Source organism: Thioalkalivibrio sp. ALE16, assembly GCF_000381305.1.
Taxonomy (GTDB): Bacteria; Pseudomonadota; Gammaproteobacteria; order Ectothiorhodospirales; family Ectothiorhodospiraceae; genus Thioalkalivibrio.
On record NZ_KB906372.1, the window covers coordinates 1 to 55,528 of the forward strand.

General features: G+C 65.8%; 57 protein-coding genes, 2 tRNA genes and 2 pseudogenes (1 of these 61 cut by a window edge). 21 read left to right on the plus strand and 40 right to left on the minus strand.

Features of this window, described 5'->3' with window-relative positions; translation table 11 throughout:
• A pseudogene (locus F627_RS0113130) lies at window positions 1–206 on the minus strand (IS110 family transposase); the annotation flags it as partial.
• A 293-nt stretch (window positions 207–499) separates the two neighbouring features.
• Window positions 500–1,135, minus strand: a complete 636-nt coding sequence (gene pyrE / locus F627_RS0113135) for an orotate phosphoribosyltransferase (RefSeq protein WP_019584306.1) — start codon at window positions 1,133–1,135, stop codon at window positions 500–502.
• 113 nt (window positions 1,136–1,248) lie between these two features.
• Here pyrE and F627_RS0113140 point away from each other — a divergent pair, with 113 nt between their 5' ends.
• Together F627_RS0113140 and F627_RS0113145 are read left to right on the plus strand one after the other, a co-directional pair.
• Window positions 1,249–2,022: an exodeoxyribonuclease III gene (locus tag F627_RS0113140; RefSeq protein WP_255349519.1), complete on the plus strand. Its 774-nt coding sequence runs from the start codon at window positions 1,249–1,251 to the stop codon at window positions 2,020–2,022.
• An 18-nt stretch (window positions 2,023–2,040) separates the two neighbouring features.
• Complete coding sequence (locus F627_RS0113145) at window positions 2,041–3,456, plus strand: AmpG family muropeptide MFS transporter (protein WP_042835269.1); 1,416 nt, start codon at window positions 2,041–2,043, stop codon at window positions 3,454–3,456.
• 92 nt (window positions 3,457–3,548) lie between these two features.
• Here F627_RS0113145 and F627_RS0113150 read toward each other — a convergent pair whose 3' ends face one another.
• Window positions 3,549–4,757 carry a hypothetical protein gene (locus F627_RS0113150; RefSeq protein WP_019584309.1) on the minus strand — a complete coding sequence of 403 codons (1,209 nt, stop codon included), beginning with the start codon at window positions 4,755–4,757 and terminating at the stop codon, window positions 3,549–3,551.
• Window positions 4,758–5,130: 373 nt separating this feature from the next.
• Between F627_RS0113150 and F627_RS0113155 the strand changes: the two genes are divergently transcribed.
• The 8 genes from F627_RS0113155 to asnB all read left to right on the plus strand — a co-directional run bounded on the left by F627_RS0113155 (window position 5,131) and on the right by asnB (window position 12,951).
• A complete protein-coding gene (locus F627_RS0113155; protein ID WP_019584310.1) occupies window positions 5,131–5,667 on the plus strand; it encodes a MarR family winged helix-turn-helix transcriptional regulator in 537 nt (178 codons plus the stop codon).
• A 23-nt stretch (window positions 5,668–5,690) separates the two neighbouring features.
• Window positions 5,691–6,092, plus strand: coding sequence for a hypothetical protein (locus tag F627_RS0113160; RefSeq protein ID WP_019584311.1), 402 nt, complete (start codon window positions 5,691–5,693; stop codon window positions 6,090–6,092).
• A gap of 82 nt (window positions 6,093–6,174) precedes the next feature.
• Window positions 6,175–7,416 carry a Zn-dependent hydrolase gene (locus F627_RS0113165; RefSeq protein WP_017943111.1) on the plus strand — a complete coding sequence of 414 codons (1,242 nt, stop codon included), beginning with the start codon at window positions 6,175–6,177 and terminating at the stop codon, window positions 7,414–7,416.
• A gap of 25 nt (window positions 7,417–7,441) precedes the next feature.
• A complete protein-coding gene (locus F627_RS0113170) occupies window positions 7,442–8,185 on the plus strand; it encodes a cysteine hydrolase family protein (RefSeq protein ID WP_018867658.1) in 744 nt (247 codons plus the stop codon).
• A complete protein-coding gene (locus F627_RS0113175) occupies window positions 8,182–9,648 on the plus strand; it encodes a sodium:solute symporter family protein (RefSeq protein ID WP_019584312.1) in 1,467 nt (488 codons plus the stop codon). The genes F627_RS0113170 and F627_RS0113175 overlap by 4 nt, the downstream gene beginning before the upstream one ends.
• Window positions 9,645–9,767, plus strand: coding sequence for a hypothetical protein (locus F627_RS17295; RefSeq protein WP_018876760.1), 123 nt, complete (start codon window positions 9,645–9,647; stop codon window positions 9,765–9,767). The genes F627_RS0113175 and F627_RS17295 overlap by 4 nt, the downstream gene beginning before the upstream one ends.
• Window positions 9,764–10,837 carry an aspartate carbamoyltransferase gene (locus F627_RS0113185; RefSeq protein WP_019584313.1) on the plus strand — a complete coding sequence of 358 codons (1,074 nt, stop codon included), beginning with the start codon at window positions 9,764–9,766 and terminating at the stop codon, window positions 10,835–10,837. The genes F627_RS17295 and F627_RS0113185 overlap by 4 nt, the downstream gene beginning before the upstream one ends.
• A 95-nt stretch (window positions 10,838–10,932) precedes the next feature.
• On the plus strand, window positions 10,933–12,951 hold the full coding sequence (gene asnB, locus F627_RS0113190) for an asparagine synthase (glutamine-hydrolyzing) (protein ID WP_019584314.1): 2,019 nt from the start codon (window positions 10,933–10,935) through the stop codon (window positions 12,949–12,951).
• A 236-nt stretch (window positions 12,952–13,187) separates the two neighbouring features.
• Here the strand turns inward: asnB and glnA are convergent, their stop codons facing one another.
• Window positions 13,188–14,597 carry a glutamate--ammonia ligase gene (gene glnA, locus F627_RS0113195; RefSeq protein WP_018867663.1) on the minus strand — a complete coding sequence of 470 codons (1,410 nt, stop codon included), beginning with the start codon at window positions 14,595–14,597 and terminating at the stop codon, window positions 13,188–13,190.
• A 218-nt stretch (window positions 14,598–14,815) separates the two neighbouring features.
• A pseudogene (locus tag F627_RS0113200) lies at window positions 14,816–16,038 on the minus strand (cation diffusion facilitator family transporter).
• Between the two features lie 157 nt (window positions 16,039–16,195).
• Between F627_RS0113200 and glyQ the strand changes: the two are divergent.
• The 4 genes from glyQ to F627_RS0113220 all read left to right on the plus strand — a co-directional run bounded on the left by glyQ (window position 16,196) and on the right by F627_RS0113220 (window position 20,680).
• Window positions 16,196–17,140, plus strand: a complete 945-nt coding sequence (gene glyQ / locus F627_RS0113205; protein ID WP_019584316.1) for a glycine--tRNA ligase subunit alpha — start codon at window positions 16,196–16,198, stop codon at window positions 17,138–17,140.
• A 62-nt stretch (window positions 17,141–17,202) separates the two neighbouring features.
• Complete coding sequence (gene glyS, locus F627_RS0113210) at window positions 17,203–19,284, plus strand: glycine--tRNA ligase subunit beta (RefSeq protein ID WP_018876756.1); 2,082 nt, start codon at window positions 17,203–17,205, stop codon at window positions 19,282–19,284.
• A gap of 9 nt (window positions 19,285–19,293) precedes the next feature.
• The gene (locus tag F627_RS0113215; RefSeq protein WP_018867667.1) at window positions 19,294–20,049 is read left to right on the plus strand and encodes a 1-acyl-sn-glycerol-3-phosphate acyltransferase; all 756 of its coding nucleotides are present in this window, start codon (window positions 19,294–19,296) and stop codon (window positions 20,047–20,049) included.
• Window positions 20,039–20,680, plus strand: a complete 642-nt coding sequence (locus tag F627_RS0113220) for a hypothetical protein (protein WP_018878270.1) — start codon at window positions 20,039–20,041, stop codon at window positions 20,678–20,680. The genes F627_RS0113215 and F627_RS0113220 overlap by 11 nt, the downstream gene beginning before the upstream one ends.
• A gap of 154 nt (window positions 20,681–20,834) precedes the next feature.
• On the opposite strand, the gene F627_RS0113225 is transcribed toward F627_RS0113220, so the two are convergent.
• From F627_RS0113225 to F627_RS0113255, 7 genes are all read right to left on the minus strand, one after another.
• Window positions 20,835–21,575 (minus strand): ThiF family adenylyltransferase, encoded by a 741-nt coding sequence (locus F627_RS0113225; RefSeq protein ID WP_018880968.1) that lies wholly within the window; start codon window positions 21,573–21,575, stop codon window positions 20,835–20,837.
• Window positions 21,572–22,354 (minus strand): TatD family hydrolase, encoded by a 783-nt coding sequence (locus F627_RS0113230; protein WP_019584317.1) that lies wholly within the window; start codon window positions 22,352–22,354, stop codon window positions 21,572–21,574. The genes F627_RS0113225 and F627_RS0113230 overlap by 4 nt, the downstream gene beginning before the upstream one ends.
• A 10-nt stretch (window positions 22,355–22,364) precedes the next feature.
• Complete coding sequence (locus tag F627_RS0113235; protein ID WP_019584318.1) at window positions 22,365–23,399, minus strand: NADP(H)-dependent aldo-keto reductase; 1,035 nt, start codon at window positions 23,397–23,399, stop codon at window positions 22,365–22,367.
• Between the two features lie 17 nt (window positions 23,400–23,416).
• Window positions 23,417–24,547, minus strand: coding sequence for an FIST C-terminal domain-containing protein (locus F627_RS0113240; RefSeq protein ID WP_019584319.1), 1,131 nt, complete (start codon window positions 24,545–24,547; stop codon window positions 23,417–23,419).
• Window positions 24,544–25,002: a hypothetical protein gene (locus tag F627_RS0113245; RefSeq protein WP_019584320.1), complete on the minus strand. Its 459-nt coding sequence runs from the start codon at window positions 25,000–25,002 to the stop codon at window positions 24,544–24,546. Before F627_RS0113245 ends, F627_RS0113240 begins: the two co-directional genes overlap by 4 nt.
• A gap of 134 nt (window positions 25,003–25,136) precedes the next feature.
• Complete coding sequence (locus tag F627_RS0113250; protein WP_018879229.1) at window positions 25,137–26,027, minus strand: phosphoribulokinase; 891 nt, start codon at window positions 26,025–26,027, stop codon at window positions 25,137–25,139.
• 48 nt (window positions 26,028–26,075) lie between these two features.
• Window positions 26,076–27,914 (minus strand): SLC13 family permease, encoded by a 1,839-nt coding sequence (locus tag F627_RS0113255; RefSeq protein WP_018878800.1) that lies wholly within the window; start codon window positions 27,912–27,914, stop codon window positions 26,076–26,078.
• Between the two features lie 254 nt (window positions 27,915–28,168).
• Here F627_RS0113255 and F627_RS0113260 point away from each other — a divergent pair, with 254 nt between their 5' ends.
• The gene (locus F627_RS0113260; protein WP_018879228.1) at window positions 28,169–29,029 is read left to right on the plus strand and encodes a universal stress protein; all 861 of its coding nucleotides are present in this window, start codon (window positions 28,169–28,171) and stop codon (window positions 29,027–29,029) included.
• A gap of 21 nt (window positions 29,030–29,050) precedes the next feature.
• Here F627_RS0113260 and trmB read toward each other — a convergent pair whose 3' ends face one another.
• From trmB to thiS, 3 genes are read right to left on the minus strand one after another with little or no spacing between them, the layout of a single operon-like run.
• On the minus strand, window positions 29,051–29,779 hold the full coding sequence (gene trmB, locus F627_RS0113265) for a tRNA (guanosine(46)-N7)-methyltransferase TrmB (RefSeq protein WP_018867677.1): 729 nt from the start codon (window positions 29,777–29,779) through the stop codon (window positions 29,051–29,053).
• A gap of 2 nt (window positions 29,780–29,781) precedes the next feature.
• Window positions 29,782–30,588 carry a thiazole synthase gene (locus tag F627_RS0113270; RefSeq protein WP_018867678.1) on the minus strand — a complete coding sequence of 269 codons (807 nt, stop codon included), beginning with the start codon at window positions 30,586–30,588 and terminating at the stop codon, window positions 29,782–29,784.
• 43 nt (window positions 30,589–30,631) lie between these two features.
• Window positions 30,632–30,838, minus strand: coding sequence for a sulfur carrier protein ThiS (thiS, locus tag F627_RS0113275; protein WP_018867679.1), 207 nt, complete (start codon window positions 30,836–30,838; stop codon window positions 30,632–30,634).
• A 66-nt stretch (window positions 30,839–30,904) separates the two neighbouring features.
• Between thiS and F627_RS0113280 the strand changes: the two genes are divergently transcribed.
• The 3 genes from F627_RS0113280 to F627_RS0113290 all read left to right on the plus strand — a co-directional run bounded on the left by F627_RS0113280 (window position 30,905) and on the right by F627_RS0113290 (window position 31,658).
• Window positions 30,905–30,978: transfer RNA gene (locus F627_RS0113280), tRNA-Gly, on the plus strand.
• A gap of 103 nt (window positions 30,979–31,081) precedes the next feature.
• Window positions 31,082–31,519 carry a Fur family transcriptional regulator gene (locus F627_RS0113285; protein ID WP_018867680.1) on the plus strand — a complete coding sequence of 146 codons (438 nt, stop codon included), beginning with the start codon at window positions 31,082–31,084 and terminating at the stop codon, window positions 31,517–31,519.
• Window positions 31,520–31,582: 63 nt separating this feature from the next.
• Window positions 31,583–31,658, plus strand: a tRNA-Thr gene (locus F627_RS0113290).
• Between the two features lie 264 nt (window positions 31,659–31,922).
• Here the strand turns inward: F627_RS0113290 and F627_RS0113295 are convergent.
• The 8 genes from F627_RS0113295 to F627_RS0113315 form a co-directional block, all read right to left on the minus strand.
• Window positions 31,923–32,861, minus strand: a complete 939-nt coding sequence (locus F627_RS0113295; protein ID WP_019584321.1) for a site-specific integrase — start codon at window positions 32,859–32,861, stop codon at window positions 31,923–31,925.
• A 104-nt stretch (window positions 32,862–32,965) separates the two neighbouring features.
• Window positions 32,966–33,277: a carbon storage regulator gene (locus F627_RS0113300; protein ID WP_017940375.1), complete on the minus strand. Its 312-nt coding sequence runs from the start codon at window positions 33,275–33,277 to the stop codon at window positions 32,966–32,968.
• A 155-nt stretch (window positions 33,278–33,432) separates the two neighbouring features.
• Window positions 33,433–35,265 carry a MobH family relaxase gene (gene mobH / locus F627_RS0113305; RefSeq protein ID WP_026332115.1) on the minus strand — a complete coding sequence of 611 codons (1,833 nt, stop codon included), beginning with the start codon at window positions 35,263–35,265 and terminating at the stop codon, window positions 33,433–33,435.
• A 280-nt stretch (window positions 35,266–35,545) separates the two neighbouring features.
• Entirely contained in the window at window positions 35,546–36,481 is a 936-nt protein-coding gene (locus tag F627_RS16670) for an NgoMIV family type II restriction endonuclease (protein WP_081630763.1), read from the minus strand.
• Window positions 36,478–37,542: a DNA cytosine methyltransferase gene (locus F627_RS16675; protein WP_231370163.1), complete on the minus strand. Its 1,065-nt coding sequence runs from the start codon at window positions 37,540–37,542 to the stop codon at window positions 36,478–36,480. Before F627_RS16675 ends, F627_RS16670 begins: the two co-directional genes overlap by 4 nt.
• A 232-nt stretch (window positions 37,543–37,774) precedes the next feature.
• Window positions 37,775–37,987 (minus strand): hypothetical protein, encoded by a 213-nt coding sequence (locus F627_RS17155; RefSeq protein WP_231370164.1) that lies wholly within the window; start codon window positions 37,985–37,987, stop codon window positions 37,775–37,777.
• A gap of 224 nt (window positions 37,988–38,211) precedes the next feature.
• Entirely contained in the window at window positions 38,212–38,541 is a 330-nt protein-coding gene (locus tag F627_RS16680; RefSeq protein WP_231370165.1) for a WGR domain-containing protein, read from the minus strand.
• Entirely contained in the window at window positions 38,534–39,115 is a 582-nt protein-coding gene (locus tag F627_RS0113315; protein WP_019584325.1) for a recombinase family protein, read from the minus strand. Before F627_RS0113315 ends, F627_RS16680 begins: the two co-directional genes overlap by 8 nt.
• Before the next feature lie 232 nt (window positions 39,116–39,347).
• Between F627_RS0113315 and F627_RS0113320 the strand changes: the two genes are divergently transcribed.
• The 3 genes from F627_RS0113320 to F627_RS16050 all read left to right on the plus strand — a co-directional run bounded on the left by F627_RS0113320 (window position 39,348) and on the right by F627_RS16050 (window position 40,410).
• Entirely contained in the window at window positions 39,348–39,620 is a 273-nt protein-coding gene (locus tag F627_RS0113320) for a CopG family ribbon-helix-helix protein (RefSeq protein ID WP_017941422.1), read from the plus strand.
• Window positions 39,621–39,646: 26 nt separating this feature from the next.
• The gene (locus F627_RS0113325) at window positions 39,647–39,901 is read left to right on the plus strand and encodes a type II toxin-antitoxin system RelE/ParE family toxin (protein ID WP_018878685.1); all 255 of its coding nucleotides are present in this window, start codon (window positions 39,647–39,649) and stop codon (window positions 39,899–39,901) included.
• A gap of 116 nt (window positions 39,902–40,017) precedes the next feature.
• A complete protein-coding gene (locus F627_RS16050; protein ID WP_019584326.1) occupies window positions 40,018–40,410 on the plus strand; it encodes a hypothetical protein in 393 nt (130 codons plus the stop codon).
• Window positions 40,411–40,452: 42 nt separating this feature from the next.
• On the opposite strand, the gene F627_RS0113335 is transcribed toward F627_RS16050, so the two are convergent.
• The 17 genes from F627_RS0113335 to traD form a co-directional block, all read right to left on the minus strand.
• On the minus strand, window positions 40,453–41,976 hold the full coding sequence (locus F627_RS0113335) for a conjugal transfer protein TraG N-terminal domain-containing protein (protein WP_019584327.1): 1,524 nt from the start codon (window positions 41,974–41,976) through the stop codon (window positions 40,453–40,455).
• A complete protein-coding gene (locus F627_RS0113340; protein ID WP_019584328.1) occupies window positions 41,973–42,311 on the minus strand; it encodes a hypothetical protein in 339 nt (112 codons plus the stop codon). Before F627_RS0113340 ends, F627_RS0113335 begins: the two co-directional genes overlap by 4 nt.
• Entirely contained in the window at window positions 42,308–43,576 is a 1,269-nt protein-coding gene (locus F627_RS0113345; RefSeq protein WP_019584329.1) for an integrating conjugative element protein, read from the minus strand. The genes F627_RS0113340 and F627_RS0113345 overlap by 4 nt, the downstream gene beginning before the upstream one ends.
• A gap of 85 nt (window positions 43,577–43,661) precedes the next feature.
• Window positions 43,662–44,684 (minus strand): TIGR03756 family integrating conjugative element protein, encoded by a 1,023-nt coding sequence (locus F627_RS0113350; protein WP_019584330.1) that lies wholly within the window; start codon window positions 44,682–44,684, stop codon window positions 43,662–43,664.
• A gap of 11 nt (window positions 44,685–44,695) precedes the next feature.
• Window positions 44,696–45,091: a TIGR03757 family integrating conjugative element protein gene (locus F627_RS0113355; RefSeq protein WP_019584331.1), complete on the minus strand. Its 396-nt coding sequence runs from the start codon at window positions 45,089–45,091 to the stop codon at window positions 44,696–44,698.
• Entirely contained in the window at window positions 45,088–45,513 is a 426-nt protein-coding gene (locus F627_RS0113360) for a hypothetical protein (RefSeq protein ID WP_017926567.1), read from the minus strand. Before F627_RS0113360 ends, F627_RS0113355 begins: the two co-directional genes overlap by 4 nt.
• Window positions 45,510–48,251 carry a conjugative transfer ATPase gene (locus F627_RS0113365; RefSeq protein ID WP_019584332.1) on the minus strand — a complete coding sequence of 914 codons (2,742 nt, stop codon included), beginning with the start codon at window positions 48,249–48,251 and terminating at the stop codon, window positions 45,510–45,512. Before F627_RS0113365 ends, F627_RS0113360 begins: the two co-directional genes overlap by 4 nt.
• Window positions 48,251–48,634, minus strand: coding sequence for a TIGR03751 family conjugal transfer lipoprotein (locus F627_RS0113370; RefSeq protein WP_017941432.1), 384 nt, complete (start codon window positions 48,632–48,634; stop codon window positions 48,251–48,253). The genes F627_RS0113365 and F627_RS0113370 overlap by 1 nt, the downstream gene beginning before the upstream one ends.
• Window positions 48,627–50,033, minus strand: coding sequence for a TIGR03752 family integrating conjugative element protein (locus F627_RS0113375; protein WP_019584333.1), 1,407 nt, complete (start codon window positions 50,031–50,033; stop codon window positions 48,627–48,629). The genes F627_RS0113370 and F627_RS0113375 overlap by 8 nt, the downstream gene beginning before the upstream one ends.
• Complete coding sequence (locus F627_RS0113380) at window positions 50,018–50,800, minus strand: TIGR03749 family integrating conjugative element protein (protein WP_018879200.1); 783 nt, start codon at window positions 50,798–50,800, stop codon at window positions 50,018–50,020. Before F627_RS0113380 ends, F627_RS0113375 begins: the two co-directional genes overlap by 16 nt.
• Window positions 50,800–51,426, minus strand: a complete 627-nt coding sequence (locus F627_RS0113385; RefSeq protein WP_019584334.1) for a PFL_4703 family integrating conjugative element protein — start codon at window positions 51,424–51,426, stop codon at window positions 50,800–50,802. Before F627_RS0113385 ends, F627_RS0113380 begins: the two co-directional genes overlap by 1 nt.
• A complete protein-coding gene (locus F627_RS0113390; protein ID WP_017926573.1) occupies window positions 51,423–51,755 on the minus strand; it encodes a TIGR03750 family conjugal transfer protein in 333 nt (110 codons plus the stop codon). Before F627_RS0113390 ends, F627_RS0113385 begins: the two co-directional genes overlap by 4 nt.
• Before the next feature lie 33 nt (window positions 51,756–51,788).
• Window positions 51,789–52,160, minus strand: coding sequence for a TIGR03745 family integrating conjugative element membrane protein (locus F627_RS0113395; protein ID WP_026142958.1), 372 nt, complete (start codon window positions 52,158–52,160; stop codon window positions 51,789–51,791).
• Window positions 52,161–52,172: 12 nt separating this feature from the next.
• Window positions 52,173–52,406 (minus strand): DUF3262 family protein, encoded by a 234-nt coding sequence (locus tag F627_RS0113400; protein ID WP_019584335.1) that lies wholly within the window; start codon window positions 52,404–52,406, stop codon window positions 52,173–52,175.
• Entirely contained in the window at window positions 52,403–52,705 is a 303-nt protein-coding gene (locus F627_RS0113405; RefSeq protein ID WP_038032979.1) for an RAQPRD family integrative conjugative element protein, read from the minus strand. Before F627_RS0113405 ends, F627_RS0113400 begins: the two co-directional genes overlap by 4 nt.
• A 310-nt stretch (window positions 52,706–53,015) precedes the next feature.
• Entirely contained in the window at window positions 53,016–53,759 is a 744-nt protein-coding gene (locus tag F627_RS0113410; RefSeq protein ID WP_018879196.1) for a TIGR03747 family integrating conjugative element membrane protein, read from the minus strand.
• Window positions 53,759–55,528 carry the 3' portion of a type IV conjugative transfer system coupling protein TraD gene (gene traD, locus F627_RS0113415; protein WP_019584336.1) on the minus strand. It continues 312 nt past the right edge of the window, so the window shows 1,770 of its 2,082 coding nt (coding positions 313–2,082); its start codon lies beyond the right edge, outside the window — the gene reads right to left on this strand; the stop codon is at window positions 53,759–53,761. Before traD ends, F627_RS0113410 begins: the two co-directional genes overlap by 1 nt.

The following is a 55,528-nucleotide window of genomic DNA, read 5'->3' on the forward strand; positions in this document are numbered from 1 at the left end:
TGCCCCAGCGCCTGCAACTCACGCGCCCAGTAATGGGCACTCCCGCAGGCCTCCATGCCGATCCGGCAGGCCGGCAGCTGGGCGACGAAGTTGCGCAACTGGCTGCGCCGCAGCGCCTTCGAAAACACCTGCCGGCCCTGCGCATCCACACCGTGGACCTGGAACACGTTCTTCGCGAGATCAATACCGAGTGTTGTAACCTGCATGTGGACGCCTCCGTCTTCTTCGAGTGAGAGTGATCACCCCCACTCTGGCACATCGCGATGCCGTAATAGGGCGGGGGCGTCCATCCCATTGAGGAGGCGCAGCCGACGAAGCAACCTCCCGAAGCTGGCAGGGGCCGGACCGGTCGGGATCGGGTGGTTCCAGACGCAGGTTACTCGCTTCGCTCGCCCTGCGGGCCGGCCTGCGGCCGTTCAACGCAGCTTCGCTGCTTTTGTGCTTCGTCGCCGCACCCCTCGCAATGACGGGGGCGAGGGTCAATGTCGCGGCGAGCCCCCTAAATGCCGTACTCGGCGCGGTAGGCGCGCAGGGCCTCCAGATGTTCCGGTGCCCGGCCGGTGGCCTCGAGCATGGTGACCAGGTCGGCCAGCCGGGCCACGCGCACTACCTGAAGGCCCAGGTCGGCCTCGACCTCCTGGATGGCGGAGCGCTCGCCGCGGCCGCGTTCCTCGCGGTCCAGCGCAATCGCAACCCCCACCGGCGCCGCACCCGCCGCGCGGATCAGGTCCACCGACTCGCGGATCGCGGTGCCGGCGGTGATCACGTCGTCGACGATCAGCACCCGGCCCTCCAGCGGGGCGCCGACGATGTTGCCGCCCTCGCCGTGGTCCTTGGCCTCCTTGCGGTTGAAGGCCCAGGGGCGGTCCATGTCGTGGTCGCGATAAAGCGCCTCGGTCACTGCCGCCGCCAGCGGGATGCCCTTGTAGGCCGGGCCAAACACCAGGTCGAACTCGATGCCGGAGTCCACAATCGCGCGGGCATAGAATTCGCCCAGGCGGGCCAGATCCGAGCCCCGGTTGAACAGCCCCGCGTTGAAGAAGTAGGGACTCACCCGCCCGGACTTCAGCGTGAACTCGCCAAAGCGCAGGACATCGCGTTGCAGGGCATATTCCAGGAAGGCGTGGGCGGTCATCGGGGTGCTCCGGTCGTAAAACGCCGTATTCTGACACACCCACCCGCGAATCCGGCATCGGCGCCGGTCGGGGCCCTTTTCCGCGCCCGCGTGCGCGGGTATTGTTCCCCGCCATGCGCATACTCTCGATGAACGCCAATGGCATCCGTGCCGCCGCCCGCAAGGGCTTCTTCGACTGGCTCCCGACTACCGAGGCCGACGTGGTCTGCATCCAGGAGACCAAGGCCCAGATCCATCAGATCCAGGGCGAGCCGTTCCATCCACCCGGCTACCACAGCGTCTATGTCGATGCCGTGAAGCCCGGCTACAGCGGGGTGGCCCTGTACAGCCGTCGCCAGCCGGACGAGGTTGTGACCCGCATCGGCTTCGAGGAGGCCGACAACGAGGGCCGCTATGCCGAGATGCGCTTCGGCAACCTGTCGGTCGTCTCGCTTTATCTGCCCTCGGGTTCCTCGGGCGATCATCGCCAGGACTCCAAGTGGCGCTTCCTGGAGTTCTTCCGCCCCTGGCTGGCGGAACGCATGCAGGATGGGCGTGAATGGGTCATCTGCGGCGACTGGAACATCGCCCACAAGGAGATCGACCTCACCAACTACAAGTCCAACCGCAAGAACTCCGGCTTCCTGCCGGAGGAACGCGCCTGGCTGGATCACCTGTTCGACGAGATCGGCATGGTGGATGTGTTCCGCCGCCTGGACGAGCGCCCGGAGCGGTACACCTGGTGGTCCAACCGCGGGCAGGCCTGGGCCAAGAACGTGGGCTGGCGGATCGACTACCAGATCGCCACCCCGGGCATTGCCGCCACCGCGCGCGACCCGTACATCCATACCGCAGACCGCTTCTCCGACCACGCGCCGTTCTGGATCGACTATGACTACCAGCCCTGACCGGGGCCTGTGCCGCGCATGACCGACGCCGCCGAAGCGCAACGGCCCCCGCGCCGCGACTGGCGCGCGGCCCTGGCGGTCTACCGCCATCCGCGGGTCATCGGCATGCTGTTCCTCGGCTTTGCCGCGGGCTTGCCGCTGCTGCTGACCGGCGGCACCTTCACCGCCTGGCTGCGCGATCTTGGCGTGGAGCTGGCGTCCATCGGGTTCCTCTCCTGGGTCGGCATGGCCTACAGCATCAAGGTGTTCTGGGCCCCGGTGGTCGACCGCCTCGCCTTGCCGGTCCTGACCCGAGTGTTCGGGCGTCGCCGTGCCTGGATGCTGTTCGCCCAGGCCGTAATCATCCTGGGCCTGGCCGGGATCGCTCTGACCGACCCGACGGAGCAGCTCTGGCTGGTGGCCGTCTGGGCCGTACTCACGGCCTTCGGCGCCGCGACCCAGGACATCGCCATCGATGCCTACCGTATCGAGGCCGTCAGCCAGGAGCGCCAGGGCGCGATGGCCGCCGCCTACGTGTTCGGCTATCGCGTGGCCCTGCTGACCGCTGGAGCCGGGGCGCTGCATATCGCCGCGATCGGCAGCTGGAGCCTCTCCTACGGCGCGATGGCCGCCCTGATGCTGGTGGGCGTCGTCTGCACGCTGATCGTCCGTGAGCCCGAGGTGGCCCGGCGCGACTCCGCCACGGCCCGACTCGAGGACCGCGTGGTCCACTACCTCAACAACACCTCCGATACGGGCTGGTGGCGTGACCTGAAGGCCTGGTTCATCGGCGCGGTGATCTGCCCGTTCGTCGAATTCTGGCAGCGCTTCGGGAAGATCGCCCTGGTGGTGATCGCCTTCATTGCCGTGTTCCGTATCAGCGATATCTTCATGGGCGTAATGGCTAATCCGTTCTACCTGGATATCGGCTTCACCAAGGACGAGATCGCCAACATCGCCGCCGCCTTCGGCCTGGCCATGACCCTGACCGGCGCGGCCCTCGGCGGCCTGCTGGTGGTGCGCTTCGGCATCATGCGCATGCTGATCGCGACGGCGGTTCTGGCGCCGCTGACCAACCTGACCTTCTCCTGGCTGGCCACCCTGGGCCCCGAGACCTATGGCCTGGTGTTCGCGATCATGGCGGACAATCTTTCCGGTGGCATGGCGATCTCGGTGTTCATCGCCTACCTCTCCAGCCTGACCAACAGTGCCTACACCGCCACCCAGTACGCCCTGTTCAGCTCCATCATGACCCTGCCGGGGCAGTTCCTCGCCGGTTTCACCGGCGTGCTGGCGGAGCACATCGGCTGGGTCTGGTTCTTCGCCGGCTCGGCCCTGATCGGCATCCCCACCATCCTGCTCGCCTTCGCCCTGATGCGCTGGGCCAACCCCGACCATATGGCCCAGCCGGGCCGGCCGGATGTGCCGGAGCCCCAGGCCGCGAATAGCGCCTGACCCAGGGCGCTGCCCCGAGCACAAAAAAGCCCGCACCACCAGGCACGGGCTTTTTCACCAACGCCGCTTTGCAGCGGCTTGGACTGGGCGGGTTAGAAGTAGTAACCCAAATTCAGGTTGAACCGCGTCTGCCAATTGTCATCGTTGTTGCTACCAAGGCGGTCGTAGAATTGTGCATCCCAGCCCACAAACTCGTTTCCGTTCGAGAAAGCCAGATCCGTGTAGATGTACCAATTCCCGCGGCCCCATGCAGCGCCAAGGACAACGAGGTCACTACTATTGAACGAACTTTCACTCTTCACGATGGAGGAGACCTCGGCGTAGGGAATCACGTAGTCCAGCCACGGAATACTATCCGTCTCCTTGAAGTAACTGAGGGACACGGCAGGAACCCACCCTTCAGCGGCGATCGCGTTCGAGAAGTCGTAGGCGCCGAATTGCACATGCCGATCTGTCAGGGTCGGCGCTGTACTGCCGTCAACACCGAACACATTGTGTTCGTCCACGTCGTACTTGTAATAGGAAAGCTGACTGGCCAGGGTCCAGTTGCCCCAGTTATTGACCATGTGGCCCGAGACGGCGTAGTGGTCGCCATCGCTTTGGGGGCCTTTGCTCTTCAGCTCGCCGTACTGGGCCGAGAAGCCAACGTCGGTGTCGGCATTGGGGATGCTGTAGATCCCGCGCACGTTTAACTGATTGCGTTCCTCGTATCCATCGCCGAAGTGATTGACCACGTCGTAGGAGTAACGGGCGCTGTCTCTGGAGTCGCCGGAGTAGTGGCCTTCGTCTCTCGCGTAATAGGCGAAGTCCCAGGTCCAGTCGCCCATAGGCATGGTGTACTTCACGCCAAGATCCATGTCGTCGGATAGACCGATGTAGTAGTGCTGGTCGAAGAACCAGCTCTGGGAGACCCCGTATGCGCCGGGACCGAACGGCACGCGGTTCACGCCCACCTGAAGCTGGCTCTCATTCTCGAAGTTGTAGCCTACCCAGCCGGTATGCAGCATGTTGTAGCCGTTGTACCAGCGGTACTCCAGCTTCCCGAGCCATGGACCGTTTTCGTAGTCCAGGTTTATCCGGACGGTATCCAAAAAGACATCACCACCGTCGTCCCAGTCACGTCGGTTTGAATCTCCGGGATAATCCCCTATTACGTAATTGGCGCGCAGGGCACCGCCGATCGACAGGTTGCCGACCTGGATGCTGTCGTATTCGGCAACGGCAACATTCGGGCCCAGGAACAGGGCCAGGGCAACGGCACCGGACAGGGGTGCCAGGGTCCAGCTCATCGTCTTCTTCATTGCGATTCCTCTTCTGGTCAGGCGGTTCGGGTGTCGCCGGCGGCCTTCCCGGGCGGACACGGAGTGCGCGCAGTGTCTCGGGATCCAGCGCGAAAAAGCTTATAAGCCTTTGCTGATTCGTTGTAAACGGGACACGTTATTTCGGCGCACCTGTGGTGTGACCACGACACCCGCCCCGTGTTCCTTCTCTAGCTTGGAGGGCCTTCAGCCGCCCGATTCCCGGTTCACCGGGGCGGGCCTTATGCCTCGGCAGGCTCCCCAATTCACGTATTTAGCTGTCATGCTGCGATTTCGCCAGCCTGGGCGTAAGTTGCAATGGAACTATTTTTGTACAAAAATAACTAAACGAGTGATTCAACTGCGAGAAGTTTTGATGGCATCCACCGAGGCTGTGCCCGAGGCACCCGAAAACGAAACCGGCCCTGTGGCCAGCACGACTGGCGAGCCAGACATGGCGCGTTCGGTGATCCGCCAGCTGCGCGTGATCATCCGCGCCCTGCAGGGGCATTCGCGGACGGTGGAGCGGGCCTGCGGGATCAGCGCCTCGCAGCTGTGGGCGCTGTGGGAGCTCCAGCGCACGCCGGGATTGAACGTCAGCGACCTGTCGCGCCGACTGTCGGTGCATGCCTCCACGACCTCCAACCTCCTGGACAAGCTGGAGCACCGAGGCCTGATCGAGCGTCGGCGTCCGGAAAAGGACCAGCGCATCGTGCGTCTGTACGTGACGGATGCGGGCATGGCGTTGCTGGACAAGGCCCCGGCCGCGCCGCAGGGCGAGTTGAACCGGGCCCTGCATTCGCTGCCGAAGGGCTGCCTCGAAGACCTGGACCAAGGCCTGGACCTGCTGGTCGAGGCAATGAACACCACGGAACCCAAGGCCGGCTTGCAGCCGTTCGACGGCAAATCCTGAGCCCGGCCCGCGCGGAGGCCCCGATGCGACTCATTCGCCCCCTCCTGCCGTTCCTGTTCTGGCTGCCGCTGGCACTGAGCGCGCAGCCGGCGTTCGACGCGCCGCCCGAGCGCTCCACGGATGGGGGGTTCACGCTGGCCTGGGAGGCCGAGGATGCCGTCGTGCTGGAGCGGGCCACCGGGCCGGACCATGAGGATGCGCGCATCGTCTACGAAGGCGGTGATGCCAGCACCGTGGTCAGCGGCCTGCCCGACGGCGAGTATCGCTTCCGCCTGCGCGCTGCGGATGCCGATACCTGGGCCGACGCGGCCACCGTCGTCGTGGAGCATCACAGCCTGGCGCGTGCCTTCGGCTTCTTTGCGGTGGGCGCCGTCGTCTTTCTGGTCCTGATCGGGGCCATCCTGCGCGGTCGCCCGCGCGACTGATTCACCCGGCCCGTCTCGTCGATCCGTGGCTGCGTAAAGCGTCTTCGCGTGATCCGGGGTGGGCCCGCTACCGGAGGTTTCCATGACGGATCTCAAGATCAACATGCAGCGCCTGCAACAGGACATCAACGAACTGGGGCAGATCGGCCGCGATGAGGATCGCGGCCTGCACCGCCGCGCCTTCAGCGAGGGCGACCGCGCCGGGCGCGAGTGGTTTCGCGGGCGCCTGGAGGCCGCGGGTCTGGACGTGTGGCAGGACGGCGCCGCGAATCTTCACGGCCGTCTGGACTACGACGGCAAGCGCCCGGTGGTCGCCATGGGCTCGCACCTGGACACGGTGCCCGGCGGCGGTCCGCTGGACGGGGCCCTGGGCGTGCTGATCGGGCTGGAGGTGCTGCGCACCGCCAAGGAGAACGCGGTCGATCTGGAATACCCCCTCGAGGTGATCGACTTCACCGACGAGGAAGGCCGATTCGGCGGCATGTTCGGCTCCCAGGCGATGGCCGGCAAGCTGACCCCGGAGAGCATCAGCCACGCCCGCGATCTGGAAGGGGTCACCCTGGTCGAGGCCATGGCCAACTGGGGCCTGAACGCCGACGATGCCCTGGCCGCGCGCCGCGATCCGCACACCCTGCATGCCTTTATCGAGACGCATATCGAGCAGGGGCCGGTCCTCGACCGGCGCGGCCTGAGCGTGGGCGTGGTCGAGGCGATCACGGGCCTGTTCAAGTGGGAGGTGCGCCTGAAAGGGCAGCCGAACCATGCCGGCACCACGCCGATGGACATGCGCATCGATCCCTTCCAGGGGCTGGCCGAGTTCGGCGGCGAGATCAATCGCCTGCTCGAGGAACACGGCAGCCCCAACTCGCGGGCGACCATTGGGCGTGTGGAGCTCGCGCCCGGCGCGGCCAATACCGTGCCGGGCATGGCGACCTTCTCCTTCGAGGTGCGCGACACCGACGAGAAGGTGCTGACCGCGCTGGCCCATGCGGCCCGGCGCACCCTGTCGAGCCTGGCGCGCCGGCGCGACCTGATGTTCGAGTTCGACGTCCTCTCCGAGATCGATCCGGTGCGCTGCGACCCGGGCGTCGTGCAGACCATCGAGGCGCAGGCCGAACGCATGGGGCTGGAGTATATCACGATGCCCAGTGGCGCGGCCCACGATACCCAGAGCATGAGCCGGATCACCCGCACGGGCATGATCTTCGTGCCGAGTCTCCAGGGGCGTAGCCATTCCGCCGCGGAATGGACAAACTGGGAGGACATCGAGACCGGCGCCAACCTGGCCCTGCAAAGTGCCCTGGCGCTGGCGGCCCGGCAATAAACCGCGACGAGAGGAAACGCCCGGAATGGCCGACAACAACAACGTCTCCCGCCTGACCGATTACGACTCCCTGGACCCGCTGCGCGAGCAGTACCAGGAGAGCCTGATCACCACACCGGTCCTGCGTCAGGAGCTGCGGGAGCACCATGTCGCGCTCCTGTGCATCGACCTGCAGTATCTGGACGCCGCGCGGGGCCACGGGGTGTTCGCCGATTCCGCCGAATCCGGTGTGCCGCTGGAGGCGCAGGAGTACTACTTCAACCGCCTCGAGCAGACGGTGCTGCCCAACGTGCGCCGCCTGCAGGATGCCTTCCGCGAGGAGGGGCTGGAGGTGATCCACACCCGCATCCGCTCGCTGACCCGCGACGGCCGCGACCGCAGCCCGGGCCACAAGCGCCTGAACCTGCACGCGGCTCCCGGCTCCAAGGATGCCGAGTTCGTCGAGCAGGTGGCTCCGGTGGGGGACGAGATCGTGCTGGACAAGACCGCCAGCGGGGTCTTCAACTCCACCAACCTGCACTACATCCTGCGCAACCTGAACATCTCCGCCTTGTTCATCGTGGGCGTGTACTCCAACGAGTGCGTCTCCACGGCCGTGCGGGATGCCTGTGACCTGGGCTTTTATGTCACCCTGATGGACGACGCCACGGCCACGGTGACGCCGGAGATGCAGAAGGCCACGATCACCACCATCAAGGACCGCTACGCCCGGGTGATGACCACGGACGAGGCGATCCGCGAGATCAAGAAGGTGCAGGAGGCCTCGTGACCGGTCTCGACGACCCCATCCTCCCGACCTCCATTGCCTGGGGGCTGCTGGCGGCGTTCAGCGTCCTCTGGGTGGTGCTGGGCTGGTGGCTGGGGCGTCGCAACAAGACCGCCGAGGACCATATGCTGGCGGGCCGCAATGTCGGCCTGGCGCTCGCCACCGCGACCGCGATGGCCACCTGGGTCACCGCCAATACCACGATGACCGCCCCGCAACTGGCGTTGCAGCTTGGTGTCTGGGGCATGCTCGGGTATTCGCTGGGTGCGCTGGGCCTGATCCTGTTCGCGCCGCTGGCGCGACGCATCCGCGAGCTGATGCCGCGCGGTTTCACCTCCGGGGACTTCATCCGCCTGCGCTTCGGCACCTTCACCTGGCGCGTGTTCCTGATGGTCTCGCTGATCTACGCCTTTGGCTGGCTGGTCTCGATGGCGATGGCCGGCGGGGTGCTGATCAATGCCCTGGCCGGGATCGACTATCGCGTGGGCATGACCGTGATCCTGACCGTCTGCGTGATCTACACCCTGCTGGGCGGTCTGCGCGCGGTCATCGGGACCGACTTTATCCAGACGGTCATCATCATCGCCGGCGCGGCCTTCATCGCCTGGCTGACCATCGACAAGGTCGGCTTCGAGGTGATCCACTTCAACCTGATGGAAGAGCGCCCGGAACTGCTGAGCCTGCTGTTCCCGGCCGCGATCATGTTCCTGTTCAACAACCTGCTGTTCGGCGTGGGCGAGATCTTCCACTCCAACGTTTGGTGGTCGCGCGCCTTCGCCTTCGGCCGCAACGTGGGCTTCCGCGCCTACCTGTTCGGCGGCCTGCTGTGGCTGCCGATCCCGATCGTCGCCGGCTTCATCGCGCTGGCCACGCCGGCGCTGGGGATCAACGTCCCCGCGGCGGACATGGTCGGGCCGCTGGTGGCCGCCGAGGTGCTGGGTCTCACCGGTGCGATCGTCGTGTTCATCGTGGTCTTCGCCGCGCTGGCCTCCAGCCTCGATTCGCTGCTGGCGGCCACGTCCGACCTGGTGACCCGCGACATCTACCGCGGCCACATCCGTCCGCGAGCCAGCGAGCAGCACCAGTTCCGCGCGACCAAGGTAATCGTGGTGCTGCTGGGTCTGCTGACCTGGCTGGCGGCCAGCTATCGCGGCGAGATCCCGATCGTCGGCTCCCTGGCGGAGCTTTTGTACTTCACCGGGGCCTTCGTGGCCTCCGCGATCTGGCCGATCGTCGCCGGCCTGTACTGGAAGCAGGCGAACCCGCAGGGCGCGGCCTGGTCGATGATACTGGGGTCCGGTATCGGACTGGCCAGCTATTTCCTGATCGGGTTCTACGTCGCGGCCCTGGTAGGCGCGGCGGTCTCCCTGGCGGTGATGGTGCTGGCCACCTGGTTGGCCCCGCGCCCGTTCGACTGGGACCGCCTGGCCCGTGAAGACACTCATGCGATGGGGAGTCCCGCATGACGATCTCGACCACCGCCCTCTCCATCATCGTCGTGATCGCCACGCTGGTGGCGACCCTGACCCCGATCCTGTTGATCGCCCTGTTTATCCGCGACTGGAAAAAAGGACGCCTCTGGTGAACTACACCGAAGATCCCCTGCACGTGCTCCACCCGAAAGACGGCGCCGCCGGTACCGACCGGCCGCGGGCGTTGCTGGATGCGGTGGAGGAAGACCCGGATCCGCTGCTGAAGCTGGCCGCCGCACATGTGGTCTCCAGTCAGCAGTTCAACCGCGAGGAACTGCTGCAGCTGTTTCGGTTGGCCGCGCAGTACGAGACGACGCCCGCCCTGATGCACTTGCCACTGGCGGGCAAGATCCTGATCAGCGCGTTCTACGAGCCGTCCACCCGCACGCGGCTGTCGTTCGAGAGCGCCTGGCACCGGCTTGGCGGGGCGGTGATGTCGATCACCGACCCCAAGAGCACCGGCATTGCCAAGGGCGAATCGCTGGCGGACATCGCCGAGATGTTCAACAACTACGGCGATGTGCTGGTGCTGCGCTCCTCCGATGGCGAGGCCGCGCACAACATGCTGGAGAACCTGCGCATCCCGCTGGTCAACGCCGGCAACGGCATCGACGAGCACCCGACCCAGGCGCTGGCGGACGTCTACACCCTGGCCAAGTGGCGCCCGGAGCTGTTCACCGGCCCGGTTGTCCCGGAGGACCGCATCAAGGTCGGCATCATCGGGGTGCCCTCGCGCATGCGCACGGTGCGCTCGCTGCTGCGCCTGCTGAGCCTGTTCCCCGACGCGATCGAAGAGGTCGTGATCATCTCGCGCGAGGACGAGAACTTCGATCCCGGCCAGCGCGAGGAACTGGCGGAGGCCGGCCTGAACCTGCGCGTGGTGCACGAGCTGGACCCGGTGCTGCCGGAGCTGGACGTGGTGTACATCAACGCCATCGCCTGGGTGGGTGATACCTTCGAGTCCATGGGTGAGGGCCTGAAGCTGGATCGCAACTCCCCGCTGAAGAAGGGCGCGATCATCATGCACCCGCTGGCGCGCGGTGCGGAGCTGTCGACGGACCTCGATGACACCCCGCACAACTGGTATTTCGCCCAGGCGCGCGGGGCGGTGTTCGTGCGCATGGCGCTGCTGACCAGCGTGGTCCGCCGTATCAGCGCGGTCATGGACACCCCGGAAGACTGAACCTCGCAGTGAACTGAACCGCGAGTGGCGTGGCGCGCCGGAACGGACCGGGCCGCGCCCCGCTCGCACCGAACGGATAACCAAGGAGACATGCCATGTGTGGCATCGCCGGAATCTTTCACGCCGACCCGGACCGCAAGGTCGACCCGCAGACCCTGGTCAACATGGCCGCGATCCAGTATCACCGCGGTCCTGACGGCTTCGGCTACAAGACGCAGGACGACCGAGGCGTGGGATTCTCCCACGCGCGGTTGTCGATCATCGACCTTGACGAGAACCGCGGGCGCCAGCCGTTCTGCATGACCAACGGCGAGATCATGACCGCGGTCAACGGCGAGCTGTACGACTACAAGCGCATCCGCACCGATCTCACCTCGCGCGGGGTGAAGTTCCGCACCAAGAGCGATTCCGAGATGGTGATGCACCTGTACCAGCGCGAGGGGCTCGAGGATGCGGTGAAGCACTTTCGCGGCGAGTTTGCGATCTCGCTGTACGACCGCAAGCACGACCGGCTGATCCTGATCCGCGACCGCTTCGGCATCAAGCCGCTGTACTTCACCGAGGCCAACGGCAGTTTCGTGTTCGGCTCCGAACTGAAGGTGCTGTTCGCCAACCCCGATGTGCCGCGCCAGTTCGCCGACGACGGCCTGTACCACCAGCTGATGCAGACCATGGTGCCCGGCACCACCGCCTTCGAGGGCATCCACCAGGTGAAGCCCGGGCACATGGTCATCGTCGAGCGCGCCCACGGCAAGCTGAAGATCCGCCAGGAGAAGTACTGGGACATGGACTTCCCGCTGGCCTCCGAGCGTCCGCCCGAGAGCGAGACCGACGAGAACTACTGGATTGAGGGCGTGCGCGAGAAGCTGATGGAGGCCGTCCAGCTGCGCCTGGAGGCCGACGTGCCGGTGGCCTGCTACCTCTCCGGCGGGATCGACTCCTGCATCACCCTGGGGCTGGCCTCGGCCAGCCAGCAGTCGCCGGTCAAGGCCTTCACCATCGGCTTCGACAACGACGACTACGACGAAACCGCGATCGCCCGCGAGATGGCCGAGAGCGTCGGCGCCGACCAGGACATCATGACCCTGAACGCCGACCACCTCTACGACAACTTCGAAGAGGCCCTTTGGCACGCCGAGCGCACCATCTACAACACCCTCGGCGTGGCCAAGCTCCTGATGAGCCGCCACGTGAACAAGGCCGGCTACAAGGTGGTGGTCACCGGCGAGGGCTCGGACGAGCTGTTCGGCGGCTACCCGGCGTTCCGCCGCGACATGTTCCTGCACGGGCTGGATACCCTGCCGGAGGCCGATCGTCAGGCCTGGCAGCAGATGCTGAACGAGTCCAACGAGCTGGTCTCCGGCGCGATGCTGGCCGAGGACGAGGTGGATGACCCCGAATTCACCCGAATGATGGGCTTCACCCCGTCCTGCCTGCAGCCGTGGCTGGCCGCGTCTGACCACGTGCCGGGCCTGCTGCATCCGAAGCGCCGCGAGCGCATGCAGGGCTACCAGCCGGGCAAGGCGATCGCCGATGCCCTGGACAACGACATGCTGGAAGGCCGGCACCCGCTGGACAAGGCCCAGTACGTCTGGATCAAGACCATGCTGGAAGGCCAGATCCTGACCTGGGGCGGCGACCGCATGGACATGGCCAACTCGATGGAGGCGCGCCCGCCGTTCCTCGATCACCACCTGGCCGAGTTCGCCGCCCACCTGCCGCCGACCATGCGCATCAAGGGCCCGACCGAGAAGTACGTGCTGCGCGAATCGATGAAGGGCCTGCTGCCGAAGGTGCTCTACGAGCGCGAGAAGTTCGCGTTCATGGCCCCGCCGGCGCATACCGATCCGGTCAAGTGGGCCGCGATGAAGGCCCTGGCCGATCGCTACCTCGCACCGGAGAAGGTCGAGGAGGCCGGTCTGCTGGATCCGGAGGGCGTGCGCCAGGTGTTCGAGCTGCACGAATCCGAGGACACCCCGGCCGCGACCCAGGTCCAGCTGGACGCGGTGATCAACCACATGATCGGGGTGCAGGTGCTGTACGAGAAGTTCGTCGCCACCGACATCCCGGCGCTGGCGCAGCAGAAGGCCGAGGAGTTCGGCTGGCACGCCTGATTACGGATGCCCGTCAAAGGCCCGGGAGAGTCCTCCCGGTGCCACGCAAAAAGGCCCCGCGGATCGACCATCCGCGGGGCCTTTCATTTGGATATCCGATCCGACGTCGCCGGTCGTGCCGGCGAGCAGGGCGTCTCCCTGGTGGAGGCCGACCCCAGACACAAAAAAGAGCCGCCGGCCCCGGAGGGCGCGGCGGCGGATGGCCTCGCGGCCCCGAGGGGCCGGAAGCGGACGCCTTACAGGCTGTAGTACATGTCGAACTCGATCGGATGGGTGGTCATGCGCATCTGCGTGACGTCTTCCATCTTCAGGTCGATGTAGGCATCGATCATGTCGTCGGTGAATACGCCACCCTGGGTCAGGAACTCGCGATCCTGGTTCAGGGCTTCCAGCGCCTGGTCCAGCGAATGGCAGACCTGCGGGATGCCCTTTTCCTCTTCCGGCGGCAGGTCGTAGAGGTTCTTGTCCATCGCGTCGCCGGGGTGGATCTTGTTCTGGATGCCGTCCAGGCCGGCCATCAGCATCGCGGCGAACGCGAGGTACGGGTTGGCGGTGGAGTCCGGGAAGCGTAGCTCGATCCGGCGCGCCTTCGGGTTCATCACGAACGGGATGCGCAGCGAGGCCGAGCGGTTACGGGCGGAGTAGGCCAGCATCACCGGCGCCTCGAAGCCCGGCACCAGACGCTTGTAGCTGTTGGTGGACGGGTTGGTGAAGGCATTCAGCGCACGGGCGTGCTTGATGATGCCGCCGATGTAGTACAGCGCGGTCTCGGACAGGCCGCCGTAGAGGTCACCGGAGAACAGGTTCTTGCCGTCCTTGGACAGCGACTGGTGCACGTGCATGCCGGAGCCGTTGTCGCCGACGATCGGTTTGGGCATGAAGGTCGCGGTCTTGCCGTGGATGTGGGCCACGTTCTGCACCACGTACTTCAGGATCTGCACCTCGTCGGCCTTCTGCGTCAGGGTCGCCGGGCCCACGCCGATCTCGCACTGGCCGGCGGTGGCCACCTCGTGGTGGTGCACCTCGGTCTCCAGACCCATCTCGGTCATCACTTCGCACATGGTGGAGCGGATGTCGTGCAGGCTGTCGACCGGCGGGACCGGGAAGTAGCCGCCCTTCACGCCCGGGCGGTGCCCGATGTTGCCGTCCTCGTAGACGCGCTCGGAGTTCCAGGACGCCTCCTGGGAGTCCACGCGGCAGTAGGAACCGGACAGGCTGGTACCCCACTTCACGTCGTCAAAGATGAAGAACTCGTTCTCCGGACCGAACAGCGCGGTGTCGGCGATGCCGGTGCTCTGCAGGTAGGCCTCGGCGCGGCGCGCCAGGGAGCGCGGGCAGCGGTCGTAGCCCTGCATGGTGGCCGGCTCGACCACGTCGCAGCGGATGTTCATGGTCATGTCTTCGAAGAACGGGTCGATCACGGCCGACTCGGCGTCCGGCATCAGGATCATGTCGGACTCGTTGATCCCCTTCCAGCCGGAGATCGAGGAGCCGTCGAACATCTTGCCTTCCTCGAAGGTCTCTTCGTCGATGTCGTGGGCCGGCATGGTCACATGCTGTTCCTTGCCCTTGGAGTCGGTAAAGCGGAAGTCGACAAAGCGCACTTCCTTTTCCTTGATCTGGTTCAGCACGTCGGCTGCGGACATGGGGGTCTCCTTGGTCTTCACTTGAGTCTTCGATTTTGGCCGGCCGGCCTGTTGGCCCCTGCACGGCTTCGTGGGTCATTATGCAGGCATCATGCCATCCGGCCCGATTCGGCCCGGGCGCGCGAAAAACGGGCACCCCGGGTGCCGCGCCGCCTCCGTTTTGCACCATCATGGTGCCGTATATGCACCACGATGGTGCTTGCTGGGGTGTGCCGCACCTAATGAGTGCACGGACGATAGAGTAGCGTGACCTCGCCCAGCATGTCGCCCACCTGCGGGTGGCCGTGCAGCCGGTCGGCCAGGGCCCGGGCCCGCGCCTCCAGGTCCGGGGCCGCGGTTGCCCCGTCAAGGCGCAGGGTCAGCGTCATGTGCACCCGGCCGCCCAGGTAGTGCAGGGACAGGTGCTCCACCGCGTCCAGCTCCGGGGTGTCGGCCCAGGCCTCGCGCAGGGCCTCTACCAGTACCGGCCGTAACGGCAGCGTCGAGCTGCGCGCCTGCTCCGCGTCATTCTCCGGGTCCACGTGCACCGTGATGTCGTTGACCCGCTCATGCTCGTCGGTCACCGAATGGAACACCGCATCGGCGATCCGATGCCCCTCGGAGACCGAGATCATCGGCGCGACCTGGATGTGCACATCGGCCACCACGTCGCTGCCGTGGCGGCGGGTGCGCAGCATGTGCGCATCCTTCACCCCGGGCACGTCCAGGATGGTGCGGTGAATGCGATCCACCTTCTCCGGCTCCAGCGCGGTGTCGATCAGCTCCGCCGCGGCGCGCACGATCAGGCGCCCGGCGATATGCAGGATGAACAGGGCGACGATCAGCGCCGCCAGGGCGTCCGCCCACGGGAAGCCGGCCACTGCCGCGCCCACGCCGGCCAGTACGAACAGCGACGAGATCGCATCCGTACGGTGGTGCCAGGCATTGGCATCCAGCATCCGCGAGCGCAGGCGCTTCGCCACTCGGTGGGTGTACTGGTACAGGCCCTCCTTCGCCACCAGGGTCAGCGCGGCAAAGAAGATGGCCATATTGGCGGGACCGGTCATGGCCTCGGGGTCGACCAGCCGGCTGCCGGCTGCCCAGGCGATCCCCAGCCCCGCGGCTGCCAGAAAGACCCCGACGACCACCGTCGCCAGGGTCTCGATGCGGGCATGGCCGTACGGGTGGTCCTGATCGGGGGACGCCGCAGCCTTGCGCGCGGCGAACAGCACGACACCGTCGGTGATCAGGTCCGACAGCGTATGCACGCCGTCCGCAACCAGCGCCTGCGAGTTCAGAAGCCAGCCGCTAAGTAGCTGCGCGACGGCCAGAAAGCTGTTCACGGTCGCGCCCACCAGCGTCACTCGGCGGGTGTCGCGGTAGCGCTGACCGTTCTCCGCGGTCACCGTCGGCTCCGAATTGGCATAGGGTTCGCTCAGGGTGCTCTCCCGAACCGGATCAAGCCTCCAGTATGGGCGCCTTCCCGGCTGGCGCAAAACCGACTGCCGCCACAGGGAAAGCGCCGACTCGCGCGGGCGTCTCCGCGTTTCGCGCTGACGGTGGCCGCGGCCGAAGCCGGGCCGATATACTGTCCGCTTTGCCCTGACCCGGGATCCCGCATGGCGCACGAACGCACCCTGTCCAGCAGCAGCCCCACCTTCCAGGACCTGATCCGTCGCTTGCAGGACTACTGGAACGACCACGGCTGCGTGGTCCTGCAGCCCTACGACATGGAAATGGGGGCCGGTACCTTCCATCCGGCGACCTTCCTGCGCTCGATCGGGCCGGAGCCGTGGCGCGCGGCCTATGTCCAGCCCAGCCGCCGTCCCACCGACGGTCGCTATGGCGACAACCCCAACCGCCTGCAGCACTACTACCAGTTCCAGGTGCTGCTGAAGCCGTCGCCGCCGGACATCCAGGACCTCTACCTCGGCTCCCTGGAGGCGCTGGGCTTCGACACCCTCACCCACGACGTGCGCTTCGTCGAGGACAACTGGGAATCTCCGACCCTCGGCGCCTGGGGCCTGGGCTGGGAGGTCTGGCTGAACGGCATGGAGGTCACCCAGTTCACCTACTTCCAGCAGGTCGGCGGGCTGGACTGCCACCCGGTGTCCGGCGAGATCACCTACGGCCTGGAGCGCCTGGCGATGTACCTGCAGGGGGTGGAGAGCGTATTCGACCTGGTCTGGACCGTCGGCCCGGACGGCCGCCCGGTGACCTACGGCGACGTCTATCACCAGAACGAGGTGGAGCAGTCCACCTACAACTTCGAGCACGCTGACCGCGACGCCCTGTTCGCCGCCTTCGATCAGCATGCGAACGAGAGCGACCGCATGATCGAGCTGGGCCTGCCGCTGCCGGCCTACGAGCAGATGCTGCGCGCCTCGCACAGCTTCAACCTGCTGGATGCCCGCGGTGCGATCTCGGTCACCGAGCGCCAGCGCTACATCCTGCGCGTGCGCGAGCTGTCGCGAAACGTCGCGCAGAAGTATTACGAGTCGCGCGAGGCCCTGGGCTTCCCGCTGTGCGCCGATGACGACACCAACAAGCCCGACGCCGCCTGAACCCTATTTCCCGGATCGCGCGCCCTTGCGCGCGGTCGTGATGGACCCGACACGGACCCGACATGGCTGAAGCCCGCGAACTCCTGATCGAACTGGGCACCGAAGAGTTGCCCCCCGCCGCCCTGCCGCGCCTGCGTGACGCCCTGGCCGATGGCCTGGCCAACCGGCTGAGCGAGGCCGGGCTGGAGCCGGGCGTGCCAGAGACCTTCGCCACCCCGCGCCGGCTGGCGGTGCTGTTCCCGGACGTCCCGGGGCAGCAGCCGGACCAGTTGCAGGAGCGTCGCGGCCCGGCTGTGGCCGCCGCCTTCGATGACGCCGGCGAGCCGACCAAGGCGGTGTTGGGCTTTGCCCGCTCCTGCGGCGTGGAGGTCGAGCGCCTGGAGCGCGAGACCACCGACAAGGGCGAATACCTGGTCTTTCGCCAGATGCAGCCGGGCCGCGCCCTCGGCGAGCTGCTGCCGGAGATGCTGGAGGCCGCGCTCGAAGCCCTGCCCACGCCCAAGCGCATGCGCTGGGGCAGCAGCCGCACCGAATTCGTGCGCCCCGCGCACTGGCTGGTGGTCCTGCACGGGACCGAGGTGCTGGAGATGACGGTTCTGGAGCAGACCGCCGGGCGGGCCACGCATGGTCACCGCTTCCACCAGCCCGGCGCGCTGGAGCTGAAGCGCGGCAACGACTACGCCGAGCGGCTGCGCAGCCCCGGCTTTGTCGAGCCGTCGTTCGAGGCGCGGCGCGAGAATATCCTGGCGCAGGTGCACGAACAGGCCAAGGCCCTGGGCGGGCGTGCACTGGTGGATGCCGACCTGCTGGACGAGGTGACCGCACTGGTGGAGTGGCCGGTGGCCCTGACCGGCGGCTTCGACCCGCGTTTCCTGGATGTCCCGCAGGAGGCGTTGATCTCCACCATGCAGGACAACCAGAAATACTTCCCGGTGGTCGACGAGGCCGGGCGCATGCAGCCGCACTTCATCGTGATCAGCAATATCGAGTCGCGCGACCCGCATGCGGTGCGCGACGGTAACGAGCGCGTGCTGCGCCCGCGATTCGCCGATGCCGAGTTCTTCTGGCAGCAGGACCGCAAGAAGCGTCTGGAGGAACGGCTGGATGCGCTGGACTCCGTGGTGTTCGAGAAGCGCCTGGGCACGCTGCGCGACAAGTCCGTGCGGCTGGAGGCCCTGATGCAGCGCCTGGCCGGCCTGATGGGGCTGGATGCCGGGCTGGCCGCGCGCGCCGCGCGCCTGGCCAAGTGCGATCTGGTGACCCAGATGGTCTTCGAGTTCACCGAACTGCAGGGCACGATGGGCCGCTACTACGCCCTGCACGACCGCGAGGATGAGTCTGTCGCGGCTGCAATCGAACAGCACTACTGGCCGCGCCAGTCCGGTTCGGAACTGCCGGATGTCCCGCTGGCCCAGGCCCTGGCGCTGGCGGACCGGCTGGATACGCTGGTCGGGATCTTCGCGATCGGCAAGCAGCCCACCGGCACCAAGGACCCGTTCGCCCTGCGCCGCGCCGCGCTGGGGCTGGTGCGCATCCTGGTCGAGCGCGAACTGCCGCTGGCCCTGACCCCGCTGCTGCAGGCCGCGGCCGAGCCGATCCGCGAACGGGTGCCGGAGGCCGACCAGGCGGTGGAGCCGGTCCGCGAGTACATCCTGGAGCGCCTGCGCGGCTACCTGCTGGAGCAGGGCCAGGCGCACGAGACCATCGAGGCGGTGGCCGCGGTCGCGCCCGACACGCCGCTGGACTTCGTCCGCCGTGTACGCGCGGTCAGCCTGTTCCGCGAGCGCCCGGAGGCCGAGGCCCTGGCTGCGGCGAACAAGCGCATCCACAACCTGTTGCGCAAGGCCGGCGAGGAGGCCGAGGCCGACCTCGACCCGGAGGCCCTGGCGCTGGACGAGGAGCGTCAGCTTTACCAGGGCCTGCAGGCGGTGCGTCCCGGCGTCGAGCAGGCGGTGGCCGATGGTGACTACCTGCACGCCCTGGGCGAGCTGGCGGGCCTGCGCGATCGCGTCGATACCTTTTTCGACCAGGTGATGGTGATGGCCGAAGATGCCGCCGAGCGGCGCAACCGTCTGGCCCTGCTGCGTGAACTGCGCCGCGCGTTCGAGACCGTGGCCGACATCGGCCGCCTGGCCACGGGATAGCGCCGCCGCATGCTGCCCCTGATCCGCGGTCTGCTGTTCCAGCTCGGCTTCATCAGCTCGATGCTGGTCTTCGGCGTGCTGGTGCCACCGCTGATCTGGCCGTTCTCGCGCCGCATCCGCTACCGGGTGCTGACGCAGTGGGGGCGCTTCAATGTCTGGTGGCTGCGGGTGACCTGTGGCGTGGACTACCGGGTGCGCGGCGCCGAACACATCGATGCGTCGCGTCCGCATGTGGTGCTGTCCAAGCATCAGTCGGCCTGGGAGACCGTCGCCTTCGTCGCGATCTTCCCGATGCAGACCTGGGTGCTCAAGCGCGAGCTGATGCGCATCCCGGTCTTCGGCTGGACGCTGGCGATGATCGATCCGGTGCCAATCGACCGCGAAGGCGGGCGCCAGGCGCTGGAGAATCTGGTCACCGAAGGCCGGCAGCGCCTCGACGAGGGCCGCTGGGTGATCGTGTTCCCCGAGGGCACGCGCGTGGCCCCGGGCGAACACGGGCGCTACCGTCAGGGCGGCGCGATGCTGGCCGCGCGTACCGGCTACCCGGTGCTGCCGGTGGCGCTCAACAGTGGCAGCTTCTGGCCGAAGAAGGGCATCCGCCGCTACCCCGGCACCATCGAGGTGGTGATCGGCCCGCCGATCGAGACCGCCGGGCGCAAGCCGGTGGAGGTGCTGGCCGAGGCCGAAGAATGGATCGAGACCACCATGGCCGGGATCGAGCCGCGTCCCGCCCGTCCGTCATCGGAGCCCGCACATGGCGAATGAACCCGTGATCAGCGCGCCGCTGGTCGAACTGCGTGACCGGACCATTTACCGCATCGGGGATGGTTCGCCGGCGGTCTGGCTGATCGACGACCTCGAACTGGGCGGGATCCTGGTCAACGCGCCGGCGTATTCGGAACCCCTGCTGGCGGCGATCCGGGCCATCACCAGGCCCGCCTACCTGTTCCTGCCCAGCCGCCATGGGGCACAAGACCTGGAGGCCTGGCGGGCGGCTGGCCTCGAGACCCTGGCGTTCGAGGCGGAGGCCCCGGCGATCCGCGCGGCCGGCGGCGAGGTCGATATCGCCTTCAACCGCAAGCAGCGCCTTTCGCGCACCATCGATTTCCTGCCGATGGCCGGGGTGACCGAGGGCACCTGTGCCCTGCGCCTGAAGAACCTGCCGGGAGTCGTGTTCTTTGGCCCGGCGCTGGCACCCGGGGCGGATGGCTGGCCCACGCTGACCCAGAATCCGGAGGACCATTCCTTCGAGGCGCGCCTGTTCGGCGCCCTGGGCGTGAAGGACCTGAAGTTTGCCTACGCCTTCTGTGATCGCTTCGACCCGGCGAGCACGCAGTATGGCCCGGACGCCGACCAGCACATCCAGGCCCGCATCGAGGCGGTATTCGACGAATAGCATCTTCGTAGGGGTTGGGTTGTCTTGGCCTGTAGGAGGCCAGCCCTCTGGCCGATGAGGTCGGGCCGCGCCGTATCGCTCAGGGGGCTGAGCTCCCACAGGGCAGGACGGAACCTGTGGCTGCAGGGGTCACGGAGCGAGCCGTGTATGGCGGTCAGGCGCGGGCGATCAGGCTCTGGATTACGTGGCCGGCGGCGGTCAGGCCGAAGATCGCGGGCAGGTAGGAGATCGTGCCGTTGACCGAACGCGGCCGGCCGCCGTCCCCCACCGGGCGGTGTTCGGTGCCCTTGCGCGGCTGTTCGATGGAGAACACCACGGGGTAGTCGAGATGCGCGCCCAGGCGCCGCAGGCGCTTGCGCATCTGGCGCGCGAGCGGGCACACGCGCGTCCCCGCCAGCGGCCCCACGCGCACGGCGGTGGGGTCGATGCGCCCGCCGGCCCCCATGCTCGAGATCACGCCCTGCCCGCGCGCCTGGGCCGTCGCGACCAGCGCGGCCTTGCAGACGATGGAGTCGATCGCGTCGAGCACGAAGTCGGCATCCTCCGGGACCAGGTCGCCGACGGTATCGGGCTGGAGGAAGTCGTGGCGGATTGTGAGCTCGATGTCGGGATCGATGTCGTGGATGCGGTTCGCCATGATCTCGGTCTTGGGTCGGTCCACGGTGGAGCGCAGCGCGACCAGTTGGCGATTCAGGTTGGAGGCGCCCACCACGTCGTGATCCGCCAGGGTCATGCGACCGACGCCGGCGCGGGCGATGGCCTCGGCGGCGTAGCTGCCGACCCCGCCGAGACCGGCGATGAACACATGCCGGTCCCGCAGGCCGGCCGCAACCTCGTGCCCCAGCAGCAGGTCGGTCCGTTCGGTGTAGGGATTGTGGGGGGCGGCGGGACTCATGCGTCGGGACCGGTCGGAAGCCGGAGGACCCGGCGTGCGTTTTGTGACGTGATTATAGCCATCTCTTCGGGATCCATGTCCCGCAGGGCCGCGAGCCGGCGATTGACCTCGGCCGTCATCGCCGGTTCGTTGCGCTCACCCTGATGTCCGGCCAGGGGCTGATCGGGTGCATCGGTCTCCACCACCAGGGTCTCCAGCGCCGCGTCGCGCACCACGCGGTGCAGCTTCTTCGCCCGCTCGAAGGTCACCGGGCCGCCGATGCCCAGGCAGAAGCCCAGGTCGGCCGCCTGGCGGGCCTGCTGCGGGCTTCCGATGAACGCATGCAGGATGCCGGTCAGGCCTGGTTGCTGGCGCAGGCCCTTCAGCACCGCGTCCAGCGCGCGCCGGCTGTGGATAATCACCGGCAGGTCGCGTTCGCGCGCAATGGCCAGCTGCCGCGTGTAGAACCGCAACTGGCGATCCCAGTCGAGACCCTCCTGATAGCCGTCCAGCCCGATCTCGCCGACCGCGATGGTCTCCGGGTGCGTGTCCAGCCAGGCCTCCAGGGCGTCGAGGTCCGCGTCCGCATGGTCCTGCAGGAAGATCGGGTGCAGGCCGTAGGCGACATGCAGGCCCGTGTGCTGGCGGTACAGGGCGTCGAGGTCCGGCCAGCGCGCCCGGGTGACGCCGGGCAGGACCAGCTCCTGAACCCCGGCGGCGCGGGCGCGGTCCAGCACGGCCGGGCGATCCGGATCGAACGCGTCCAGGTCCAGGTGGACATGCGTATCGATCAGGTTCATGGGGGGTGGCCTACGGACAGGGGTAGGTATAGCGGGCGTGGATGGCCTCGATGGCCTCCAGCACGGCGTCGGACAGGGTGATGTCCACCGTCGCGATGTTCTCGCGCAGCTGCTCCATGGTGGTCGCCCCGATCAGGTTGCTGGTCACGAAGGGCTGCTGGTTGACGAAGGCCAGCGCCAGCTGGGACGGGGTCAGGCCATGTTCGTGCGCCAGACGTGCGTACTCCGCGGTGGCGGCCAGGCCGGATTCGTTGCTGTAGCGCTGGAAGCGCTCGAACAGCGTCAGGCGTGCCCCCTCGGGCTTTGCCCCGTCCAGGTACTTGCCGGAGAGCATGCCGAAGGCCAGCGGCGAGTAGGCCAGCAGGCCGGCATCCTCGCGGATGGCCATCTCGGCCAGCCCCGCCTCGAAACTGCGGTTGAGCAGGTTGTAGGGGTTCTGGATGGAGACGATGCGCTCGGACAGGCCACGGTCATGGGCGCGGATCCACTCCATGAAGCCCCACGGGGTCTCATTCGAGATGCCGATGGTGCGCACGCGGCCGCTCTCGACCACCGCCTTCAGTGCCGCCGCGGTCTCCTCGATCGGGGTCGCGGCATCATCCGGCTTGTGGGCGTAGCCGAGCTGGCCGAAGAAGTTGGTGGCGCGCGCCGGCCAGTGGACCTGGTACAGATCCAGGTAGTCGGTCTGCAGGCGCCGGAGGCTGTCGTTCAGGGCCTGCTCGATGTGTTCGTGGTTCAGCTGCGGACCGCCGCGCAGGTAGTCGATCATGCCGGGGCCGGCGACCTTGCTGGCCAACACCACCTGATCGCGGTTGCCGCGCTTGGCCAGCCAGTTGCCGATGTAGCTCTCGGTCAGGCCCTGGGTCTCCGCGCGCGGCGGGACCGGGTACATCTCGGCGGCATCGATCAGGTTTACGCCCTGGTCGAGGGCGTAGTCCAGCTGCTCGTAGGCCTCGGCCTCGGTGTTCTGCTCGCCCCAGGTCATGGTGCCCAGGCCAATCAGGCTGACCTCGATCTCGGTGCGTCCCAGTTTGCGGTATTGCATGCGGTCCCCTTGGCGGTTCAGGTGAACAGGGTCAGGACCCCGGTATAGCCGTACAGGCGGTTGGCGAAGATCTCGCCGTTGGCGAAGAAGCCGACCAGGGGCACGTCGCCCAGGTGTTTCTGCACGATGCCCAGTTCCGTGCCTTCCTGGGCGAACTGGTGGCGCCCGCGCCCCACGCAGGAGACATAGATCGCGCCGCGAATCCCGTTGGGTGCCTGGGCGCGGATCTGCTCCAGCATGCGCTCGAGGTCCTCGATGGCCGCCTGGCCGTCGCGGCGCACGAACAGGATCTGCGAGCCCGGCTCGAGCATCTCGCCGACGGCCAGCACCTGCTGGTCCAGGTCGATCCCGATGATGTTGCGCACGCGGTAGTCGCCGGTGTCCGACCCCGGGATCGGAAAGCCCACCAGGATGTAGCCCAGCGCCCGCTCCAGGTCGCGCGACAGCACATCGCCGATGATGCCCTTGAACGCCGGCAGGGCCTGCTGGCCGTCCAGGCGCACGATGATATTGCGCCAGGTCTCGGTCAGCTCGTGCTGGCCCGGGAGTGGCGTGCAGCCCTGGCTGTGGCGTGCGGCGATCGCGATATCGTCGCGCAGCGCCAGCCCGGTGATGCCGGAGGCGGCGACGCCGTCGGCGATCTGCACCACGCCGTCGTCCCCGGAGTTGACGCCGCCGGTCGCGAACCAGGCGGTGCGCTCGCCGATCTCGGTCAGGATGCCCTCCAGCCCTTCCATGCGCGGGTCGGCGTTGAGGATCAGCCGGCCCGGGGTCTGCGGGTCGAGGAACCCGTCGAGTTCCTTCACGAGCTCGTCGAAGCCGCGCACCGGGTGATAGATCACGCGGACGCTGGCGGCCGGAAACTCGCCGATCATCAGGGTCGCGCCGGTCTGTTCGTAGAGCTCGTCGTGCGGGCCGATCACGGCCATGGCCATGCCGCCGACGAAGTGATCCACCCCCAGCCCCTCGCGCAGGTGTTTCAGCAGGGTGCGGGCGTGGCGGCTGAGCGCATCCGAGAGGTAGATGAAACCGACCCGCACCTGATCCCCGGCGCGCGGCGGCTGTTCGCCCAGCTCGGCGATCAGGGCGTCGGCCAGGGCCCGGGGTTCCTCGCCGCGGGCGGTGGCACTGCGAAAGGCATTGGTCATAAACCGAGTTGCTCCAGCATGCTGAGGGCCTCGTTGTCGTCGACCGGCAGGCCGGGGCGCGCGTTCAGGCCGCCGTCTTCGGTGAAGACCAGACGGGCGTGGTGGCGGGTGTCCAGTTCTTCCAGGAACCAGGCGATCTCCGAGGGATGCACCGCGTGTTCCCCGCGCTGCAGGTGGCGCACGAGGATGGCGTCCTCGCGCACGTCGAGAAACAGGGGCTGCGGCAGCTCCAGCGGCAGGATATGGGTCTGTACCAGCCACTCCACGGGGCTCGGCCGCCGCCGTGGCAGCGGGCGGCTGTCGATGCGGAAGTGCCCGCCGCCGCCCGGCTGCTTCAGGAGCTCCTCCAGCCAGTCGCCGGTGAAGCCCTGGTGAACGATCAGCGAGCGACCGGTGTAGCGGCCGCGAAAGCGCTCCATCTGCTGGGCCGGCCGCGGCCCGAAGAGTCCGAACACGCCTACTCCGTCCTGTCCGTTAAAGCCCGAATCCTAGCGGAATGGCGGGCCCGAAACGAAAAAAGCCCCGCCGGAGCGGGGCTGGGGAACTTCCCGGGAGCCGGGGAGACGCCGGGCGGGCGTCTCCCGGCAAATCAGCCGCGACGCGACAGCATGTCGTGGATGATCGGCGCGAGGATGACCTCCATCGCGAAGCTCATCTTGCCACCGGGCACCACGATGGTGTTCGGGCGCGACATGAACGAGTTCGGGAGCATGTTCAGCAGGTAGGGGAAGTCCACGCCGAGCTTCTTCGGATCCTCGAAGCGGATTACCACCATGCTCTCGTCCGGGGTGGGGATGTCGCGGGCGATGAACGGGTTGGAGGTGTCCACGGTGGGCACGCGCTGGAAGTTGATGTCGGTGCGCGAGAACTGCGGGGTAATGTAGTTCACGTAGTCCGGCATGCGCCGCAGGATCGTGTCCACGATTGCCTCGGCGGAATACCCGCGCTCGGCGTTGTCGCGGAAGATCTTCTGGATCCACTCGAGGTTCACGATCGGCACCACGCCGATGCCCAGGTCCACATGCTGCGCGGCGTTCACTTCACCGTCGGCCACCAGTCCGTGCAGGCCTTCGTAGAACATCAGGTCGGAGCCCGGCTGGATCTCTTCCCAGGGGGTGAACTCGCCCGGGCCGAGGTTGGTGCCGAGGCGCTCGTTGTGCTGCGCGGCTTCCTCGTCGGAATGCAGGTAGTAGCGCTTCTCGCCCTGGCCGGTCTCGCCGTAGGTCTTGAACAGGCCCTCGATGCGCTCGAACAGGTTGGCTTCGGGCCCGAAATGCGAGAAGTGATGGTTGCCTTCGTCGCCGGCCTTCTGCATGGCCTCCTTCATCGCCTTGCGGTCATAGCGATGGAAGCTGTCGCCCTCGATCACGACCGGGTTGATCTGCTCGCGACGGAAGATCGACTCGAAGGAGCGCTTGACGGTGGAGGTGCCGGCACCCGAGGAACCGGTCACCGCAATCACGGGATGCTTCTGGGACATGGGATTTCTCCTTGCAAACGGGTTGCACAAAGGTCGTTGAAAGAAAGCCTAGAAAATCAGATTGAGCATGAACATGGCGACCACGGCGAACAGGATGGTCATGATGCCGCCGGCCTTCATATAGTCCTTCACCCGGTAGCCGCCGGGGCCCATGATCAGGGCGTTCACCTGGTGGGTCGGGATCAGGAAGGAATTCGAGGTCGCGATCGCGACGGTCAGCGCGAACACGCGCGGATCGGCGTCCATGCCCGCGGCCTGCGCGGCGATCGCGAAGTTGATCGCCAGCGGCACCAGCAGCACGGTCGCGCCGACGTTGGACATGACCAGAGTGAAGAATGTGGCCAGCGCGAAGATCGTCGCCTGCAGCACCCAGGGCGGCACGGTCCCCAGCATCTCGAGCGTGTTCTGCGCGATCCATGCCGCGGTACCGGTGTTCTCCACCGCCATCCCCAGCGGGATCAGCGAGGCGAGCAGGAACACCGTCTTCCAGCTTACCGCGCGATAGGCACTGTCGAGGCTGATCACGCCGGTCAGGATCATGCCCAGCGCGCCGGTCAGCAGGGCCACCGACAGCATCAGGTCGGTGAACACGATCAGGCCCACGGTCAACGCCAGGAAGAACAGGGCATGCGGCACCTTGGACGGGCGCAGTTCCTCGTGCGGGTAGTCCGAGGTGATCACCACGAAGTCGCGATCCTGTTCCAGGCGCGCCAGGGATTCCCAGGTGCAGTGCACCACCAGGATGTCCCCCGGTTCCAGCGGGATGTCGCGCAGGCCCTCGCCATAGGTCTCGTTGCCGCGCTGGATGCGCATCACCGACAGCCCGTAGGTCTGGCGCATGGCCAGCTCGGTCACGGTCTTGCCCGCCAGGTTCGAGCCCGGCGCGATCGCCACCTCGGCGACCCCGGAACGTCCGCTGTCCAGGGCGTTGGCGAACACGTCCAGATTCGTCGAGGGGCGCTTGCGCGTGCCCTCGCACAGCTTTTCCATCCGCGCGGGGCTGGCCAGCACCGCCAGATGCGAGTTGGCCTGGATCTCGTAGCCGGTCCACGGCGCCATGCGCAGCTCGTCGCGGACGTAGGTCCCGACGATCGCGATGCCGGTCTCGCGTTCGATCTCGGCCACCGTGCGCCCGACCATTGGGTCGTTTTCCGGGACGAACAGCTCGTGGATCTCGTAGGACAGGCCGTACACGCGCTGGAAGTAGTCCTGCGCGTTCTCGCGCTGCGCCGACTTGGTCTTGACCGAGGGCAGGACGAAACGCCCCAGCAGCACGAAATAGACGATCGCCGTGGCCAGCAGGGCCAGGCCGATCGGGGTCACGTCGAACAGCTGGAACGGCTCCATGTCGGAGGGCAGCAGGTCGTTCAGCAGGATCAGCGGGCTGGATCCGACCAGGGTGATGGTGCCGCCCACGATCGCCGCGAAGCCCATCGGCATCAGGAGGCGCGACAGCGGGATGTTCAGGCGGTTGGAGATGCGGCTCATCACCGGCATGAACAGCGCGGCGGCGCCGATGTTCTGCATGAAGCTGGAGATCACGCCGACCGTGCCGGAGACCGTCGGGATGATGCTCTTCTCCGTGGTGCCGCCCACCCGCATGATGAACGCCGCGACCTTGTGCATGACGCCGGTCTTGTCCAGGCCGGCGCCGATGATCATCACCGCGATGATCGAGATCACCGCGTTGGAGGCAAAGCCGCTGAACAGTTCCTCCTGGCCGACCAGCATCCCGAGGCCCGGCACCAGCGTCAGCAGGCCCAGCAGCACCATCACCGAGATGGCCGCGAGGTCCACCCGGATGATTTCGGATACAAACAGGAAGATCGTGAACGCGAGCAGCGCGAGCACCACGATCATCTCGGTGGTCAGCGTAAGGTTTTCCATGTTCCAGTCGTGTCCTGAAGACCCGCGCCGGACGGCACGTGGCCGGAAGCCGAAGGGGACGCGCGCCGGGCGCGGGCGCCGAGGCGGGTCGGAGGAAACGGGTTCCGCCTTTCCCTTGAAAGCGCGGGATTATTTCATCCCGCGGGCACGGACGCAAAAAACGCGCCGTGGGTGGCTGCGCCATGGCACCCGCCGTGCTGGCGTTTGCCGGCATGTCGGTTATGCTGAGCAAAAAGTCCAGGTGGAGACCCCGTATGCCCGAATCCGATGCCCCGCTGTGCCGTTTCGAGACCATTGTCCTGGCGACGGATGGTTCCGAATTCAGCGCTGCCGCCGAGAATGTGGCGCTGGACCTGGCGCAGCGCTGCGGCGCGCGCCTGGTGGTCGCCCGCATCATTCCCACGGACACCCAGCACGACGCCCTGTCGCCGCCGCGCAGCCACGAGGCGAGCGTGGCCGGCCAGGCCGATCTGGATGCGCTGGAGAAGCGCGCCCGCGAGGCGGGCATCGACGCCTCAATGATCCTGCGCCACGGGGTCGACCGGCATCAGGAGATCGTCGCCATTGCCGAGGAGTACAAGGCCGGCCTGATCGTGATCGGCCGGCGTGACCGGGGCGATCTGTCACGCCTGATGGTGGGCGACGCCACGCGCAAGGTGATCGGTCTGGCGCCCTGCAACGTAATGGTCGTTCCGCGCGGTGCCGAGGCCCCGCACCGCGGGCTGCTGGTCGGGACCGACGGCTCCGAACTGGGCGACCAGGCGGTACGGGCTGCGATCGAACTGGCGGGTTACTGCGACCTGCCCCTGACGATCGCCACGGTGGCGGTGCCGGGCCAGAGCGACGAGCGCCGCCAGGAGGGCGTGGAGGCGGTTCAGCGCCTGCAGGGCGAGGCGCGCGAGCAGGGCCGGAAGGCGGATGCCACCACCGAGGAAGGCCGGCCGGAGCTCGCGCTGGTGGAGATCGCCCGGCGCGACCAGCGCGACCTGATCGTGCTCGGCAGCCATGGCCGCACCGGCCTCAAGCGCCTGCTGATGGGTAGTGTCTCCGAGCGCGTGATCGGCGGGGCCGAGTGCCCGGTGCTGGTGGTCAAGAACGCCTCAGGGAAACCCTGAAATCAGCGTTTCCCTGAGGCCTCAGGCGGGTTCGTTCGTCCGCCGGTAGAGCAGATCGGCGACCTGATGGCCGCGGCCGACCCCGCGGCGCTCGAACTTCGTCACCGGGCGTTCCGGTGGCCGGCCCGGGGCCGGAACCGGGCCGTCTGGCGCGAACCACGGCGCGCATTCCTGCATCACCGCGATCATGTGCTCGGCGTACTCGGCCCAGTCGGTGGCCAGGTGCAGCCGCCCGCCCGGCCGGATACGCGTCGCCAGATGGCGCACGAAGGCCGGCTGGATCAGGCGCCGCTTGTGGTGGCGCTTCTTGTGCCAGGGGTCGGGGAAGAACACCTGTACGCAGTCCAGGCTGCCCGGCGCCAGATAGTGCTCCAGCAGTTCCACCGCATCGGCGTCGCTGACGCGCACATTGGTCAGCCCGCGCTGTTCCACCTCGCGCAGCAGATGCCCGACCCCGGGCCGGTGCACCTCGGTGCCGATGAAGTCACGTTCCGGCTGCTGTTCCGCCTGCTCGGCCAGGCTCTCGCCGTCGCCGAAGCCGATCTCCAGCGTGACCGGTGCCGTGCGCCCGAACACCTCTGCCAGATCCAGCGGCGCGGCAGGCTCCGGGAGCTGCAGGCCGAAGCGCGGCAGCAGTTCGTCCAGCGCGCGCTGCTGGCCCGGCGTCAGCCGGCCCTCGCGGCGCACGAAACTGCGTATGCGCCGGTAGAACGGTCTGCCGTCGGAAGCGGAATCGATCGTTTCGTCCATGTTCAGCTGAAGAACAGGCCGGTCTGCGGCGAGGAGGCCGAGGCGTAGCGGCGTGGCGCCATGCGCCCGGCAAGGAAGGCCTGGCGCCCGCCGATGATCGCGTGGCGCATGGCCGAGGCCATCATCACCGGGTTGTCGGCGGCGGCGATGGCGGTGTTCATCAGGACGCCGTCACAGCCCAGCTCCATCGCGATGGCGGCATCCGATGCGGTACCGACGCCGGCATCCACCAGCACGGGGACCGTGGCGTTTTCGACGATCTCGCGGATGTTGTAGCGGTTCTGGATGCCCAGTCCGGAGCCGATCGGCGCGGCCAGCGGCATGATCGCCAGGCAGCCGATCTCTTCCAGGCGCTTCGCCAGCAGCGGGTCGTCGGTGGTGTAGACCATTACGTCGAAGCCCTCGGCGACCAGGGTCTCGGCGGCCTTTACGGTCTCGAAGACGTCCGGGTACAGGGTCTTCTCGTCGCCCAGCACCTCCAGTTTCACCAGGTTGTGCCCGTCCAGCAGCTCGCGTGCCAGGCGGCAGGTGCGGACCGCGTCCTCGGCGGTAAAGCAGCCGGCCGTGTTCGGCAGCAGCGTGTAGCGCTCCGGCGAGATCACGTCCAGCAGGTTGGGTTCGTCCGGATTCTGGCCGATGTTGGTGCGGCGGATGGCGACGGTCACGATCTCCGCGCCGCTGGCCTCGATGGCATCGCGGGTCTGGTCCAGGTCGCGATACTTGCCGGTGCCCACCAGCAGGCGGGAGGTGAACTCGCGCGAGCCCACGCGGAAGAGATCGTCGGCAGACGCGGCGGCCGGTTCGGTCATGGTAATTCCTTCGTTGAAAGTAGTTACGGACGGGGGCTCGGACTCATCCGCCCCCAATCGCCTGCACGATCTCCACGCGATCGCCGGGATACAGCGGGTGCGCGGCGTGTTCGCTGCGCGGCACCAGCTCCTCGTTGACCTCCACTGCCAGGCGCCGGCCACCGAGGCCGCGTGCCTCGATCAGCGTGGCCAGCGTGGCCTCGCGATCGTCGGGGAGCTCGAAGGGTTCGCCGTTCAGCTGGATCTGCATGGTTCTTCGTCCGGCGTTCAGGGCCGTTGAGCCGGAGGCCGACAAGGCCTACAATCGCCGGCTCGAGCGGGTGTAGTTCAATGGTAGAACGGGAGCTTCCCAAGCTCTTAATGTGGGTTCGATTCCCATCACCCGCTCCATCTTTTCTTATTCTATCAGGCTTCCCGGCCGTATCGATCGCCCTGACCTGTCTCCGGGGCGGGATATGGACTTGCTCCAGACCCCTGTTATATCGTCGGAATCATGAACATCGACTCCCACAATCCGGATCTGCTGTCGGTCGACGCGGCGCGCGAGCTCCTGCGCGAACACGCGATTTCCCCGACCGAGCAGCGCGTCGAGATTGCCCGCGTGATGTTCGCCCGCCATCAGCACCTCAGCGCCGAGCAGATCCTCGCGCAGTTGGTGCGGCATTCCTCGCGGGTCTCCAAGGCCACGGTCTACAACACCCTGAACCTGTTCGCCGAGAAGGGCCTGGTACGCGAGGTCCTGATCGACCCCGCGAAGCTGTTCTACGACTCCAACCTGAATCCGCACCACCACCTGTTCCATACCGATACCGGGGAACTGGAAGACGTGGACCCGGCGCGGATCGACATCTCCGACCTGCCCCCGCTGCCGGAAGGCAAGGAACTGCAGGGTGTGGATGTCGTCATTCGTGTGGGCAGCCGGCGCTCCTGAATCCGGTCGTCCGGCCCCGCCGGATTGTGGTCGATCCCGGCCCCCGCTATCATGTCGCGCTTCGCCGGTGTAGCTCAGTTGGTAGAGCAATCGATTCGTAATCGATAGGTCGGAGGTTCGACTCCTCTCGCCGGCACCAAACTTGCTGTCATCGTCGGATCAAGGGGACGATTACAGACCAGAGCCAGGGACAGGTCCGCCCTATTCGGACCATCGGAAGGGCGGTGTTGGTAGCACCGCCCTTCTTTTTCGCGTCCCCCGCTCGAATGTCGAGGCGTACTGCCAGGTGGCACGTACTGACTGGCTACGGGCGGCATCTACAGCCACCCGATCCTTTACTATCCCATATCGGAATCCACAGTCAAGCAAGGGTTTGCGTGTCTGCGGTGATCCGGCACGCTGGCTAGGATCGGCCCGGCTGGGGGAGGTGGTCAACCAGCTGGCGCAGCTGCCCCATATCGGGTTCGACGTATTGCATCGTAGTCGATAGGTTGGTGTGTCCCAGCAGGTGCTGCAGCGCGCGAAGCGGTGGGTTTTCCTGACGCCCCACCTCGGTCCCCAGCGTATGCCGCAGACGGTGCGGCGAAATGGGCTGTCCCAAGACCTCGCTCAGCTTCCGGAAGAAGCCGCTGACCTGCTCAACGCGAATGCCCTTCCCCTGGTAGCGCGCTTCGCCCCGATGCAGGCCCAGGTCGAACACTTGCGAGTGCTCAAGGCCTCGAGGCCCGCGGAGCGCAATGGTCCGATCATAGAGTTCCCGCAACGGCTCCACCAAGGGCGCGGGGATCGGAATATCCCATTCGCGGTGGGTCTTCGATCCCGCCACCGATAGCCGCAGTACGTTCTGGTTCCAGCACACGTCGCCCCACGTCAGTGCCACCAGTTGCCGCCGTCGCATACCGGTGTAGTAGAAGGTGAGCAGGACTACGAGCCAGAACCAGCGGGGCTCAAGGCATCGATTCTCGGAATCATCGAGCGCCGCGATCGCCTGATCCAGAAGGTCGCGCGAAACGGTCTTGATCCGGCGATCTTCAGGAGCCGCATCGACCCGTTCCAGGGGGTCATGGCTGATCCATTCCGCTTCCATGGCGAAGCGCCACATCGCGCGGAAATGGCGACGGTAGTAGTTCCAGGTAGTCGCGCGGGCGCGCTGCAGGACCTGGCTGCGCCACTCCAGCAGCGTGTCGCGCTGAATCTCGTCCAGCGTCCTGACGCCCATGTCGTTTTGAAACTGTCGAACAACCTGTTGGTATCGGATGGCGGTATCGGGCCGCAAAATCCGCTCGCGCAGATAGATCTGCACCAGGTCGTCGAGGGTGCGGTGGGTTTCCATCGCGGGCATGCCCTCCCCTGTAACGGGTTCAAGTCACGCCCCTGGCATCACTGAAGTTAGCACACGGTCTCCCTGCCAGGCGCGCGACCTTACGGATTCAGCAGTGAAACCGCCTACTCCGTTTGCGATGGAGCCGAAATTTCCTGGGAGGATTGACGTCGTTCCCGCAATGCCTCGCGCACGATATCCACGCTCTCGGGGGCCTCGATGCCGAGGCGCGCCTTGCGATGATCGACGTACTCCATACGGACAGGACCGTCCGGGTGATGAAGGGTGATCCGGCTGCCTGCGGTGTCCCACTCGACATTGAGACCGGGCGCGCACGCCGACAGTCGAAGGGGTGCTTCCTGGGTCTGCACCGCAACCACGAGGGCGCTATCCCCCACGTACAGCGCTTCCCCGTCCTTCAGGGTCAAAACCAACATTCCTTATCCTCCTCCTTGCTTCCTTGCCTGGTTGCCAGATCCCTCTGTAGTGCTTCCGAATATTCGGTCGTTATTATTCCCCTATAAGCCGTGTAGAATATCCCGGTATTCCTCCCGTGTCACATGCCCGTAACTATCCGGGCAAGACGGCTGGCTTACGCTTCGGTGGCGGGTGTCAGGTGGTCGTTGGGTGACGGGGTCCAGTCCGGACCGAAGACCACGGAGACGTCGCGGATCAGGAGACCGTTGATCCGGCTCGTCTGGCGTTCGCCCCTCACCACATAGCGGTGGATGTTGGTGCCCTCGGGGGACTTCTCGTGTAGCTGCAACCGCTGAAAACGCTTCTGGGCCGCGTTCCACGCGTGGCCCGTCGCACTCGCAAAGTCGCGGAAGATCCCGGGGCTAACGAGTAGCACGCCCTCGGGGACGACGTGGATCCGGGCCTCTCGCGTGTTCACCAGGAGCGACCCGTCCGCGACACCTCGTCGGATCCATTCGAGACAGGCGTCGCCCGGATCTTCAGGCAAGGGAGTGTCCGCACCCGTATCGCAGGACGGCATCGGCTGCGGTGGTGGCTTGGCCGTCGGTTCGTCAGTGGTTTTATCCAGGGCATCGTCGAGACCCGGCGGGAGTGGCAGATCGTCCACGCCGGCGGATACGGGCGGGCCGGGGGGCGAGTGGTCTTGCGCCACCCCGTCAGACTGACCTGTCTGGATCGCGACGCTCCTCGCCGTGGGCGGATCTGCTGCGGGGGTGGCCACTTCTTCCGGTGCAGGGCGGCTTGCCGCTCCGTCGCCAGACTCCGTTGTCTCCTTGGTCGATGCCTCGCCCAGCGGAGTCACGGAACCCTCGAACTCCGTCGGCATCGTCTCGGGGTCGGACCAGAGACGGGCCACCGGCAGGCGGATCAGTGTCAGCTCGTGCGACCAGCCGTCACCGGCAACCCGAGCCCTCCAGATGGCCCGATCCCCATTGGCGACCAACAGTCCGTGCTCCTGCAGCGTGTCGAAGATCCGGTCGTTGTTTGAAGGAATACCGGAATGCCCCTCCTCGCGGAGCTGTGCCCGCAGCGCGTCGGCCGCACGCTTCGACACGAGCCACAGATCCGACTCCGTGCGCCAGCCTGCCGCCCCGTTGCGATTCAGCGGCAGATCTTCGCTGCTCAATAGGTGTCGAAGCGATGTCATCAACTTCTCGTGAAGCGGCTTCGTGGGCGTCGGAAGTCGGTCCGGTGATTCGCCACCCAGGTTCCGCGCCACGGACTCCCGATCAGCCTGCAGGATGATCTGTCCCAGCGCCCCCGCATCCTCCATCTGCCCGTGGATTGCATGGATCCACGCCTGCAGCAATTCCTGGTGTTGAGCGATCCAGGACATGCCTTCCGGCGGCAGGACCCAATGCGCGACGAGACTGGAGACCGATTCGTGGAGCTTGTGAACGCGACCGCGTCGGTACCGCACGGAATACCAGTGCGCATCCGGGCGCTCGGTCATTGGCCCGTGCCAGGGCTCCCATCGCCCCAGGCGGTGCCCTGAGCCGTCGTACAGCACGATCTCCTGGTCAACTACGGGTTTACCCACGTCGTGCAGCAGAGCTGCCGAGAAGACGCCGTAGGACCACGCATCCGCCTCGTGTGACAGTCGCTCGGGCTCCGCCCCGGGTGGCAGGACGTATCCGCGGCGGATCTGCAGCGCCTTGAGTACCACCTCAAGGCCATGGTCCAGCATGCCCCCACGACCGGAATGGTGGTGAACCTCCGACGCTGGCACTTCCTGGACGAATGCCGCGTACTGGCGCAGGGCTGCGGCGACATACCGTTCGGCGCACTCCGACGGGAGCGCGAGCAGGCCGGTGATCTGGCGCAGGAGCGCTTGGCGATGGGGCGGCTGCAGCAGATCGTCGGGTGTCAGGACGGGGAGTAGCCCGTCAATCGGTGGCTTGAGCTCCGGGCCGATTGGAGGGGTTGATCGACGAAAGAGGCGCAGCATGGTTCAGCCAGAAATGGGGACTGCGTGATGATGCTGGCTTCGCGGCGTTGGTATCGGGGAAATCCCTGTCAGCATGGCGCCTGTTTTTCAGGCAAGGGTCGGATACCCTGACGCCATCAACAAGCCAAAGGAGATAGCATTGAGAGGACGGGACACTCTCTATTTCGTAGGGGTGCGGGGTGCGGTCTGTCTGTTAACCAACGCCACGTCGTGGATGTTTACGGCCCCGAGGGTCAAGCCGATGGGCTTGCCGATAAAGGCCAACCACCACGTATAACGCTCACACTGCCAAGTCTAGTGGGAGATCGCTTATGTCGCGCAGTCGTTTTCCTTCTATCATAATTTCAAGCTGGTCAAGTGCGTCATCCCAGCCCCCGTCTCTTTCCAGCAGATCTCGCAACTCGAACAGGGCAAAATGATAAACACAATCCACATCACCTGTTCCCATTGCGAGTGACGAGATTCGACTCGGGGTGGGTTCTGCGGTCACGGATACGATGTGAGGCGAACGCCCCTTTCGATTTCTCAGAAGGTTTAGTGCTTCCGTGCGCGTGTTCTGTGCCCGGTCTGAACGCATCGTAAATTTACACGATATGCTCGCGTGTAAAATCTGGTCTCCTTGGTCGTCCTTCCCGTAGTTGGCTTGCCTAAGCGTCGATCTAGTGGCGACACTGTCATCCACCAATGCCCCTTTTTTGTTGATCTCGGAGTCAGGCTCAGGCTTTCTTGCGATAACCACGTCTGGTGCAATCGTGTAGCCATGACCTAGGAAGCTGGCAAGGCCGGAGTGCTCTTCTGCAAGCCTCTTGAGTTCTGCAAGGTGAGCATACTGCGCGTATCGCGTCACCTTTTCTTCAGATCGCCCTGAGACATGCTCAATGACCCATTGCCCGGGCCGAAGGTGCTCCATGTTGAGAAAGCAGTTCCCGATAAACTCTCGGCAGAGCGCCTCGAAATCATTTCCCAGTGATTGGCCCTCACGCTTTTTGTCCCTAATAGGCGCTATGATCCCGAGATTTCTTGAAAGCTCTTGAGCCAGAAGATCCGAGAGTGTGGCGCTGAACTTTTGGCCTGAGTCTCCATTGCTCGCAATGTAGCCAGTATTGGATTTTGTGCTTTTAGATCTGGTTAATATATTGCGCGCGAAAAGTTCTCGATGAAACTTTGTGCGCTCTCTGGCGATCAGCGCCTTTTGTGCCTGGGTCGCGTTGCTCATGCACATGCGATCCGCGTTGGATGCGGCTCTTCGGGAGGCGGTGTAGTGTCAGCAACGTTTGCTGCCTCTAGGGCTAAAGAAATCTGGCGACCCACGGCTTCGGAAACAGGTGGAGGGAACGCATTTCCAATCTGCCGGTAGGCATGGGTCTTGGAGCCGGAGAAGCGCCAATAATCGGGGAAACCCTGGATCCTAGCAGCCATGCGAATCGTGAGTAATGGCATATTCTCGAAGCCCGCCTTGATCGTGCCATCGCGGCGCATCACCCCTTGGAAGGCGCTGTCCGGAATTTCATGTTCTGCGCCTAGGCGATGAGCATAAACACCGAGCTTCTGCCATTGGCGCTTTGCTCTGGTCGGGCCTAGGTCGGGTCCGCCATGCTTGTGGGACCCGCCCACCAGCGTAGGTGCTATGTTATTGGCGCGCGCCGCCCATTCGCGTGCTTGCGTCCACCCTTTGGAAGCCATCAGGTCGTAGAGTGACTCGCCTACAGTCGGGGCGGGCTCCAGACGCGGTTCTGGCCATTGGAAGTACTCCTTCAGTCGGTCATTGACCGCGACAAGCACTGCGCGTGGGCGCAACTGGGGTACGCCAAAGTCGGATGCTTGCAGTAACTGCCAGCTTCCATGGAAGCCCATGTCTTTGAGTCGCTCGAGGATTGATTCGCGATAGGCGTCAAACTTGGATTCGAGCAGACCAGGGACGTTTTCAAGCAGGACTGCTTCAGGACTGACCTGATTCACTATCTCCAGAGCCGCAGGAAAAAGGTCACGGTCGTCGTCATTTCCCAGCTGGCGACCAGCTTTCGAGAAGGGAGGGCATGGGACGCCGGCGGCGACAAGATCCACCCGCCCGCGGTAGGCGCGGGCCTTGTTCCGGGCAAAGTGTCTAAGATCCTCCTCTAGCACTGGCCCCCAGCCGAGTCCCAGCCTGGCGTTATTTTGCCGAAGCGTCTCGCATGCGTAAGGATCGAGCTCGATCAGGGCTGTGTGCTGAGCGCCCGCCAAATGCAGGCCCAGTGCTTGGCCTCCTGCGCCGGCGCACATTTCGAGAGTTCTCACGGGGTGTCCTCCTAACTTGTGGGCCCGCGCCCACCGGTAATGACGAAGATAGCGGCAACGGACTCCGAGAATCTATTGGCTCACTCCCTATCGGAGCTTTCGGTGGCTGGTCCGCGGTAGGGAGTAGGGCTGGATGCGAAGTTTTCCGCTCCGTTCCGAATCCGTGGTTCTTGGCAGCGCCGGACGACTACCGCCAGACGCACAACATCCACCTCTAACAATCTCCTTCGCTTCAGTGCCTTGTGTCGTTTATCCAGCAGGTTCGTTCGCCTTCGTCCAGGACAAAGAACTCTTCGAGGTTGCCGTTGAGGTTTGCGCCGTCCGCCCATGTCAGGCCTATCATGCCGGGCCCTTCCCCGATGTAATACTGCCCTAATCGGTCTTTGTGGACCGGGTACCGGAGACTGTTCCAGTAAACCGATTCTCCGCGGTCAACGGCGTCCATGATGTCCCGGGCAGTTTGGAATACACCCTTACGCATAGTGAAACGCCCTTACCTGTGTGGGGCCGATGGGCCGATGGGCCGATGGGACGTGCGTGGCGTGCGCAAATGGCGACTGGATCTTATCTGTCAGCACATTAAGCCAGACTACGGAGCGCACGAAGCGCTGGCAAGGTCAGAGAGGCTGAGATGCGGACGGTTGGCGCACGGGAATCGGTGATCAGGCGTCAGTTCGCAGCCCTTTCTTCGCCCTTTCGGATAAGCCCCTTGCCATTCCCCAGTCCATTCCCTTCCCGGGCCCTTCCCTTTGTGGTCACTTCTTTGCCCGTCCAGCCGATGTAGCCGCGCCGGACTTTGGCTGCGGCCCTTTGCCCCAGGGTCGCCTTTGCCTCCTCAATGGTGCTGCACCAGTCTTCGCGAGTGGTTCCTGGGCGTCCGATGCGGCCCCATTCGCGGCAGACGGCATACCCACCGAAAAGGCCTCGCTGAATGAACATCCGGTAGAACCGGAATTGGTTGCGGTCAGGAGCGACCTTGCGCAGGCGGACCTCATTCATCGCTATTGTCACGGAGCGCGGCTCGACCGCCGGGGAAGTGGCGATAGAGCGTGGCGGGCGAAACACTCAGCTGCTTTGCGAGTTCCCGCACGGGGGCATCGGAATGGGAGAGGACGGTCCACGCAAAGGCCAACTGTTCGTCTGTAAGCGCTGGGGGCCGTCCGCCGGTGCGGCCACGCTGGCGCGCGGCGTCCAGGCCCGCACGGGTCCGCTCCTGCATGATGGAGCGCTCGAACTCGGCCACTGCGCCAAATACGTGAAAGACCAGCTTCCCGCCTGGCGTCGTCGTGTCGATGGACTCGGTGAGGGACTGGAACTCAATCCCGCGCTCCTCCAGATCCCCAACGGTGGTAATGAGCTGCCGCATGGATCGGGCAAGCCTGTCCAGTCTCCAGACCACCAGGACGTCGCCCTGCCGCATGTAGTCCAGGGCCTCCCGAAGCTGCGGGCGATCACGCTGGGCTCCGGATGCGCGGTCTTCGTAGATCCGGTCGCACCCGGCCTGCCGCAGGGCATCGGTCTGGAGCGATGGGTCTTGGTCACGGGTTGAAACGCGCGCGTACCCGACTTTCATAGGCGTAGTCTCTCAAAACTCATCTCTATGCTAGGTTTTGCGACACAGGGTTTCAAGACACAGTTTTGAGACACCTAGGCGGGGGTGATCGGGCGCCGTCGCGATCTCCGCCTCAATTCTCTCGAAAACGATCGTTTTTGCGACGAGTGGTTCAGTGGTCGGCGGGGTGGACTCGGGGCCGAATACTGAGCTACCTTAGTAAAAGGTAATACCACGTAATACGAGGGCCGCCATGGCAACGTCCCTGAAAATCGATGACGCATTGAAAGGTCGCCTCCAGGATCTGGCTACCCAACGCCGACGGTCGCCCCACTGGATCATGCTCGAAGCCATCCGCCAGTACGTTGACCGCGAGGAAGCCCGCGAGAGTTTCCGGCAGGAAGCCCTGGCGTCCTGGTCGGCCTATCGGGAAACCGGCCAGCACCTGACCGGGCAGGAAGCCCGCGACTGGTTGAGCACATGGGGCACTGACGATGAAGGGGCCGCGCCCGAGTGCCACGAGTAATCGTCACTGCGGGCGCCGTAGAAGGTTTGGAGCGGTGCAGGCGCTCTCTCGCCACGAAAGCCCCGGATGCCGCCCGGCGCGCGGGTCAGGCGATCGAGCGGCAATTCCTGCTGCTGGAAACGGCCCCCGATATGGGGCGACCGGATCCTGAAGTCCCCGAGCTGCGCGAGCTGGTGATTGCCTTCGGCGACTCCGGATTTGTGGCTCTCTACCGACACGAACCGGCCGACGATGCCGTGTATGTCCTCGCCTTCCGGCACCAGAAAGAGGCGGGCTACTGAAGGAGCTTGAGCTTTTACCGCTTGTGCCGCGCGTCGTGGATTGGTCCCCCGGGCCTTGAATCTCGCGCTGGCGTGCGCTACTGGTGTAGTTAAGGACGAAAACGACTGGATAAAGAATGTTGGTACTTACAACACTCATTCTTGCCCCCTTGGCCTTGTTCCTGGCCGCGGGGCTGCTGACCGCCGTCCGTCGGCATGGCTGGACGGTGGGCGTGCGCCGCTATGGCTCGGCGCTCGTCGGCTTGGGCGTGGGCGTTGGACACGCTGTTGCCCGGCCAGCGCTGGACGGCCAGGAAGCTGCTGGTGATTCAAGTCAGGACGCCACAGTGGCAGACATCCTGGGCGACATGATGGTCCCAGCCGAAACCCCTGGCTTTGAGGGTGGCGAGGTGGATCCTTCGGATCCTTACTACGACCACACCAATGCTTCGCATCCTTACTACGGCCACACCAATGAATCTCTAGAGGTTCGATTGGAACCGAGCCTCTATGGAAAGAATGATCGTTAGACCCTGCTCTGACTTTCGCTTGCCTTCCAGCCGACGTCGCTACTAGCGACGTCGGGCCCTAGTCGCTGCTCTGCCGGCAGAAGCCCCTGCGTTGCTGGCCGTATTCTCCAAGCCCCCGCCCATTTTGCCCGCGGAATTAGCAGTTTCGCCCAGCTTATACCCCGCCCATCCCACGAGCATGCTGAACAGCAGCGGGAGACCGATGTGTAGGAACCCGATTGCCATGTGGATGATGCTTGCTTTTGTCCCCCCATCAGAAGACAGCAGAGACCCGAAACTCGACGCCATGTAGCTGCCCGTGGATGGATACAACGCTGCCATCATGTTGTCCTCCAGCCAGCGGCTGATGGTCCAGAGGTAGGTCCAGAACGTGATCGTGAGGATCGAGGCCGTCGCGATGAAAACCGGACCCCAGGAGTACAGCGACAACACGAGCAGAATGGGGAGCAGCATGTAGATCCCCATGAGCAGGAAGCTCTGCACGATGGGCGCGGCCTCGCGGATGGTGAGCATCAGAGGCCCGTGCGAGAACATTTCCTGCTGCCCGAGCCCGAATCCTACTGCGATCTGGGAGAACCATCCGGCCCCCGTGTCGGTATTGGTAAGTTCACTGGAGGCGATTGGGGCGTTGACTGCCGCTTGATCGACCATCCGGCGGATCATTCGGTCTTCGATCTCCTCGTCCGAGGTCCCGAAGAATCCGGATACCCGGTCCCGGATCCCCTCAAAGGTGCTGGTTTCCATTTCATCCAGGATCTGCTGCCGCAACCCGGGTCCTCCATTCCCGCTCCACCAGTCCTCGCAGGACGGGCGGCCGTAAGGCGGCTCCGCGCCCTCGTTGTAATCTGGATCGTCTCGGGCCGGGTTGTAGTCGAAGCCGTGTACGGGGCTCTCGGCCCTATAGCGGTCATAGAATCCTTCGGTTTGCAGGTATACCCGAGAACCGATGAACTCGGGATCATCGGTGCCGTGCGTAGCCAGCAGTGAATCGACGTCCGGCCGCTCTCGCTGGAATCGAGAGCGGGACCGGATAAAGCACTCATTCGTGAACCGCTGGACGTTCTGCGCTACTTCGGGATCCGAGATCCGCTGTTCATCGATTGTCAGGCGGGTGCGCACCATTTCTTCCGGGCACCCGATACCGGCGATCGCCGCGCCGGTGATCCCCTTCGAGATCGCCATCGTCCCGTACCACCAGACCGGCACCGACGCGTTCGTGAGATCGAAGGCGTCCGAGTAGGTGGTGTCTTCGATGCCGGAAATGCCTGGTGTCTGATTGCAGGTGTTCTCAAACTCCAGCTCACTGAGCGTGAGGGGCCAGATCGGCTGTGCAGCCAGCACGACGACCGAGAGCGCCTTGACGATCTCGACCTCCATCATGTGGACGGACTTCCGGCTCCCGGCCTTGGCCTCCTGTCCGGTGTAGTTGTCCACGAAGGCTCGGATCACGATGATCAGAAAGGGGATGAACGCGATCCCCGAAAACACGAGGATGTCCCACAGGTTCTGAAACTGCATCCACCCGAAAATGGTGGTGAATGCTTCGAGGGGATGCCCAACGGTCATACCACTAACTCCACGGCGCGGCCCAGCAGGTTCTGCCCCAGCAGGATTTCCAGGATCACGAGCCAGGCCGCGACTCTCCAGCGTGCGTCCACCAGACGTTGTTGCGACTCCGGCGGCAGGTGCCCGCCGAGCCAGGTCACCCAATACCGCCAACCCAGCACGACCGCCGCGATCAGCAGCCAGCGCCAACCGGCCAGCAGCCACTCAGTGCGATCGAGGCGGGCCCGCACCGCCTCCGCCCCTTCGATCATGTTCCACGCGAGCCCCGCCACGACGACGATCGCAAAGGCGGCGGCGACCCCGATCAGGAGGTGGCGCGGGATTCGCGAGATCATGGCTGTTGCACCACGCCGCCACGGATTGGGGCGGTCTCGATCGGTTGCGGGGATGGGGTGCCGCTGGAGGCGCGGGCGCGGCGTTGTGCTTCACGCAGGATCGACCCGGCCGTATTCGACACCACGGCCTGACGCGCCTCGATCTCCATCATCAGCGTGTCGATCTCGGAGGTGATCTCCTCGACGCCGTCGCGGATGTCTTCGCGGGCGACCCCGGCCGCGTCGATCTCTGGCGCCTTCCGGCCGCTCAGTAGCATGCGGCGGGTCAGGAGGGCCTGTTCCATCGTGCGCGCGGTCGCGACTTCCTGTGCCAGTCGTCCCGCCGCCACCATCCGGTCGGATTCCGGGAGTTCACGCAGCGCCTCGATCAGGCCTCGCGATACCGCCACGCCGGGTGCCGAGACGTCGCGCAGATTGCTCCGCGTCGGATTGGTCGCCCCCGAGACGAGCTGCATCAGATCCTCGCGGACCTGCTGGTTGGTTTCTTCGAGGATGGGCAGGAGGCCTACGCCGGGGGTGGTCTCGCTTTCGCACCCCTGGCAGGTGCGGATGTGCTTGTCTCCGAGCACCCGGGTTGCCCACTCCTGAGCCTCCTGCGGGCTGCTCCAGGTCCGTGCCAGGAGGGGTGTTTCACCGCCGCCGGCATACGGTGTGCCGGCGTTCGGGGGCCGATCCAGGGTGATGTTGTAGCCCGCCTTGACGGTGTCGCTGATCACGTCAATCGGCTCCTGGCCCTGGCCGCCCCGGCGGCCTCCGATCCACTCGGCTCCGTTGTTGCCGGCATCCCGATCGATGTCCTCCTGGACCTGCACGATGTCGCCGCCCGTCCCCATCGCGGCACGCCAGTCATCGCCCTTCGAGAGCGTGACCCACTCCTGGTAGGGGTTGCGACCGTCGGCGATCGCGGCCTCCATTTCCTCGCAGCTCTGCGTGGCGAGCGACAGCTCTTCTTCGGCGCGCAGCAGGTTGTTCTGGAACAGGTCGTACAGGCCCGGATTGGACCGCTGGAGCACCATGGCCGGTAGGGAGGCGATCGCATTCGTGGCGGCCTGGACCATCTGATCGACCATGTCTTCCACACCCTGGGCCACTTCGTTCAGGGTGTTCTCGATGCTCAGCAGGGGATCGAAGCTGCCACAGCTATACCCCGCACTGGCCTCCGCGCCGAAGGCCAGGCGGGTGGTGGTGACATTGGGGTTCGGGGCATTGGAAATGGGCTCTGCACCGCCCACTTCGTAGTACCAGAACCCGTCTTCGGACGGCACGAGGGCATGGCCGGCGGTAGGTCCCCAAAGCGCCGCGCAGGCTGTAGCAGCGATCAGTGTTTTCCGCATCCGCATGATCCGTCTCCTAGAACGTGACAGAGCCGAGGTAGACCTGGCCCCCGATTTCGCAGCAGTTGTACGGGCGCCAGAGCGTCCAGACGTAGTTCCCCTTGAGGTTGGTCTTGTCGCTGGACCAGCCATCCTTGTCCTCGGTGTCGTCTTCCCCAAACACTTCGCAGGTGTTGGTGCTTGTGGGCATGTGCATCTGGAAGGTGCCGGTCTCTTCGTCCCGCTCCATCAGTTCGGGGGGGAGCCACACGCGGTAACCGTCCTCATGCACCACGTCGTCGCCCGGGAGCTGTTCATAGACATGCCCCGACTGGTCTTCCCGGGTGGTGATGTCGCCCGCCCGCTGCGCGACGATCGCGGCGGCCTTGGCATCCTCCGGCTGGGAGACGTAACCCGAGCGGGGATACACCGCGCCCCAGGTGTAGTCGTCCCACTCTCCGATCTCCCGTTCACCCTCCCGGAGGGACTCGATGTAGAACATTTCGGGCACCGCGTAGCGCCAGGCGAGTACGCTGGTCGCGGACTGGTAGTAGGGGTGGAAGGCTTCGGCCGTGGCCGCGCCCGGACAGATGTACGGGACGTCGATGTACTCCAGGATCTCCATGAAGGGGTGCCCGACCACATCGGCTTCCTTGAAGCGCAGTTGGCGCGCATCACGGGAATGACGCCCCTCCAGCGTGTTCCCGCCGCCCACGAAAGCGTCGAAGGACAGGATCGATTCGGCGGCAGATTCCTGTGCGGACCCCAGCGCTCCCCGGATCTCGGCCCACGGGTTTTCGCCGGTGTTCTGGTAGGCCGAAATGACGGCGTCCGGGACGTAGTGCCGGATCCGCTCGGTGGTGACCACGCTGCACCCGGTAATGGTGCAGCGCAGCCACAGACAGACCCCGATGATCTCCCAATTCAGGCAGGACGAGAGGGCGCTGCTCGTCTGTGAAGTGATCTCGGAGGTACTAATGGTGTCCGGATCCTCGGCCTTCGCGGGGCTGCCCACCAACAGGCAGAGCGCGGCCACGATTCCGGCGCCGATGCGGCGCATGGACCCCCGGATCATTGCCGCCACCGTTCATACTCGCGCAGGCCGCGCGCGAGGTCCGTCGTGCCATACACCACGGCCTGGCCGTCGAAGACGATGGCCGGTACTTGTTCAATGTTCAGGCGATAGGCGCGCAGCAGCGGTTCGTAGGCGGCTTCGAGATCCCGATGCGCCCGGGCGTCCAGGCGCTCCTGGGCGATCGCGGCCGCGGCCTCGGGATCGGCTGGAAGCCCCTGACTCAGGGCCTCCGTTGCCCGGTCCACGGCGTCCACATGATGGATCTCGACGGGGATCCCCCGGCGGTCGGCCGGCGTGGTGGATACGGTCGTACCGGTGGTCACGAAGACCTCGATCTGCCCCGGGTCGGCACTGGCGGGGCCGATCCCCACCAGGAGTAGAACGGCCATCATTCGTCGCATGAGCGGCCTCCTGCGCTGGATTTCGAGGGAAGTTGCAGCTGCGCCCGGAAGCGCCGTTGGGGTTCGTTCAGCATGCGCTCGCACACCCGGCCTTCTGCCTCAGCCAGACGGATCGCCAGATCCCGAAGCGGACCCTTGAGCGTCTCGGCCTGCTCGAACTCGCGGGCCAGTGTCACGGGCGAATGCCCGTGCAGTGTCAGCTCCATCAGTACGCCGTCGCGTTGGGCATCGGTGAGCCAACCGCCCTTGTGGATCAGTTGGCCCTCGCCCTGCAGCGGGAGGGTGTGGATCTCCAGGTGCTCCGGGATGCCGTCGTGGCCGGGCATCAGGAACAGGCCCTTGCGACCCCCGGCGACCAACAGCCATTCGGTCCAGGCGAAGTCGGAGGCCCAAAGGGTGTGTTGATTGATCACGGCGCGTCCCCTCCGATCCGGCGCGCGACTTCTTCGGCGGCTTCGACTTCCGAGCACCCCAGCTCGTCCATGATCTTTCGGCGCTCCGATTTCTCGTGCTTTTCGGTCATCGCCAGGGCCAGGGCGATCGGGGGTGGGACGTTGCGGAACAGCGTTTCCACCTGGTCGGCCAGGACCACGCCCTCGACGTACTTGCCGGGTTCCTTGCGGGCTCCGAGCAGCAGGCTCTTCTGTTCGCTGGTGAGGTCCTTGAAGCGGGCGATCTGTTCGATCTCCTCCTTCGGCATCACCAGGCACATCCACCACTCCATCATGTTGAGCATCTTCCGGGACGCATCCGGGAAGTCCTCCAGGTTCTGCGTAGCGATCCAGAACCAGGCCCCGAGCTTTCGCCACATCTTCGTGATCTTGACGACGTAGGGCGCAAGCAACGGATTGGTCGTGATCATGTGCCCCTCGTCGGTGAGCACGAGGGTCGGGCGTTCGGAGTGCTGGTGTTGCTCGACCAGGTCGTTGATATGGTTCATCAGGCCGACGTAGGCCACCGTGAGCTGATCCTCGTAGCCCTCGCGCGCCATGATCCCCATATCAACGATCGTCACGTCGGCCTCCGGCCAGCGCTCGCCGGCCCGGTTGAAGACCTTGCCGGCGAACCCGTGACAGAACACCTCCATCGACTGCGCCATTTCGCTGACGCGCTTGCGGCGTTCGGGGGAGTCTTCCTCCTTCGCGACCTCGTGCAAACCGGCGACCACGTCTTCGGTCAGGACCTGTTCGCGCCCTGCGGCGCGAACATTCTTGGCGGCACGGAGGATGCCGTTGGCGATGGCGGTGTTGTCCGGGCGGCGCATGTGCGCCTCCTCGCGAGGATCGCCGCCGGTGATCATAATTTTGGCCGCGATCTGCATTTCGCCGAGCAGGTCGCGTCCCTCCTCGATGTCGTCCTCCTCGTCCTCGTCGGGGGCGTCTTCCTCGATCTTCTTGTCTACCAGGGGGTCATCGAGGAGCTGGGTCGCCGCCGCGAACGGCGGCAGGCTGACCCGCTCCTTGGGGGTAAGGGAGACCTGATTGACCGAGACGCCCCGGTGGTCCAGGTACTGTCCCAGCAGACCGAACGAGTTGCCGGCCTCGATGATGAAGATCCGGGGCCGGTAGACCGCCACCATCTGGAGGATCAGATAGGTGAGCAGGGCGGATTTGCCGGCCCCGGTGGGGCCGAGAATCAGCGCGTGGGCGTTCTTCTTCCGGTCCGAGGGATGCAGCGGATCGAACATCAGGGGCTCGGCCCCCCGGTTGTAGAACAGAAAACCGGCATGGTCCGTTCCCTTCGTGCGGCCGTAGAGGGGAAGCAGGGCGGCGAGGTGGTCGGCGTACACGTAGCGACTCCGGCGCGTGACGCGCTCCAGCGCCGGGTCATAGGCCATCGGGAGCGCGCGCAGATAGGTGTCCAGCGGGAGCAGCTCGGCCTCTCGGGTGATGATCTGGAGGCCGTTCGCCACCAGACGCGAGGCCAGCTCGTTGCGCCGGCGCACCAGCTGCGTGTCGTCCTCCGCGCGGATGTAGAAAGCGATTTGGGTGGGGTAGAGCTTGTTGCCGCGCGCGAGTTCTTCCTGCGCGGTCTCCACCTCCTCCAGTGCCAGCCGGGATTCGATGTTGTCCCCACGGGACGCGGCGTGGATTTGCCCGATGTGGTTGGAGACCTGGTCCTGGGGCTGGATGGTGATCGTGACCGAGAGGATCGTGCCTTCGGGGGCACGGTCGAACAGCGCATAGATGTTCTCGCCGGCCTGGCGTTCCGCCGTGAAATGCCCGGTCTTGGGGGCTTGCCGCAGACTCTGGACGTTCAGGACCGCATGGGGCATCCCGTCGAAGCGCCAGACGCCGGCCTCGGCATCCGACACCGGCATCGAATAGGTGAACAGTTCGGCCAGGTCGCGGCCGAACGGGAGATCCTCGTCCCCCGGATAGGGGGCGACGTTCAGCAGCTTCTCCGGGTCGCCATCGGCGACCTCGGGGCGGGGGTTGAACCACGGGACGAGCCATTCGTACAGGTCCTGCGCCTTGCAACGCTTCACGCCGACTCCAACGGCCTCCAGGGAGGTCGCCCATTGGGCGGCCACCTGGTTGAGGGTCTCCTCGGGGGACAGATCACCCGCGATCGAGCGGCGGTACAGGCACGCGCGCACGCGCCGCTTCTGCCCGCGCCACGCGCCGCCGGTGACCTGCTGATCGACGAAGAGACCGCCCTCCTGCGAGATCCGGTGCAGATGGTCGTCCACCTCCGCGAGGTAGGCGTCCCGAAACGGATTGTCTTCGGACCGCTCGCGGGAGTAGGACCGGATATGGTCGGTGACCCCGCCCAGCGCGGGATCGTCCTGCACGAACACCTGCAGCACCCACGGGGACCCGTCCACTTCGGGAACCGAATCGGTCAGCGCGCCCTGGATCTGTTGGCGCAGGTCCTCCATGTACTCGGGCGTGCGCGCCTCGGAGCTGGCCGGGATCAGCTCGAACAGCGCACCAACGCTGTTTTGGTCCTCCAGGAGGAACACCTGAGTCGCCGGATCGTAGTCCGTCCATGGCAGCAGGTCCGTGAACGAGTTGGGCCGGCGGTAAAGGTCCTTGACCTCGGCCTGCGTCACCGGACGCGACCCACCCAGGTTCGGGTCGGGCCCCTGATTCTCGTCTTCATCCCTTGCCGAACGGCCGGGGAGGAGCGAGGTGAGCATTTTCAGCATCATCGGGCTCCCGCCTCTCCGGGGAGTGCATAGTGGTGGCGGTCGTACATCGGGAACGACGTCGAATACCCGGGCACGGGAACCTCGTCGCGACCGGCCAGGTGCGGGTAGACGAACATCACGAGCGTCGGATTCGGGACCCGACTGAATCGCGTCTCGATTTCGTCCTGGGCGGATCGGGTGTAGCCCGCGAGATCCGCCGTGCCCTCCTGGACGTCTCGGCCGATCGGCTGTTGCAGCGCCTGACGCGCGGCATCGACATCGGTGCGCCCCATGGACTCGAAGTGTCCTTCGTACACCTCGTCCATCGTGGGGCCGTCCTTCGGGATCACCTTGTCCGCCGAAGTGGAGGCGCAGCCGGCGGTCAGGACCGCACTAATCAAGAGTGCGATAGGTAGAGCGGCGCTCGAACGCTTCATGGGAGACCCTTCTGCCTTCAAGTTCATAATCGATCCTCAGTTCCCGGTCGAGGTGGACGGCGACCGTCTCGCCGGCGGGGGCGAAGACCGCGTCGAAGTGGCTTTCCTGGCGTTCCCGCAGCCACTGCGCGACCTCGCGGGCGGCACCGGAAGCCGCGCGGCCGGCAATGAACTCTCCGGTGTCGCCGGTGACGATGTTCTGTGTGAACCCCTCCTGACTCACGATCTGCGTGGTCTGAGCAGCAGCGGCGGCGTCCGCAGCGGCTTGTGCCGTCACGATGCCGGTGGCCTGTGCCAGGTAGGCCGGTGCATTGGAAATGCGATCACCCGCGATGCAGGGCACGCCCTGCTCGTTGGAGATCCAGCCGAGAGAGTCCCCGGAATCCCCATCGGGATCCGGCAGAGTGCGAACCGTGCCGTCCTGAAAGACGAAGGTGACCGACTCCACCGAGCCCCGGACACAGGACAGCGTCCAGTCGCCCATCGCGGTCCCGGAGAAGATCATCCCTTCGATATTGGGGATGTCGATGTCGTTGGCGGCCAGGTTGCGTTCGCCGACGATCACCTTGAACGGCACCGGATCCTCGACCGTCCCGCCGTGCGGTACACGGCCGATCAGGGCCGTCATGGCGGTTGACCCCATCAGGGTCGAATTGCGCGGCACCGTGTACCGGGGATCTTCCTCCGGCGTATCCGTGCCGGTGGCGCGGGCCGCCGTGTCGCGCGCGCGTTCCACCCCGGCGGCGCCGCGCTCGCGGATGGTGCCGGCCGCGGAACGGCCGCGATCGAGAAGGCCGCCCCCTTCTTCCTCGGGGTCGTAGCCCACGGGATTCGTCCAACGCAGGGTCTCGGCGGATTCGGGTTCTGCGGTGCGGGTGCGGTCCCGAATAACCGGGGCCTCGTCCTCCCGGATACCCAGGCCGATCGGGATGTCGCTCCCGGGCACCAGGTCGGGATCCTCTTCTTCGCGCTGCTCCAGCTGCTGGCCCATGTCCTGTACGCGGGAGCTGAGCTGGTCCATGCGCCCGAGGAGTCCCTCCAGGTGGCTCTGGCGCTCGGGGTCCGGCTCCTGCCGTGCTTCCTCGGCCAGCTGCTCGCGCATCCGCTGGTTGTCTTCGCGCAGTTCGCGCAGCTGTCGGCGCGTCTCGCGCTGCTCGGCCGTCAGGGTGCGGATGGTGTCGGTGGCCGTGTCCGCGTCCGGTTGCGCCGCCGCCTGCCGCTGGTCCAACGAGTCCGGTGCCTCGGCCGTCGGCTCGGTGCCGCAGGAGCGAAGCATCACCAGGATCATCAATGCGCCAACGGCCAGGCCGATGATCGGCAGAAGTCGATTGCCCTTGGTGGAAACCATCAGCGCACCCCCCAAAAGCTCTCGTCAAAGGGGCGGTCCGACACGACATACACGGCGGTCGTGTCGGCTTCGTGGCCGGCCGGGTGCAGCCGTGCATGCTGAAAGGTGGCCGTCAGCCAGTCGCCCCGCAGGTCGCGGGGGTCGAGCGTGACCGGGGATTCCGTGGCGTTGCGCAGCTTGACGGCGGTGACATACCAGCGCCCGCCACGCCAGGCCGCGAGCGGTTCGGCGGTGACGGCCGCGCCCCGGACCAGGCGGACCGGTTCCTGGTTCAGCGAAACCTGGCGCACGCCAGGCATCTGCGGGGCGAGCCGGCTGGGGCCATACAGGGATTGGGACGCGAATCGCGTCAGCGCCACGTAGTCCAGGTTTTGGTGGTCGGGTTTGGCGTCGGGGACGTCCGTCGCGTGGTCCCGCCGACTCCCCGGCCGATGAATGACGACCTCATTGGCGCGGGCGCCGTCCTCGGCCGAAAGGTCGAGCATGAACGTCGCCCCGGATTCGACATCGGCAATGACGGCGCGGGCGGGGCCGAACGAGGATTGCGCCTTGAGGTACACAATTCCGTCGTTCGAGAACACGCGGACCTGATCATCAATGTGAGGTGGAAGCCCCACGCGGACGTGCCCGGCCGGGAAGCGGATCAGCCGCTCCTGCCCGACGGGCAGGGTGACCTGGACGGGCGTACCGTCCCACGTAATGCGGTCGGGGCTGTCGCCGGCGGTGGCCGACACCGGCCCCGCGAGGGCCGCGATTAGGGCAATGGCGAGGATCGGTCGCATTACTGCTCCTCCTCCGGGTCGATGCGATAGGGATCTTGGACGAAGCCCGCGAGGGCGAGCCCCCAGGGGTTCGATTCAGGGTCGATGTCGTAGGCGACCACCCGCAGGGGGTAGCGGATGAAGACCTGCTTGACGCGCTCGCCGTCGATGCGCTCCTCGACCTCCACGTCCAGCCATACGGTCCACGTCCCGTCCCCCGTGGCCTGCACGCGGTCCGGGGTGTAGCGCAGGCCGTCGATCTCCCGGATGAACCGGCTGCGATCCCGCAGCTCACCGCGCCGTTCGCGCTGTTCTCGGTCCGCTTCGAGGGTTTGCTGAAACCGTGGCGTCAGGAACGCCTGCAGCGACCACAGGTTGTCCGGGTAGTCCGCACGCCCGTCCTCGGGCCAGCGATGGACCTGCTGCCAGATGTAGAACGCGAAGGTGTACACCGACGCGGGATGCACCTCTCCGGCTTCCAGAACCCCGCCGGTCCGAAGATCCGGGGGGATGTGCACGGTCAGGCGGTCGGGGGCCTGCTGCCATCCAAACCACAGGCCGAGGGCCACGAGCGCCATGACGGCGATGACGCCCCGAAGGGTGTTGATGTGCGATCGGGCGCTGTCGAGTTCCTTGCGGTATCTCACGAACGTCTCCCCAGGTCCCAGGTCCCGCTGCGCAGCGTCACCGGGACCTTGCGCAGGCCGCTCCGGTGAAGGGCGAGCATGGCGCGTTGTTGGTAGTAGCCGGTGGGGCGGCCCCGCTTGATCTTCTGGAAGATCGTGGCGGTGATGAATACGGTCCCCAGCACGGCGACCGCCGCGAATCCGACGCCCATCATCGGAGCGCCGACCACGAAACCGAGCAGGATCCCGACGGGTAGCCAGCCGATCACGGCGAGCACGAGAATGGCGAGCAGCTCACTGGAGGAGCAGCCGCGAAAGATGGGCGGCTCCTCGTTGAGCCGTTCGGCCATTCGGTTTTCGAGTCCGGGTGTCGCCACGCGGCATTACTCCATGATCGAAATGGCCTGATTGACGAAGAAGCTCAGGACGAGGAGCACCACGGCACCCACCACGCCAAGCAGACCCACCTCGCCCCATTCGGCCTTGCCTTGGCGGGCCTCATTGAACTTGGTCAGCGCGGTCCAGGACACCCACAGGAAGGAGGCGACGGCGATCAGCGTGCCGAGGACGATCGCCCCCTCGAAGATGTAGCCGCGCATGAGGTCGATCCAGTTGCCGTCCTGGAAGCCTCCGTCGGGCTCGGGGGCCGTGGGCAGGTTCTGCGCCCAGGCGGGTGTCGTGTGCAGGGCGACCACCACGCCACTCAGGAACATGGTGCGGGCGCGAGCCCAATAGCGTTTACAGGTACTCAACATCGTTGTGTCCTCCTATGGACGGATGAAATAACCCACGAGCATCACCACCACGGCAGCTCGAATGGCGACCCAAAACAGGTCGAACATCGGTATTTCGCGATCGCTCCAGGCGCGGAATTGGCCCATCACGACCCACATGAGCCAGATCAGATAGGTGACCGCGACAATGGCCGCGATCGCGAGCCCCAGGTCGGCGCCACTCGCGCCGGCCCACTGCTCGAACTGACTGGAGGCATCGCCGCTCACCGGCGGTAATCACCACTGAGGGGCTCGACCCGGCGCGGTTGGGCGCGCGGTGCCCGGAGGTGCTCCTCGATGCCGGCCTGCACCCGCTCCAGGTCGTGGCGCAGCCAGTCGTACTGGAAGCGGATCCGTGCGTCGGGGTCGGCATGGGCTTCGGCCTGATCGACCAGCGCGTGCAGGGCCTGGATCTCGTGCGCGAGTCGGCTCAGGCTCTCGCGTTCCGCATCGCGGTCGGCCAGGGCCGCCGGTGTGAGGGTGATCATCACCACGCCCGTAGCGAGCGCGACTAGGGTCCTGTGCATGGCGTGTGACTCCGAGGCGTTAGCGTGAGACACAGTCTTCTGATTCCCGGCCGTGGCGACTACGAAAAATCCTCAAACCGATCGCGAGGGTTTTTCGGGCGCCATGGGTGAAACCCCTGCGCCGTGCGATTCGAGCCTTCGGAAAGGGCGGGTTTGGCGAGGGTGAAACGTGGGTGGGCCGAGCAGACTGCATCGCAAGCCCGAGCGGGAGTGCGGCGTCGAACGTCGGTGGTAAGGGGTTTGGCGTCCGGCCGTCCGGGGGTGGAGAAACGCGGTGCGCTCGTGACACTCGCAGCGGTGGGTGGGGTTCTCAGAGGTACTTCTTGAAGCTCGAAGCGGTAATGGCGATGGTGATCGCATTGAGCAGGGCGAACGGGAGAATGACCCAGTTTGGGTGGACCGAAAACGGCAGCGCGAGGTAGACCACCCAGGCCATGGCGATCGAGGGCGCCATCAGGCGTTTCGCGTGGTGATAGACGAACGACGATTCGCGGCCGCCTCCCCAGCGGCGCAGATCGCGCTGCACGAGTCCATCGACCAGGGCCACCATGGCGAAGAGGACGAACACCGGCATGGCGAGGGTCAGCACCCCCAGGCGGAGGGCGAAGACCTGCGTGATCGCCATGCCGGCCAGGACATAGGGCTCGATGGACTGATAGCCGTTGCGCAGGGAGTGCACCATCCGGCCATCCTCGGGGTGCGCGGGAATCGACAGCCACTCCACGAGCGAGTGGATCCCCGTGTACTCAAATAGGAAGCGATAGGACACCTCCGCGAAGCTGCGCGCGTAGCTCCCCGGATCCGCGGTCAACATGGACTGGCGAAAATCCTCGTTGAGGTAGCCGATCTCGCGTTCGAGCATCTGCTGGCTGTGCTGGATGCCCTGGTCCGGCCAGATCCAGGTCATGCCGACCCATTCCGCCACCAGGGAAAAAAGCAACGCCGCGAGCAGCCACAGGACGACCTGCCCCGCGAGGTTCAGCGTGCGCCCGATCAGCCCCGGCTCGCGCTGCTGCGCGGGGTGTTTCGATGCCTGTCGGTTCGCGCTCGCCATCAGGCGGATTCCTGCGGAGCGACCGGCATGGCGGTGTCCTGCCACCAATGCTCGGCGGTGGTGTAATCGCGCTGCATGCGCTCGGCGATGTCGGCGAGCGACCCGGGCATTACCGGATCCGCTTTACTGTCCGGGAGTGGCATGCGGATCTTCCAGAGCTGTCCCCCCTCGATCAGGGCGAACGCCTGACCCTTGGGCAGGGTGACGATGTCGGACGGCGTGAGCAGCGGGACCTCGGTTACCGTGATGCGGTCTTCGTTGCGGCTGGAGAAGTGCTGGTCGGATTCGGGATCGGCCGAATCGTTGGTGCCGGATACCTGCATGAGCGTGTTGATCTCGACCTGCGGAAGTTGCTCCGTGAGCATTTCGGCCGTCTCGTACTCCTTCACCCGCAGCATGACCAGCGTGTTGAAGTTACCGGCCACCTGGCCGGCCTTGGGCTTGGATCCGATCCGGGCCTCGACGTCGGACCAGGTCTGCGTATAGGCCGTGACCTGGAACCCCGCTCCACCGGCCTTGTTCAGCAGGGGGATGAACTCGTCGCCGATCAGCTCGTTGAACTCGTCGGCATGCACGTTGACGGTCGGGAGTCCCGACCGGCCACCGTCCGGCAGGCCGTCGTCCGGCCCATGCTTGTACAGCTGACCCGCGACGGAACAGAGATCCGCGAACATCGAGTTGCCCACGGCCGCCGCGACGTCGGCATCCGAGAGCGCGTCGAGGCCCACGTAGACGATGCCCCCGGTGCGGATGATCTCCCGCCAGGAGAAGATCGGGCGAGAGTCGTCGGTGTCGAGATAGTCGGGGGCGATCAGCTCCGCCGTCTTGCCGGTGGTCAGCTTTTCCATCAGGGGGAGCAGCGAGGCTACGATCTTGTCGAAGTAGGTCTTGTCGTACTCGAACGCGCTGCGCAGGCCATCGGCCACGGGGTCGAACAGGCCCTGTTCCTTGGCGTAGAGCATCAGGGCAATGGCTCGCCGGTCCCGGCCCTGAAGGTTGCGCGGTAGCTGGCGTTCGTTGGTGTTGGCCTCGCGCCGCTCCACTTCCTCTTTCCAGCCTTCGGGGGCCACGCCGGGGAGCCAGTGCTCGTAGTATTCGATCAGCAGCGGCTCGATGTAGGTGATGTGCCGGAGGATCTGTTGGTAATCCGGACGTCGGCCCAGTGCCACGATCGCCTGAGAAACGATGTTCACGAACCGCCACGCGAACTCCTTGAAGGCGGCGCTGTTGCCTTCGCTCGGGAGCTGGTTCGAGACACGGGTGGCGACCTCGGTGATCCGACTGAACGACCCGACGGCGTTGTAGCGAGCGGAGTGGTCCGGGTAACCGAGGTGAAACATATAGAACTGGTCTTCGCGCCCCGCGCGGCGGGCCTCGGCATACATGCGCTTGAGCAGCTCGGCATCCCCCTTGGGGTCAATGACGATGGTGACGTCGCCGCGTCGGATGTCCTGAGTGATCAGGACCTCGGCCAGCCGCGTCTTGCCCACCCGGGTCGTGCCCAGGACCAGGGTATGCCCCACGCGCTCCCCGAGATCCGTCCAGGCATCTTCCTCGTCCGGCTCAACGGCGTGCAGCGCGGGTTTCCCGCCCACGGGAGGCAGAGGGGCCAGGGGGTTCCACCAGGATCGCTTCCCGAGTGCGCGCGCAATGCCGCGCAGCCCGGGCGTGGACTCCCACTGGACCTCCTTGCGGCGGGCCCAGCGGTACAGGGGGCCGGGATCCACGTAATGCTGGACTTCCGGCCGGATCGTGTCCCGCAAGCGCTG

Coding starts and splice junctions, on each gene's coding strand:
- F627_RS0113170 (WP_018867658.1), top strand. CDS start 7,442: ATGGCCGACAACAACAACGTCTCCCGCCTGACCGATTACGACTCCCTG.
- F627_RS0113410 (WP_018879196.1), bottom strand. CDS start 53,759: ATGGCGAGCGCGAACCGACAGGCATCGAAACACCCCGCGCAGCAGCGC.
- F627_RS16050 (WP_019584326.1), top strand. CDS start 40,018: ATGTTGGTACTTACAACACTCATTCTTGCCCCCTTGGCCTTGTTCCTG.
- pyrE (WP_019584306.1), bottom strand. CDS start 1,135: ATGACCGCCCACGCCTTCCTGGAATATGCCCTGCAACGCGATGTCCTG.
- F627_RS0113230 (WP_019584317.1), bottom strand. CDS start 22,354: ATGAACCTGATCGATACGCATGTCCACCTGGACCTGGACGCGTTCGAT.
- F627_RS0113235 (WP_019584318.1), bottom strand. CDS start 23,399: ATGCAATACCGCAAACTGGGACGCACCGAGATCGAGGTCAGCCTGATT.
- glyS (WP_018876756.1), top strand. CDS start 17,203: ATGGCTGAAGCCCGCGAACTCCTGATCGAACTGGGCACCGAAGAGTTG.
- F627_RS0113260 (WP_018879228.1), top strand. CDS start 28,169: ATGCCCGAATCCGATGCCCCGCTGTGCCGTTTCGAGACCATTGTCCTG.
- F627_RS0113140 (WP_255349519.1), top strand. CDS start 1,249: ATGCGCATACTCTCGATGAACGCCAATGGCATCCGTGCCGCCGCCCGC.
- F627_RS0113365 (WP_019584332.1), bottom strand. CDS start 48,251: ATGCTGAAAATGCTCACCTCGCTCCTCCCCGGCCGTTCGGCAAGGGAT.
- F627_RS0113285 (WP_018867680.1), top strand. CDS start 31,082: ATGAACATCGACTCCCACAATCCGGATCTGCTGTCGGTCGACGCGGCG.
- F627_RS0113395 (WP_026142958.1), bottom strand. CDS start 52,160: ATGTTGAGTACCTGTAAACGCTATTGGGCTCGCGCCCGCACCATGTTC.
- F627_RS0113150 (WP_019584309.1), bottom strand. CDS start 4,757: ATGAAGAAGACGATGAGCTGGACCCTGGCACCCCTGTCCGGTGCCGTT.
- asnB (WP_019584314.1), top strand. CDS start 10,933: ATGTGTGGCATCGCCGGAATCTTTCACGCCGACCCGGACCGCAAGGTC.
- glyQ (WP_019584316.1), top strand. CDS start 16,196: ATGGCGCACGAACGCACCCTGTCCAGCAGCAGCCCCACCTTCCAGGAC.
- F627_RS0113340 (WP_019584328.1), bottom strand. CDS start 42,311: ATGATCTCGCGAATCCCGCGCCACCTCCTGATCGGGGTCGCCGCCGCC.
- F627_RS0113155 (WP_019584310.1), top strand. CDS start 5,131: ATGGCATCCACCGAGGCTGTGCCCGAGGCACCCGAAAACGAAACCGGC.
- F627_RS16680 (WP_231370165.1), bottom strand. CDS start 38,541: ATGAATGAGGTCCGCCTGCGCAAGGTCGCTCCTGACCGCAACCAATTC.
- F627_RS0113315 (WP_019584325.1), bottom strand. CDS start 39,115: ATGAAAGTCGGGTACGCGCGCGTTTCAACCCGTGACCAAGACCCATCG.
- thiS (WP_018867679.1), bottom strand. CDS start 30,838: ATGCAGATCCAGCTGAACGGCGAACCCTTCGAGCTCCCCGACGATCGC.
- F627_RS0113270 (WP_018867678.1), bottom strand. CDS start 30,588: ATGACCGAACCGGCCGCCGCGTCTGCCGACGATCTCTTCCGCGTGGGC.
- glnA (WP_018867663.1), bottom strand. CDS start 14,597: ATGTCCGCAGCCGACGTGCTGAACCAGATCAAGGAAAAGGAAGTGCGC.
- F627_RS0113355 (WP_019584331.1), bottom strand. CDS start 45,091: ATGATGGCCGTTCTACTCCTGGTGGGGATCGGCCCCGCCAGTGCCGAC.
- F627_RS0113390 (WP_017926573.1), bottom strand. CDS start 51,755: ATGGCCGAACGGCTCAACGAGGAGCCGCCCATCTTTCGCGGCTGCTCC.
- F627_RS0113335 (WP_019584327.1), bottom strand. CDS start 41,976: ATGACCGTTGGGCATCCCCTCGAAGCATTCACCACCATTTTCGGGTGG.
- F627_RS17155 (WP_231370164.1), bottom strand. CDS start 37,987: ATGGACGCCGTTGACCGCGGAGAATCGGTTTACTGGAACAGTCTCCGG.
- F627_RS0113255 (WP_018878800.1), bottom strand. CDS start 27,914: ATGGAAAACCTTACGCTGACCACCGAGATGATCGTGGTGCTCGCGCTG.
- F627_RS0113380 (WP_018879200.1), bottom strand. CDS start 50,800: ATGCGACCGATCCTCGCCATTGCCCTAATCGCGGCCCTCGCGGGGCCG.
- F627_RS0113225 (WP_018880968.1), bottom strand. CDS start 21,575: ATGAGTCCCGCCGCCCCCCACAATCCCTACACCGAACGGACCGACCTG.
- F627_RS0113405 (WP_038032979.1), bottom strand. CDS start 52,705: ATGCACAGGACCCTAGTCGCGCTCGCTACGGGCGTGGTGATGATCACC.
- F627_RS0113160 (WP_019584311.1), top strand. CDS start 5,691: ATGCGACTCATTCGCCCCCTCCTGCCGTTCCTGTTCTGGCTGCCGCTG.
- F627_RS0113300 (WP_017940375.1), bottom strand. CDS start 33,277: ATGTTGGTTTTGACCCTGAAGGACGGGGAAGCGCTGTACGTGGGGGAT.
- F627_RS0113220 (WP_018878270.1), top strand. CDS start 20,039: ATGGCGAATGAACCCGTGATCAGCGCGCCGCTGGTCGAACTGCGTGAC.
- F627_RS0113165 (WP_017943111.1), top strand. CDS start 6,175: ATGACGGATCTCAAGATCAACATGCAGCGCCTGCAACAGGACATCAAC.
- mobH (WP_026332115.1), bottom strand. CDS start 35,265: ATGCTGCGCCTCTTTCGTCGATCAACCCCTCCAATCGGCCCGGAGCTC.
- F627_RS0113240 (WP_019584319.1), bottom strand. CDS start 24,547: ATGACCAATGCCTTTCGCAGTGCCACCGCCCGCGGCGAGGAACCCCGG.
- F627_RS0113295 (WP_019584321.1), bottom strand. CDS start 32,861: ATGCCCGCGATGGAAACCCACCGCACCCTCGACGACCTGGTGCAGATC.
- F627_RS0113320 (WP_017941422.1), top strand. CDS start 39,348: ATGGCAACGTCCCTGAAAATCGATGACGCATTGAAAGGTCGCCTCCAG.
- F627_RS0113350 (WP_019584330.1), bottom strand. CDS start 44,684: ATGCGCCGCATCGGCGCCGGAATCGTGGCCGCGCTCTGCCTGTTGGTG.
- F627_RS0113250 (WP_018879229.1), bottom strand. CDS start 26,027: ATGTCCCAGAAGCATCCCGTGATTGCGGTGACCGGTTCCTCGGGTGCC.
- F627_RS16670 (WP_081630763.1), bottom strand. CDS start 36,481: ATGAGCAACGCGACCCAGGCACAAAAGGCGCTGATCGCCAGAGAGCGC.
- trmB (WP_018867677.1), bottom strand. CDS start 29,779: ATGGACGAAACGATCGATTCCGCTTCCGACGGCAGACCGTTCTACCGG.
- F627_RS17295 (WP_018876760.1), top strand. CDS start 9,645: ATGACGATCTCGACCACCGCCCTCTCCATCATCGTCGTGATCGCCACG.
- F627_RS0113215 (WP_018867667.1), top strand. CDS start 19,294: ATGCTGCCCCTGATCCGCGGTCTGCTGTTCCAGCTCGGCTTCATCAGC.
- F627_RS0113145 (WP_042835269.1), top strand. CDS start 2,041: ATGACCGACGCCGCCGAAGCGCAACGGCCCCCGCGCCGCGACTGGCGC.